A 57,671-nucleotide genomic window follows, 5' to 3' on the forward strand; every position below is an offset into this window, starting at 1 on the left:
GGGCCAAAGGCGATAAATTTCCAACCATGGTGTGATTTATTCGGCAGTTTATCAAACACTAATTCTGCTTTAGGGATGGTGGGTAATGACTTTTCAATATCAGGGTACCGCCAGATTTTATCTACTTCTGCGACATATAAACTGCCTTGATGAAACGCTATCCCTGAGGGCATAAATAAATCGGTCGCAACCATGATTTTTTTGTCCGCTTTAAAATCATGATTAGTGTCAATAAGTGCGTAGACATTACCCGCTTTACGGCTGCCAACAAATACAGTGCCGTTATCGCCTAGTGCCATTTGACGAGCATTTTCAATATTTTCAGCGTAGATATCGATGCTAAAGCCTTGGGGTAATTGAATTCTATCTAAAGGTAATGCTTGTGATGGGCAAGAGAGACTCATCCCCAAAGTGAAAGCAGTTAATAAGGTAATTGGCTTAATCATATTGAGGGTCCCTTTATGCAATAGTATTGTTAATCAACAAGGTAATCTTAGTACTTTTATCAATGTTTTTACGACAATCACCATGAAGTTCATTCACAAGATTATCGACATCGATTCTTATCAAGAATTTTATCGATAATCGACTATTATCAATATCTTAAAATTATCAATAGACTAATATTATCAATAGCCTACGCTTACCAATCTTTAATAATATTTTTGATCATAGCAGCAGTATTTTCTGGCTGCTCTAGCGGGAACATGTGGCCGCCGTTAGGTAGCGTCATTAATTCAATGTCGTTAAGTTTGGCAAATCGAACAAAATGTTTAATCGGGAAGATGGTAGTCTTTTCACCATAAATCAGTTTTGCGGGCACCTTGAGTTTGTTTTTATATGTCACTAAGTTAGTCGGTAAGTGCCTAAAGATATCCGCTTCGACAGCCGGTGAGAAGGTTAATTCTAAACGCTTGTTACGTGAAACTGCGCCAGAATGCACATAGTCTTGCAAGCAACGAGAGTCGAAGTTTTTGAATAATGACTTATGTGAAAAATAATCAACCAAGTTTGTTTTTTCTGGCCAGTGATTTTGGCGAGTTTTGGCTTTACCAGCAGGAGATAGCCTATCAATATACGGTGTACGTTTGATAAAACTCAGTAAATGTGACAATGCGCCAGTCACCACCGGTGGATCTAACATCACTAAACCGCGAAACAATTCCGGATGCTGGCAAGCTGCGATAAAAGAAATGACTCCGCCAAAAGAATGGCCGACACAAATGACTTTTTCATCCTGCTTTCTAATAAATTCAACGAGTTCTGTAACTAGGTGTTGCCAGTTGCTGTGTATCGGATAGAGGATGTTATGCCCAAACTGATCATGGGCTACGGTGCGATAATCGCGAGTAAATTCTGCTAATAATGTTTTATAGCTTCCCGCTGGAAAGCCATTAGCATGAACTAGGTTTATCAGTGGTTTTGTCATAATGTCTCTGATGGATGTTTGGGCTATTTGCGGTGTAATTTGATTCAAATAAATTCACTCTACATTTTATTTAAACGCAAATAGCACAGTATTCCCCAATATTTAGAATATTTTTATCGGATCAATGGGCGTTAACTCGGCAAACTCGGGCGCACGATTTTGCGCTTTAGCTGTGAATATTTCCATCATATCGTTTTGTGGTTGGAACATGCCGCTTTGCCAGACCGACATATATTGTAAGCTGTCTTGAACACTATGATCGCGGGCATAATTAATCATCTCTTTACAGCCTGTTACCGCTAAAGGCGAGCGGGCGGCGATCTCGGCTGCGATGTCTAATACTGCGGTGATCATCGTTTGTTGGTCGTCATACACTTGATTGACCAAACCGGCTTGTTTAGCTTCTTCTGCTGGCATTCTGCGACCCGTATAAGCAAGCTCTTTCACTAGACCGATTGAAATCAACTTAGGCAAACGCTGTAACGTACCAACATCAGCAGTCATGCCGAGTTTGGTTTCTTCAATACTGAAAAACGCATCTTGTGTGCAGTAGCGGCAATCGGCGGCGGTAACCATATCAACCGCGCCGCCAATACAGCCGCCTTGAATCGCCACTAATACTGGCATCCGAGCTGTTTCTAACACACTAAAACAGTCTTGTAGCTTCAGCACTAATCGACGTAGTTGGTCGTGTTTTCGGCCTAACTCGATATTGTCGTTTGGGCCATTGGCACTGAATACGGCCAAATCCATACCAGCACTAAAGTGTTTACCTGTTGATGAAATAACAATCGCCCGAGCTGCTGATTTATTATTAATATCATCAATAACCCTTGGGAACTCATGCCAAAAATCGACGTTCATTGAATTCAACGAGTCAGGTCTGTTTAGGACGATATGGGCCACTTTATGGCTAATATTGACGGTTAGCGTGTTGTACTCTTGCTCAGAATTCATGACTATTTCCTTATATATTCAATGTGATTTGCTTATCCAGCTCGATTGCATCACTGAGTGACGCGAGTATTGTTTGGCGCTCTTTTAGTTTAGTACCATGATGAGCTTTCATATTGAGCGTCTGCATGTGTTTAGCAACGCTCATTGCTGTGCTCATGAGAACGTCTGCTTGCACCACTTGGTCAAGAAATCCTGCAAGCACAGCAGATTCAGGAGCAAACAGCTCAGCATTGATCACTGCACGGCTGAGGTAGTTTTGTGGAATGCGATTTCGGGCAATTTCAATTCCAGCTTGGTGCATTGTCATGCCAATAGCGACTTCGTTTAAGCCAATTTTAAAGTCACCGGTACAACCAATACGATAATCACAACTGAGTAATAAAAATGCCCCTTTGGCGATTGCATGACCAGTACACACGCCGATGATCGGAGTAGGGAACGCCAACATTCTGTATGCCAAGCCGGAGCCCGCAGTCACAAGGGCAATGGCAGAATCTGAACTTTGCTTCATTGTTTTTAAGTCATAGCCGCCTGAGAATATTCCTGCTTGGCCAGTTATCACCACCACAGCAGCTTGCTGTTCAGCATCGTCTAGGGCGGCATGAATCTGTGCTATCACCTCTGGTGAGATTGCATTTACCTTGCCATTGTTCAAACTGATGATATGGACATTGTCTTCAATTGTGACGTTAATTAATTGCATTTTTCACCTGGAATATGGTTGCTAATTGTTTATTAAACAATAATTTAGTTTAATGGGCTAGGCAAGGGGTAATCGGTATATTTGCCCCTAAGGCCTTTAATTGTTGTTTGTTTATACCTAGCCTTGCTATCAATATGTTATGCCCAACATAGCAACTAAAAACCTGCCAGTAAATAACATGGTTATTACCTAAAGCGTTGGCATAAATGATATTTTCTATTTTGCCCGCAGCATTAGTGTCTAGATTACGGCATGTGACTCATTCGTTATCCATATTGAATAATAACGATGCCTTAATACTCGCTATTTTGAGTCTTTAGTCATGTAAGTGACTCATGCAAGTGACTCATAGTTAAACTTGGTTGATTGACGAATGCATGAATGGCGCGATTCACTTCAGCGGGTCTTTCATGTTGCAGCCAGTGACTGGTATTTGCAAAACGTTTAATTGTGCAATCTGAAACATAGCGCTCAATGTCATTGAGGGTTTCGTTAACGAACGCTAAATCTTGTTCACCCCAAAGCACTAACGTTGGCTGATTAATTTGAATATTGGGGATCCTTATGTCAGTCGTCTTTTTGATTGCCCTGTGTTGATTGACGTCTCATCGGCTAATGCTTTTTCAATGCCATCATCTGTGTCGCTGGGTGCTACGTTGGGAGCTAATTGCGGCATAGCCCGATAGTATTGCAGCATGCCATTAATGGCTCCGTATTGGCCCCACACTTTTTTGTAACGTGCAAGTACCTGTTCAGTAAAAATTGCCTCTTGTGAGCTAACCATTATTTTTTCAGTTAAATAGCGATAATCATCCTCGATTAATAGTGTTTCAGCTGATGGACTAATCAACTGATGAATATAAGCACTCTTTTGTCGTTGAATAGGGTTATTGATCATCTCTCGGGTAAAGGTACTCGGATGAGCGGCATTAAGAATAATCAGTTTGCTTATTAAGTGAGGATAAAAAGCGGCTAATGGCCAGGCTATAGCGCCGCCCCAATCATGAGCAACCAAAATGACAGGCTCTGTAGGGCTTATGGCTGCAATAAACTGAGCGATAAACGCGATTAAATTGGGGACAGTATAAAAGTCTAGCTCACTGGGTTTATCACTTAGGTTATATCCGGGTAAGTCAGGCGCAATAACATGATAGTGAGTTGAAAAATAGTCTAACTGTTTTTGCCATGAGCCCCAATATTCAGGAAAACCATGTAAAAATACCATGGTCGATAAGGGTTTTGTTTCTGACATATGGCCAGTTTCAACATAATGTATATTGACCTTATCCACTGCAATATAATGATGCATTAGCTTCATATTCAATCTCAGCACAAATTAAGGCCTATTGAGGCCTAGTTAAACGGTACAGATGATGCTTTATTGGAAGAATGTAACTGAATTCTCAAGCAACTCACGGTCTGTTCTGGTGTTATTTACCGCAGCGCTATCATCGGCATAACCAAAAGACATGCCAAACAAAATTCCGCGTTCATCTGGCAGGTTAAGTATTTCTCTAACAGGATCAGGAAATTGTCCTAGGGCGCCTTGCATGCAATTTGATACGCCATGTTCTGCCATGACAAGCGATAACGTTTGTGCATAAATACCTAAGTCGACAGCACCCATAATGTCTAAGTATTTATCCATGGTAAAAAACACCGCATGTGGCGCATCAAAAAATTGCCAATTACGTAACATGGCCATTTGACGGGCTTTTTTGTCTTCGCGTGCGACCCCAATGGCGCTGTATAACGCATTAGCTGAACCAAATTGACGCTCACGATGAATGCCTTGATATTGCGGTAACCAATTGAAATCAGGGTTTGGTGATGCGCCGCTCATCAAAGTTTCTATCAATCGTTGTTTCAGTTTATCTTTAGTTGCCCCAGATACCACACAAGCTTGCCATGGTTGTACATTACAATTGGACGGGGAGAGTTGCGCACTGGCGAAAATTCTCTGTAATGTGTCATCTGCCACTGGTTGGTCAACAAAGGCCCTTACTGAAGTTCGTTGTTGTAATATCGATTCTATAGACATGTTTGATACTCTTATTAGTTGGATTTTGAATTGTTTTAAAATGTATATTTTAATCCAGGCACAAGCTTGTTGATTCATTGAAGGAAAATGGTATTGCACCACGATTAATCATAGTTACTGATTATCTTAACGATCATTTGCATAGAACAGTATGAGTCAATAACCACAGGGAAGAACATTAAGATTGCTCCCAGTCTTGCCCTCTTTGCTCAAATAAAACCCTACGACTATGCTAATTTAGCTCCAAACGATGCTAGATGCTGTATTAAAATTATACCAATCGATTATTTTAATGATGAACTATTCGCATAATGAATAGTGCACTGTTATAGGCTAATAAAGCTGCTACATATCCGCAAGTCGCGCCACAAAGGGCACAGAAGACAAGTAAACTATCGGGCAAGTGATCAAGATTAATGCGCAATATTGTGCCATTGGCTTGTTAAGCTAGAGGTACTATTAGCAAGGTAAATGTGTAGCTATAATTAATATGCATTTGGATAATACATCTTGTTACTTTAGCATCAGTAATATGACGGGTTATTTATATGGAAAATCATTTAAATAATCACTTAATCGCAGAGGTTGTTGTTTTTTGAGATAAATTTTGCAGACGTTACCGGCAATGATAGTTAAGGCGGAGCTTGTGAGATGTCTTCATCTATCTACATAAGCGACTCTTCACACCGGTATCTGGGAGTGGCTAATCGATAGGGTTTATTTTTATATAAATCAGGTTTTCATAAGGTATTACTTATTTAGAGACTTTCTGTCTAACATTTGTTCTACATGCTGAAATAAACCATTAGCCGTCTGTGTTAAATAAAATTTAGCCGCAAAAGATCAACAGCCCCTGACACTTATAGATAATAGTTGGAGAGCAACAATGCCTGAATACAAAGCCCCCATTCGTGATGTTAAGTTTGTGATGCAAGAGTTGCTCGGCTGTGAAGGCCACTATGAGCATTTAGGCTATCAAGATGCGACTATTGATATGGTTGATGCCATTATCAATGAAGCTGCAAAACTAACAGAAGAGGTTGTTGCGCCATTAAATCAAATTGGCGATCAACAGGGTTGTACATGGAAAGATGGCGCGGTAACCACACCTGATGGCTTTAAAGAGGCGTATGCCCAGTATGTAGAAGGCGGTTGGCCAACATTATCTCAGTCTGAAGAATTTGGTGGTCAAGGTTTACCACATTCGCTAAATATTAGTATCGCTGAGCTATTTTCCAGTGCGAATCATAGTTTTGCCATGTACCCAGGACTCAGTCATGGTGCATTAGCCACCATTGAAGCCCACGGCACAGAATCACAAAAGCAACAGTTTATGCCCAAACTTGTTGAAGGTAAGTGGACTGGAACCATGTGCTTAACTGAGCCGCACTGTGGCACAGATTTAGGTATGTTGCGCACCAAGGCTGAACGTCAAGATGACGGCAGCTATTCGTTAACGGGCACTAAAATCTTTATTTCGGCGGGTGAACACGATCTGTCAGACAACATAGTGCATATTGTTATTGCTCGTATTCCTGGCGCGCCAGAAGGCAATAAAGGCATATCTTTATTCATTGTGCCTAAATTTAATGTCAATATTGACGGCACCATTTCAGATAGAAATGGCGTGAATTGTGGCTCAATAGAGCACAAAATGGGTATCAATGGTAACGCGACTTGTGTGATTAACTTTGATGGCGCTACAGGCCATTTAATTGGCGAACCTAATCGCGGCCTTAAATGCATGTTTACCTTCATGAATGCAGCCCGTATCGGTGTGGCGAGTGAAGGTGTTGCCGCAGCAGAGGCTTCTTTCCAAGGTGCGCTAGCTTACGCCAAAGATCGATTACAGATGCGTTCTATTAGCGGGGTTAAAAACCCTAATGGCCCTGCGGATCCGATTATTGTTCATCCAGATGTACGTAGAATGTTGTTAACTCAAAAGTCTATTGCTGAAGGTGGCCGTGCATTAATTTCATATTTGGCTCAGTTAGTGGATATCGGCCATGCTGAAAAAGATGAGGCAATTAAAGCGGATGCTGAGACAAAATTGGCATTATTAACCCCAATTGCAAAAGCCTTTCTCACTGAACTTGGTTTTGAATGTACCAGCCTTGGCGTTCAGGTGTTCGGTGGCCATGGCTTTATCAAAGAGTGGGGCATGGAACAGTTAATGCGTGATACCAAAATCAGTTGTATATATGAAGGCACAACCGGTATTCAAGCCTTAGATTTACTGGCACGTAAAATTATTGGCAGCCAAGGCGAAGTGTTAAAACCTTTTTCTCAAGATGTGACCGCATTCTGTCAACAGAACATGGACAACCCTGCGATGGCAGAGTTTATTAAACCCATTATGATTTATGCAAAAGAGTGGCATGAACTTACTGTATTGATCGGTGCTAAAGCGATGAAAAATCCTGATGAAATTGGTGGTGCTTCAGTTGATTACCTCATGTATGCCGGCTATGTAACCTTAGCGTTTTTCTGGGCAAAAATGGCAAAAGTCGCTCAAGATAAACTGGCTACAGATACAAGTGAAACAGCATTCTATGAAGCTAAAATAAAAACCGCTCAGTTTTATATGCAACGTATGTTACCAAGAGCAAAAGGCCATGCAGCATGTATTCAAAATGGCGTTGACTCAATGATGGCACTCAGCAGCGATGATTTTGCTTTTTAAGTAAACTGTATACGCTGATAACGTTCTGCTTAAACACCGCAACCTTATAGGTTGCGGTGTTTTTATTTGTAACCAGACAATAATACCGAAGATATTGATACCATAAATACAAAGTAATATATTGATAATTAACGCTTATGATCTAATACTGCTTAAGGTGATAACTTAACTGATGGCATGTCGCGTCGTGGTTTAATTCGGCTATAATGGTTAACTTCAGAATAAAAATAACAAGGGATTAAACAGATGTCAGGTAAAATATTTACTTCAGTGATTCCACTGCTCGCTTTATTTCCATTGACGTCATCAGCCAACTCTTGGGTTGATGTCAGTAATCAATACACAAACAAACAAATACAGATAACCAGTCAATTTCAGCCAGAAATGGCCAGTTCAATAGGGATTACTGAAGCTGATAGTCTGTGTAGTAATATCACTAAGGCACAGCAAGATAAATATATAGAGACGCTTGAAACCAGTAAGAAAACCTTGCTACAAGCGGTGAAAACTGAAAAATCATTGCCAGTTCGTCAAGACCTTAACATTATTATCGACAATATTGATCAGACCATTGCCGCGGGTAATTTAGACGATAAATACATGCTGCCTTGGGTTGATGTCCCCCTGATTATATTCAGAGGTGTGTCGGCATTATTAGATGATCAAATGTCAGATACACGCAAACAAGCGGCTAATACCCGTCTTGCGTGTTATGTCGGCAAAACAGGGCAAGCAGCTTTAACGGAGCAAGCCAAAACCTTATTTGAAGCGGCGTTAGCCAACAAAAAGTTAATTGGGCCGACAAAAGAAGAAGTTAACCAAGCCCTAGCGAGAACTGACACTTTATTACAAGGTTTACAGCAGTTATTTGAACAAAATGAATTCATAAAAGCCGATGAGAATATGTTGCTATTAAAGCAGCAAATTGAAGACTATCGTCAATGGGCTGAAAAAATGGTTATTCCGAACACACGTGATGACTTTAGATTACCCGAAGAAATTTATGCCTTAAAACTCAAAACCGTTGGCATCGATATCGACCCTGAGTTGTTAATTGAACGCGCTAAAGCAAGTTACATGATAACCAAAGCGAATATGCAGGCGTTAGCGCCCTTGGTTGCACAAAAATTTAATATGCCATCAAGTGATTATCGTGACGTGATTAAAGCTCTTAAAAAAGAATCATTAACCAAGGATAAAATTGAAAATTATTATCGTGAAACCAATAAAAAACTTGAGGCCTTGATCAGTAAACATCATGTGGTTGATTTACCTAAACGCGATATGATCATGCGACTTGCAAGTGATGCCGAAGCGGCAGGTAGTCCTGCGCCTCATATGTTGCCGCCACCATTTATTGGCAATACTGGTGAGCAAGGCCAATTTGTTCTGACAACCGGTAACCCTGCATTAACGGGTGATGCTGCCTACGATGACTTTAATTTTAATGCGGTTGCTTATACATTAAGTGCCCATGAAGGCAGACCTGGGCATGAATTACAATTTGCGGTCATGTTGGAGCAGGGCGTTTCACTGGCACGAGTATATTATGCTTTTAACAGCGTTAACGTAGAAGGTTGGGCATTGTATGCCGAAGCGGAAATGTTGCCGTACCTGCCTATTGAAGCACAGCTTATTGCGCTGCAACATAGGTTATTGCGTAATGCTCGCGCGATGTTAGACCCGATGTTGAACTTAGGTCTCACAACAAAAGAAAACGCATATTCATTGTTACGCAACGATGTGGTGTTTTCAGAAGCGGCTGTAAAACAAGAAGTTGATCGATACACTATGAGAATGCCTGGCCAGGCTGGCAGTTATTTTTATGGTTTATCACGATTATTGGAGATCCGCGCCGGAGTTGAAATAGCCCTAGGCGACAAGTTCGATCGTTTAGCGTTTAATAATTTTGTGTTGAGCCAAGGCTTGATCCCACCAAAATTAATGGCGGAAGCGGTTAACCAACAATTTTTAGCTCAGTAAAAATGTACCGGTTTATTTAATGGATCCCATTTAAATCGTTACCGATTTGAATGGGATTTTTTATGTCATGCAATGATTGAATAATGTAAGCAGCATGTTAGCCAATATGCTGCTTACATTGCTTTTAATCTATGATTTACGGTTTGATTAGCATATTGTTTATTGCTGACTAAAGGCTATTTTACTTTGGCGGAATACATAGCTGAATCACTTTTTAGCATAGGGTAAACGCATAAGTTTATTGCTAGTGTGGTAACTATCTAATCCTGTAATCGCCACTGTGTCTATTGCTTGCAAGTCTAAAAAGCCATCACTTTGAAGTGCAGCTTCATCAACATACACATCGATAATTTCACCAATCACCAGCTCAGTACCATTAACGGCTAAATGTTGATGCTCAATAAATTTTACCGAATATTTTAAACGACTTTCTTTTACAAATGGCGCGGTAAAATTATTTAAGTATTCAGGTGTTAGTCCCGTTACCGCAAACTCCGACTCGTCTTTATCATAACGGGCTGATGTTTGATGAGCCTGCTTATAAATTGATTGATTAACTTGGTTAATTGTATAGCAACCCGTTTGTAAAATATTTTCAAAAGTATGACGAGGTACAGTATGTGGGCGCACTATCATCCCCACCAGCGGCGGATTTGCGCCTAGGTGTATCACCGAGCTGACAATAGATAAGTTAGTCAAGCCTTGTGAGTCTTGAGTGCCAATTAAATTAGCGCTTTTAAAACCAGAGAGTGAATTAATTAAATGGGTACGGGTGTGTTTATCAAGCGCGTCTATGCGCTCTTGGGTAAAATGCATTTGAAGTCCTTAACAGTAAAATAGTGTGACCCTATCAATCTTAATGGGCTGATTAACTTTTTAGATATCAATTTTTCTGAGTGTGCGCTGTTGGCTACATGCAACACGTTTGTGTTTATCGTTTGTCAGATTTTAGTTTCCTATGACACTGGCCGTTAGAACAGCTTGAATTGGGCATTAAAAATTTACTAATAGAATGCCTATACTTTGCAAAAAAGCGATATCCAAGGTCGGCAAATAAGCGAATGATGGGTAAGCGGATAAGTTTTAACCAGCGATGTTTTCCAACAATCTCCCACGCCTGACAAGTCACATCAAGGCCGTAAATCATCTCACCCGATAGTGTTTGTGCTTGTAAATACGTCATTGCCTGATTGACATCAATACTTGGGTATCGAAGACTAAAATCAAGCGCATTAAGATCTTCAAGGATGATTTTTTGATGAATATCAGCGTGTTTTAGTTGCTGCATTTCGATGCTGCATAGTGGGCAATTGCCATCGTAGAAAATGATCATATTACTGCTTTGAGATAATTCGAAAGAGATTAGTTTTTACGCTCAAGGATGACAAATAGATCCATTAAATAATGTTTGGTCGCCCTGTGGCATCATACAAGGGCAAATGAGGCATAAATGAGCATTATGTTGCCATGCATGTTAACGTATATTTTCAGGATAAAAATCCAATATTCTGAAGCCAAGTATTTAAATTAAGCAAAAACTTCAGTCGTTAAAGCTGTTTTAATCACGTCATTAAAAGGACAATCATTATGAGTAAGAAACAAGCATACGAAAAAAAATTGCAGGCGCAACTCGATGAGTGGAGTGCGCAAATTGATAGACTGAAAGCAAAAGCCGATGGTAAAGCTGCTGATGAGCAGTTGGAATACTATCAAAGAATAGAGGAACTTGAGTCGATGAAACAATCTGCCAATAAAAAACTTAATGAGCTTAAACAAGCCAGTGATGATGCTTGGGAAGACGTAAAAATCGGCATTGATAGCGCCTGGGATTCGCTCAGTGCAGCATTTAAGTCAGCGAGTTCAAGGTTTAAGTAATCATGTTGCACTAAAGATATTTATATCATATCTATCCTCTATTAAGGTGACCAATGATTAATACGTTACAGATTGTGAAATGGGCTATTAATCTTGGTCGCCATAACAGCTATAAATCACGCCTGTCATTAATGGCAGCTTCTCCATTGGACGACCTAAATAGCTTAGTTACAATTAACAATTAGCAGTGGAAGCTTACTATTACCAGCCAATAAAATAGTGCAAGTGCTTTCCTTGGTAAGGTCGAATTAGGCTAAACAACAATTGCCCTTACGACCATTTTTATTGGTGGAAAATAGAGTCTTAAACAACATAATGCAGATCCTAATCCTTGATAAGTGACTGCATTTTATTACTGTAACCCCTTCATAAACTCGAGTGTGTTACCCTTGAACGATTAACAGGGTAGACAAGCAATTCTAAGTTACCTCTCAAGCTCCATTGGGTCTATCCATGTTTTCTGGTTATTTACAGTCAACTTAGTGTTCACTTGAGTTCATATGATGTTTTGCCATCTATTCTCAATCTATAGTGACCTTATCTAGATCAAGCTTGTGCCGATAAGTGAGTGCTATTCCATCATTGGTAAATGTCATCAGTATGGTATTGGATGAAGAACGTAACCTCATTTATGCGTGCACATTAATAGCGCAATGAGCCACCTTGGTCGATAAATTATTACAGGTCAAAAATATGAAAAAACTGTTCAATAAGATTTTTGCTGGAGTCCATCTGTTCGCAGCTGTCACTCTTATCATCTTATCTTTGATAATTATGCTGTGGTCTATTTACGAGGTCATTTCTGGCATAGAGTATGACTCTGGATTTATTCCATTAATGCTTCAATCTGTCGCCGCTATTATCATAGCTGCAGCGATTATCGATGTTGCACAGTACATGATGGAAGAAGAAGTGTTTAAGGATAAAGAGCTGCGAGATCCCAAAGAGGCAAGAAGAACAATTACAAAAATTATTGTCATTATTACCATCGCCGTCAGTATTGAAGGACTGGTGTTTATATTCAAAGCAGGAACGAAAGACCTTAGCCTTTTACTCTATCCGGCTTTACTTATCATGGTATCAGCGATTTTGATTGTTTCGCTTGGCGTGTACCAAAAATTAAGCGCGACTATCGAAAAAAGAGAAGAGGAAAGTGAATTGTAAGCCTGTGAAAAATGATATTTAGCTATGGCTTAGATAAGTGTTGCGCCGCCATATGCGGCGATTCTCTTTAGTGAAAATAGTTATCTAAATAGAGCGAGTACTAACAGGCTATATTTCACCTTGTAGCTATATTTCAGGAATATCTTTCAGTAATGTTAAGATAGTTTGATTATTGTTTATATTTGCTAAATCAATTAGATAGCTTTTCTCAAGCTCTTGCATCGGTTCATTTGCTAATAAATCTTTTACCAACTGCTCTTCATCATTTGCGATAGCTGTTTTTAAGGCTGCAAAAGTAGCGATACTGTGCTTATGTTGATCAGTATTATGCGATCCCATTAGTTGCACTCCATTAAATGTTTGATATTGATGTCTAGCTGTTCACTCACACTAACAATATTAACGTGCATGTTGCAATCAAAGTGATGGTAAATATACCGAATCGTTGTCGAGGGTATCTAAGCTTGTTAAACAGGTTACGACTTGTCCTTAACTGTGGCTTGAGCGCTGATTTGCAAAGCATAGTGTTAATTCGGATCGAGTTTTAACGCTAATAGCGGCATACAAAGCCGTGTTGATAAAAAGATGGTATCGTATTATTACCAGTTTACTCTTTTGATTTTAAAGGGATCTGGCCACATTATGTGGTTGAAAAGCACACAGTAACGTTGCGGAGACAAGTTATGAGTTACGAAATAAAGGAAGAAAATCGTGATCATGCTCCATTAGAGCGTGGTTTTCTTAAGTTCTCATTGCCTGTTGAGTCATTTATCAATAGTCAGATCGTAGCTGGAATCGTATTACTTGTTTCAGCAATAGCAGCCATTCTTATGGTTAATTTAGGATGGCAACACAGTTATGAAGCCTTAAGTACACTTGAGCTAACTATTTCTCTTGGCGATTGGGCTATAAGTCATTCATTACATTACTGGATCAATGACGGTTTAATGGTGTTGTTCTTTTTCATTTTAGGGCTAGAAATTAAATATGAATGCTTGGTCGGAGCGCTAAGCGATTTAAAAGATGCTGGATTAGTTATTGTTATGGCACTGGGGGGCATGGTGCTTCCGGCACTGATATATTCTAGTATTATTTGGATTAGTGAGTCGTCCAACGCTTATCAAGGCTGGGGTGTGCCTATGGCCACAGACACGGCTTTTGCGATAGGTATTCTCACACTGTTAGGCGCTAAAGCCCCACGGGCGGCTTACATTATTCTTACTGGTTTAGCCATTGTAGATGACATGGGAGCAGTAGCTGTTATTGGTTTATTTTATACCGACCAAATTATTATTCAGTCACTTCTATGGGCGGGGCTCACGCTATTAGTTCTGTTTTTTATAAACCTTCTTGGTATCAGGAAACCTGTCTTTTATTTAGTGGGCGGTTTTTTTCTTTGGTGGTTTATTCTTCAATCAGGCGTACATGCAACCACCGCAGGTCTGTTAGCCGCAATGATGGTGCCGACACGTCCTTATACCAACAAAATCTGGTTTCGCCGTAAAATGCAAAATGTCATCCATGATTTTAAGGACGTAGACAGTGAAGATACTCCTATCCTTGAAAATGAACAACAACACGCACTGGCTGTAAAGGCCGAAGATATTGCCAAGCAAACGACAGCGCCAATATTACGCTGGGGATATACATTAGATAAACCTGTCAGTTTGATTATTCTACCTTTGTTCGCGTTTTTAAATGCAGGCGTAATGTTACCTACGGTCATTCCTGAATTTAAAGATACTGTGGTCACACTGGCGATAATACTCGCATTGGTTTTAGGAAAGGGGATTGGTATTAGCTTTTTTGCCTGGTTGGGATTAAAAGTAGGTGCGGTAAGATTGCCTGATGGTGTGACATTTTCTCATATCATTGGTATCGGTTTTTTGGCGGGTGTAGGCTTCACAATGTCATTATTTATATCAGTATTAGCATTTGAGGGACAACCCGCTTTAATTGAACAAGCAAAACTGGGTATCCTTTTCGGTTCATTAATTGCCGGTATAATAGGAGCTGCTATATTGTTTTCGGTTTCTAAAGATGAGGTTAAATAGTTGGCCCAATTAGCGTATCGAGACGAATAGATAATAGTCAATTTCAATAATGTCAACGTATTGATAGGTACTGGAAATGGGCCGCAAAAGTGATGGCAAAGAACGCTTGCTACAAGCAATATTAGATTTAATGTGGCAGAGCAGCTATGGCACTCTCACTATTGATGCTATATGTGAGCGAGCCGGCGTGAAGAAGGGCTGTTGATACTATTTTTTCAAATCTAAATCACAATATGCTACTGAAGTAATCCGCGACGGAACGGAGGAAAAAAATCCGAAAATGAACACCTTTGTTCGGTAACTAGGCCACCTTTAGAACGACTTAAAGCCTACTTTTACGATATATAACAAACACTAGTTGAAGCTATCGAGAAACATGGCCGCGTGTTGGGCTGCCCACATTTCTGTATGGATGATGAAATAAGCAGTATTGAAACTGTTGATTTTTACGCGCGTTAGGATTTATTTAAAAACATAGATGCTTATTTATCTATTTATCTATTTAAGAGTTATTATTAAGTTAATCTTATGTGGCTAATAACATACGCGGATTATTGTTAGGCCCTATCATCATTTCCATACTTAAACAAAACTTAATCTCAATCGTTAGTATTGTTAACTGAATGTACTCAATTACATCCTTTTAGTCTGAACTGTTTACAATTATTAAGATTTATTGGCCTAATTGGAAAGGCTAACATTGGTATGTTAGTGTAACTAAACAGTAAAATATAATTTGGTTTATTTAAAGCACAGCACTAACAGTGATTTTGATCAGCTTGTTTTAATATGGTTAGCTTCATGCTGAAAATATATTTAAATATTATCTCTAAATATAAATGTCTTAAATCATAGGTAATGATAAGTTTTATATTTAAATATCGTATTGACATATCTAAGTGGTTGCTTTAGGTGATTTACTCATTCAATTATAGTTGACCATTTACTAAAGAATAACAATGTAGATATCAAGCAAGTGAATATGATCAACGCATTTTATTCCATTTAGGCTATTACCATTATTGGCAAAATAGCGCTATTTACGATGTTGTTGCTAAGTCTTTTTGTAATGGCTGGGAGCGCAAACCCTTCCAGTATATTTGTCATCAGGTTTACCGACATTCGAATACTAGACACAGAAAATCGACGTATGTCAGCATAAGCGTACGCCTTCACATTTAATCAGAAGGAGTCCTAATATGAAAAACTTTGACTTTCATAACCCCACAAAAATCCTCTTTGGCAAAGGCCGCATCACAGACCTGAACGATCATGTTCCAGCAGATGCAAAAGTATTGATTATCTATGGCGGCGGTAGCGCAGAACGGACCGGCGTGTTAACACAAGTTCGAACAGCACTAGCTGATCGCACATTAGTCGAGTTCGGCGGTATAGAGCCAAATCCTCGTTATTCAACGACCCTTAATGCCGTTAAAGCAATCGCTGATAACGACATCACCTTTTTGCTTGCCGTGGGTGGCGGATCTGTTATTGATGCGACTAAATTCATTGCCATGGCGGCGCTTTATGCGGGTGACCCTTGGGAAATCCTTACTGCTGGCAGTACAAAAGTGACCGAGGCTATGCCGTTCGGTACTGTGCTAACACTGCCTGCAACAGGATCAGAGATGAATAATGGTGGAGTGATCACTAACCCTGAGAAGGTAGCCAAGCTTCCTTTTAGAAGTCCACATTGCTACCCAATTTTTTCTGTTCTCGATCCTGAGCTTACCTATACGCTGCCTGCTCGTCAGATTACCAATGGTGCAGTAGATGCCTTTGTTCATATCGTCGAGCAGTATCTGACTTACCCCAGCGGTGCACACGTACAGGATGGTTTTGCCGAGTCTCTACTGCGCACCATTATTGAGCTTGGTCCTAAAGCGCTAGAGACACCAGAAGATTATGACATCCGCGCAAGTTTGATGTTGACGGCCACGCTGGCCTTGAATGGATTAATCGGTGCCGGAGTGCCACAAGATTGGGCTTCTCACATGATCGGACATGAGATTACCGCGCTCAATGATACCGACCACGCCCGTACACTTGCAGTTATATTGCCGTCATTATTAAATGATCAGCGCGGCCACAAGCACGAAAAACTACTGCAATATGCTCGTAATGTTTGGGGGATCAACGAAGGTTCTGATGCCGTACGAATTGACGCTGCGATAGATGCTACGCGTGCATTCTTTGAGCAACTAGGCATTAAGACTCACTTGAGCGACTACGATATTGCCACCCCTGAAATTGAACTTATCGTTAGTGCCTTGCAGGAACATGGCATGACGGCCCTTGGCGAACATAAAGACATCACCCCAACTGATGTGCGCCGAATTCTCGAAGCGTCACTTTAAAGGAGATAGAACATGACACAGACAAATACAACGAATCGACAATGGATTCTTAGCCAACGTCCCTCAGGCGAGCCTACGGAAGACACGTTAACTTTGATTGAGACTGCCATCCCTGTTGCTGGCGACCAACAAATGCTACTGCGGACTGAGTTCCTTTCGCTTGATCCCTATATGCGGGGGCGGATGAGCGATGCACCATCTTATGCCGACCCAGTCGAGTTAGGCGAGGTGATGATAGGCGGCACAGTGTCTCAAGTTGTTGATTCCAATATCGATGGCTTTGCTCCAGGCGACTTTGTACTTAGTTACAATGGTTGGCAGGACTATGCTGTGTCTGATGGCGTTGGGCTTACTAACCTCGGTAAGTCTTCGTCGCATCTTTCATGGGCGCTCGGTATTTTAGGCATGCCTGGGTTTACTGCTTGGGCTGGCCTGAAGCAGATTGGTGCACCAAAAGCAGGCGAAACCATTGTTGTGGCAGCTGCGACCGGTCCTGTCGGCGCCACTGTTGGTCAAATTGGCAAGCTACTTGGCTGCCATGTGGTTGGAATTGCGGGCGGTGCGGAAAAATGTGCCTATGCAGTAGACAAGTTGGGCTTTGACGCCTGCATCGACCATAAGGCTGCTGACTTTGCTGTCCAACTTGCTAAGGTGAGCTCAAACGGCATAGATGTCTATTTTGAAAGTGTCGGTGGTAAGGTCCTTGATGCTGTTATTCCGCTATTGAATCCGAACGCCCGAATCCCACTTTGCGGGCTGGTATCGCAATACAATGCTACCAATTTGCCAGAGGGGCCAGACAGGATGAACTGGCTGATGGGGCAGATCCTGCGCAAGAAAATAAAACTGCAGGGTTTCATTATTTTTGATGATTTTGGCCATCTGTATCCTGATTTCGCGACAGAGATGACTGCTTGGGTTAAAAGCGGCAAGATTAAATATCGAGAAGAGATTATCACAGGGTTAGAAAATGCCCCAAATGCATTCATAGGTCTACTTAATGGTGAAAGCTTTGGTAAGCGTACGATCCACGTTGGTCAAAAGTAAATGGTCAGTACATTACCATCTTAATCATACTGACTTTGCTCTAGAGGGATTGCTTTTCACAATAGCAGCTACTCATAAAGTAAAGAACATACTCATCTCTAGTTAAGTGGCACATAATTAGTGTGCCACTGCATATAGGGCCTAACTTATATCATTATTGGTAAAGTGTGCACTGCCATAAAATGAGCCTATGACAGTTGATATTATTTATTCCGTGTATCCGAAGGGTACTCGCCAAAATACATAAAATAGTCATTGGAAAATCGTCCTGCATTAACTACCCCAAAATCGATAGCGATTCTACTAATACTTTTTTCTGGACTGCATTTTATTTCATGCTTAATAAGGTTTAGTCTTCTTTTTATAAGATAAGCCTTGGGTGAACATCCAAGGATAGACTTAAAGGAATATTCTAAAGTTCTTATACTACAAAAGCAGATATTAGATAATTCTACGATAGTTAAATTGGATTTAGGCTCTTTATGGATAGCAGCTAACGCCCGTTTAACAACAACGACTCTATGTTTTGAACTACAGATTATCTTTTTGCCACCAGATTCACCCAAAATTTCTAATATGTTTACTAAAATCGTATCCTGAGCGTCTACTGCGGCCAGATAATTCCATTGGCTTACTTGGTCAATAACACTTAACGTATAATTAATAAGCTGTTTTATTTTTAAATTCTCAATATTTGAAAATGTAGTTTTATTTCTCAGGTTTTTTAATGATGGTAAAGTATCAGTAAGGTTTTGGTATTTATAGTAATCTTGCAATACTGCCAAAGGGATTAAAAAATCCATTGTTTCAACAAGTTTAGGATGAAGAACCAATAGATCTTCGTCGGGTAAAACGGCTAAAATAGAGTCGCTACCGAAAACCTTGCCATCTATTATTTGTGATTCCCTTTCTATGGGGAAAGAGAGATAAATTTTATCCTGTGCTAAAGCTCCATGATATAAGATGCTGGTATTAATACGCCAATGGTTGATTTCAATCAGCGGGAGCTTAACATTTCTATTTGTGCTAAAAAAACGTCCACTACCAACCTGCGTTGCTTCTACGTCCAGTCCATTTAAATTATCAATATAGACATCAATACTATTACACTCAACGTACTTCATTTTGGATACAACGCACTAGAAACTAATATTTTCTAATTGAATGAATATAATATGCCAATAATCTACAGCAAATAAAGTTACTGGGGCATACAAATTACGCAATTATAACAGTTTGAGCTACACAAACCCTACAAACCATAATGTTAGTAATCATACAAAAATCGCAATATGAATTTTATCCCTTAAAAATAATAGTTTGGATGTTTTTTTGAGTGTATTGTTATAGCTAAGTTACTAACATAACTACTCTAAAAAAATGCAATGCCAATGATAAGGGGTTGTGTGTTTTCTTTATAAATTTAGTCACTAAATTAGTTCATCAAGCCATTGAAAATTGGGTCTTTCCGCGTTTTCAAAAAGGAGCAGAATGGATATGAATTAGTTGTTACAACGTTATGGTGATCTACGGTATGAACCGGCAGGCAATGATGAGATGATCAGCTATATGGTTGTTTACATATGCAAATATCATGTGCGAAGTGACGACGCATCTTTAAGTTAAGAGTAAGACTTTTCGCCAGGCCTAGCCGCTTAAAATAAGTTCTACAGCAATAATGGCAGCTAGTAATAAAGAATATTATCTGATAACTAAATAATTGCGCGGCAAAGTTACACTGGTGAATGAATATTTTTTAACAGTTATAGGTGCCTGTAAATAATATAAAACAGCAGCAAAGATTGAGCTTATTTTTAAAGTCTTCGATCAGTTTTTCAATGTACTGATTGTAAACATTAAATTTAATGAGGTTATTTCAATGGCTTATAAAATTAAAAGTGAAAAAAGCTCTGAATGTGTCTTAGCAAAAAAAAGAAATATGAAATATATAGTCGTTTTTTTGATCTTAGCACTTGCTTGTACGTTTTCTATATTTTTATTGTACACAAAGAGTGTAATCACCTTAAATAAGTCATTCAATAATTATAGTCGCGTCGCACAAGCAGTTAGTGACATAAGGAAACATACGCTTTTAAGTCAACTGTCACTAGTTGATTTAATATACATTCCTAACAAGCACGGACTGGAAAATATAGCTAGTCACAATGACCATTATGATAATCAAGTTAATCGAGCATTTGATCTACTGGGTAAAGAATTTGTTGGAGATAAAAGTAGGGTCGATACGGTTAAACGGGTTTACTTAGATTGGCTCTCTGTCAGAGAACAAATTATTGCTAGAATTAGACTTAATGAAGAAAAGAGTTTATTACTTAACCAGCTACAACAAAATACGCAAAACATAAAAAAAATTAATAAGCAGTTAGAGTTTCTGACAAATACGGCTGAAAGTAAAGCTAACAATATTACACAAACGTCTTATAACGGTTCATTAGAATATTTACGTATTGAATTACTCATTTTAGTCTTACTGGCATCATGTTTGTTAATAGTTTTTTATACATTTCAGAGGTATATAACAAATGAAAAACAAGCAGTATCGAGCCAACTTGCATGGTCAAACAAGCTTTTAGAATCATCTCCTGATGCAATGATAATTTCCGATAGAGACGGAGTTATCTCTCAAGTGAATAAGAGTGCAGAAGACCTTTTTGGTTACTCAAAAAGTGAATTTGTAAAATTAAACATTGCGACACTCATGCCGAAAAGGTTTGTTAATCATCACGAGAAAATAGCACTTTTTTTCAACCATTCGAGCGCGAGAATGATGGGGCTCGGAAAGACATTATATGCACTAAATAAGCAGGAAAAAGAATTTCCAGTTGAGATAAGTTTGAATCTAGCAGAGCTGAATAATCGCAAAGTGGCTATTACCGTTATTCGGGATATATCAGAGAAGAAACAAAATGAAGCGAAGTTAATACATCAAGCTAATTATGATTTACTGACCAACTTACCAAATAGGAAACTAATAAACGATAGACTTGACCAAGCTATTAGTCGGGCAAATCTAAGTAATAATAAATTTGGTGTGTTGTTTATCGACTTAGATCATTTCAAAAAGGCCAATGACCTCCACGGTCATGAATTCGGCGATAAGTTACTTATTTGTATTGCAAATGTACTTAGAGACTTATTACGAGTCGAAGATACAATTGGTCGACTTGGTGGCGATGAGTACCTGGTTATCATACCTGACATTATTCATAGTGAGTCACTGACCAATATAGTTGAAAAAATATTACTCGCAATTGAATGCATTGAGCCTATCGACGGAAAGAGTGTCCAAATTGGCGCGAGTATTGGCATAAGCATTTATCCAGACTGTGGGCGTAATTGTGATCAATTAATTCGCAATGCTGATCTTGCTATGTATGATGCGAAAAAAAGTTTGGGTAAAAGCTCTTATTCGTATTTTGAGGATGCGATGTTTATTCAGACAGCTGAATACTACGCATTAGAAATAGCTTTGCAGCAAGCTTATGAAAATAATGAATTTTATCTTGTTTATCAACCAAAATTCGAAATCAAATCTCAAAATATAATTGGTTTTGAAGCATTGCTGCGATGGAACAATTTTCGCTTCAGTCATTTAGTTCCAGAAGATTACATTCCTATTCTCGAGAAAAAAAACCTTATAAATAAGGTCGGCGATTTTGTGTTAAAAACATCCCTTGAAGCAATCAAGCACTGGCAGGATTTAACAGGAAAAGAGCTTCATGTTGCGGTAAACATATCTCCTTACCAGATGAAAGATCCGACATTCTCACGTTCCATTGAAAAACTTTTAGAAACGTATCAATTAGATGGACGTTGTTTAGAGATAGAGCTTACTGAGCAAACACTGATTGAGCCCTCACTAATGTTAGATCAAGCATTAGCGAATTTAAGGAAAATAGGCGTTGGTATAGCGTTAGATGACTTTGGCACGTGTTATTCATCACTACAGTATTTAGCTAATTATCCTATTACATCCATAAAAGTCGACAAGTCTTTCGTTAGCGGGATCAATAATAATAACTTCAATGAAATCAAAGTGGTTTTGGTTAATACCATTGTATCGCTGGGGAGTTCTTTAAATCTAATGGTAACGGCTGAAGGAATTGAACTCGAGGAACAAATCAAACATCTCCTCAATATTAACTGTGATTATGGTCAAGGCTACTACTTTAGTAAGCCACTCACATCTGAAAATATTATTTCACTGCTTGTAAAAGACGCCTGAAAGTGTTGCCACAGTAAACATTTCACACAAACTAACTAATGAGTAACTTACATGAGTAAAGAACAAACTTTTTCGCCTAGCGAAATTCTCCTTTCTACAACAGATTTGCACAGTTACATAAAGTACGCCAACAAAAGTTTTTGTGATATCTCTGGGTTTTCTTTAGATGAAATGATGGGTAAGCCACATAACATGGTCAGGCACCCCGATATGCCTAAGGCGGCATTCAAAGACATGTGGAGTTATATTCAAGCTGGAAATTCCTGGATGGGACCCGTTAAAAATAAATGTGAAAATGGTGATTACTACTGGGTAAATGCTTTTGTAACACCAATAAAGGACAAAACGGGTAAAACGTTTGAATATCAATCTGTGCGTACTTATTTAGACAGTGATGTAAAACGTAGAGCGGATTCTGTATACGGAAAAATTGCAGCGGGTAAACCCTTTAAGCAAATTAGCTTCAGTAAAGACTCAACATTATGGGTGCAAATTATATTCATCATTCTTATGGCGCTATCCTTAAGTTCCTTATTTTTTGCAAACAGTTCATTGTGGTTTACTTTACCAAATTTAGCTGTATCACTCTGTGGAATAATTATTTTTTCCTCATGGAGGACTAAATATTCTCGCGTGGTTAAAACGGCAAAAGCTGTGTTTGATAATCCTCTAATGAGCTTCATATATTCAGGTAATAACGATGCAACCGGCATCATAGAATTAGCTTTAAAAATGCGTAAAGCAGAATTGAGTGCGGTAGTTGGTCGAGTATCTGACGATTCAGAAAAAGTGACAGCCTTGGCGCAGGACTCCTCTTATTGCGGCGAAGACGTTAAAAACATCTTAAATAGACAAACGAGTGAAACCAATCAAGTTGCGACAGCGGTTAATCAAATGTCTTCAACAATACAAGAAGTCGCTCGTATTGTAAGTAGAGCTGCGCAATCTTCCCAGCAAGGTTTAAATAGCAGTAATAAAGGGCAAGAAATTGTTACTCAAACGGTTGCCGCTATTGAGGAGTTATCAAAGCAACTTAGTAATGTAGACCATTCAATAGATCGTTTAGTTAAAGGTACTAAATCAATTGAAGCTGTTCTTAGTGAAATTAGCAGTATTGCAGATCAGACTAATTTACTAGCACTAAATGCGGCTATTGAAGCGGCAAGAGCCGGAGAACAAGGAAGAGGATTTGCGGTTGTAGCCGATGAAGTTAGGGCGCTAGCAATGCGTTCTCAACAATCAACCAATGAGATTGGTCAACTTTTAGGTGAGTTAAGGGGGGAGTCCATTCTAGCCATTAAAGCAATGAATTCAAGTAATGAACAATCGGAAAAATGTGTTGCTTTAGCTAATGCAACTGGTGATTCCTTCGAAAATATTACCAATGTAGTTTCGGCAATAGCTGGTTTAAATGCACAAATTTCAACAGCAATAGAAGAGCAATCGGTCGTTTCTGAACAAATAAGTCGAAGCGTTGTCGCCATTAGTGATATGGCAAAGCATAGTGAGCAACAAAGCATTAAATCTGTATCCATGAGTAAAGAGCTGCTTATCAGGTTAAGCGACCAATATAATCTTATTATCCAGTTTAAAGATTGAACGCTGGAGAATTTAATAGATGAGTTTACTTGTAGTCGCTCATGCTTGCTTAGACAGATTTTTGACTGTAGATAAATCATCTTAGTCAACAATCGGGGTTCTAAGTGTATAGACTCATGAGTATCAACGTTATTGAATGTCCATTAGCATACAAGACAAATAATTTGACTGTTTTTTGGCTGAACAGGATTAACTAACGGCCTAAGAATCAAAGCTGGGGGAGATGAGGGTAGTATTAAAGGTTGTTTTCAAAACACCTTGTACAAACATATTTAGCTCGTTAGTGATTTGTGCCTTTTTTATATCTACATACTGCTAATTACCAATTTATAATGCAAGGAAACCCTATAAATTTGCATATAAAAAATATAAATTGTCACAAGGTTAATCAGATTTGGTAAAGGCTAGGTTAATTCTAGTAATATGACTGACTTGAAAAAAGGCTTTTAAAACGAGGAGATAAAGCAAGAAATGGTACACCCGAGTGGACTCGAACCACCGACCCCTACCATGTCAAGGTAGTGCTCTAACCAGCTGAGCTACGGGTGTATTGTATTATTTCTATATTTAGACTCTTAGAGAAGAGTGGTACACCCGAGTGGACTCGAACCACCGACCCCTACCATGTCAAGGTAGTGCTCTAACCAACTGAGCTACGGGTGTATTGTTTACTACAGTATCACTTCAAAAACATTTCGCTTCAAAGCGGCCGCTATAGTAAGTTGGATAGCCTACTGCTTGCAAGCAAAAAAAACATATTTATGCCTAAATGGTGATTTGCTGTGCAACTTGCTTCAACGTTAAGCAAAATTACATGCTTAACGTTGATAATTTACAGTTATTACCCTATTTGGCTAAATACCAAGCCTTTCTTTTGAATGTACTTTAACCTAATTGCAAACAGAATCGCTGCTGATGTTAATCCTGCAATTAATCCAATCCAAAATCCATGAGCCCCCATTGATGGTCGAATCATATCGGTATAGCCCAATACATATCCGGTAGTCATACCAACACACCAATAGGAAAACAAGGTAATGTAAAATGCACTTCGAGTATCTTTATAACCTCTGAGTGCACCAGCTGCGACAACTTGGATTGAGTCTGAGATTTGATAAAATGCAGCTAACATCATTAGGCTACCCGCTAAAGCAACCACTTCAGGATTGTCATTGTATAACAAGGCTATTTCATGCCTAAACATCACTGTCAGTAGGGCGGTTAATACCGCTAATGACAAAGACAAACCTAATCCTACTTTGGCCACAAGAGCCGATATTTCAGGTTGTCCACGGCCAAGGTAGTAACCAATACGAATGGAGACCGCAATACCAATAGATAGTGGCAGCATAAATATGATTGAAGAGAAATTAAGCGCGATTTGGTGACTTGCAACAACATTAGCGCCTAATGGAGCAAGAAATAACGCGATCACGGCAAATAGACTCACTTCAAAAAATAATGCCAAGGCAATTGGCATTCCCAGTTTAATCATCGACCACATGCTCGCCAAGTGCGGACTATAAAACTGTTGAAACGGTTTAAGTTCTTTAAAGGTTTTATCAACCAACATATAAATAATCATCGCCGCTAGCATTGCCCAAAATACCAGTGCGGTAGCGACGCCACAACCGGCACCACCCATTGCAGGAATACCAAAACCGCCATAGATAAACACATAATTGGCCGGTATATTGACGGCTAATCCAATAAACCCGATAACCATGGTTGGCATTGTATAAGAGATCCCCTCACTGCAACCACGAAGCACTTGATACAAGACAAACGGCATAGCTCCCCATAAAATAGCATCTATATATCCAACCGTTAATTCATGCAGTTTAGGTTCTAAATGCATTAAATCGAGTAAATAAGTAGAAGATGCAAGAAAGAACATCACACCAATACCGCCAATTATGGCAATATATCCTGCCTGAAACAGTATTTTGGGAATGGCTTGCTGATTATTCGCCCCATGATGTTGAGAAAAGACAGGCGTAAAAGACATTAATAAACCTTGAACGAATAAGATTGCCGGTAACCAAAGACTGGTTCCTACCGCAACAGCAGCCATATCAACTGCACTGACGCGACCAGCCATGACAGTATCAATAAAGCCCATCATGGTTTGTGTAACTTGTGCTATCAGCACTGGCAGCGCCAATTTGATTAAGCGTGATATTTGAAACCCTGTATTATTCATTAAAAAACCTATAACGGAACGAGAGAATTATGTTTACTGGTATAGTTCAAGCCACTTGTGAAGTGGTATCAATTAACAATGCGACCGGCCTTAAAACCTTTGAAGTCGCTATGACACCAGCGTTAACACAAGGATTAGTGACAGGTGCTAGCGTAGCCAATAATGGTGTTTGCCTTACGGTAACCAAGATACTAAATGATAAGGTTTTTTTTGATGTAATGGAAGAAACATTAGCCGTGACTAACTTAGGCAATACCCAGGTTGGCGACTCAGTGAATATAGAACGTTCGTTGACGTTTGGCACCGAAATAGGTGGACATATACTATCTGGTCATGTGCATACGTTGGCGACAGTTAAAGCGGTTAGCAATACCGCTGAACATTATAATATAGAGCTCCAAGTTGATCCGCAGTGGATGAACTACATTTTCTATAAAGGTTTTGTGGGAATTAATGGTTGTAGTTTAACCGTAGGAAAGGTCAATGACAGTGGGTTTGTTTTGCACTTAATTCCTGAAACGTTAAAACTAACCAATCTAAATCAATACGGTGTTGGTGACACAATCAATATCGAAATTGACAGTCAAACTCAAGTGATCGTTGATACGGTCGAAAGAGTGCTCGCAAAAAAGCAACTTGCATAAGCTGTTAAAACGATATGGCTTGCTTCATTTTATGCAAGCCATCATCGATCAGTAAATTTGTTCATCGTCAGCGTCGATATGAAGTTCTATCATTTTACGATTATCATCAAGATGCATCCGAATATATATCGGATTGCAGCACATACGGCAATTATCGTAATATTCTTGATCACCAGAACTGGTATCTAAAGCAACATGTTGATGATGCCCGCAGTGGGGGCAACTGATGACACGCGAAAGTAATCTCATAGCGAGTACTCCTCACTGACTAACTCGTTTTAATAAGTATAGTGAGCATTTCAACATTTGGATCATCCATAAGAATGATTCTCATGGTTAAAAATTAATTCATTTAAAATAAAGTTAAGCTTACAATTTTATGTATAAAGTATTTTATTTCAACTAGTTGTGTGGTGAATTTATATCATTCATTATAGCGGCTGTAGACTATTATTTTTCTTATGCTTAGCGATATCCGTCAATAATCTTAAAAATGGTTTTTTTGATTAACCCTGCAATTGCTTGTATTAACCTTATTTTCCTGCATAAAACCTGAATTTTATCACTAAATCACTATTGTGTGGTTGCGTGCTAAAGCGCTTATCGCATAAAATAAACGATTACGTTTTTGGGTAACTAAGACTCCTGTACTGTCTTGATTTCATTAACGTGTTTCTCGTTCAAATAGAACATACTTAATTACCATGTGGCCCTACGTGTGGGTCACCACTGGAAAAGGAAATTTAATGCCTATTATTACACTGCCTGATGGTAGCCAACGTGAGTTTGCTACGCCTGTCTCGACTCTTGATGTTGCATTAGACATCGGCCCTGGTTTAGCAAAAGCGTGTATTGCTGGCCGCGTTAACGGTGAACTGAAAGATGCAACTGACTTAATTACTGCAGATTCTGAATTAGCTATTATTACGGCTAAAGACGAAGAAGGTGTTGAAATCCTTCGCCATTCTTGTGCGCATTTACTTGGTCACGCGATCAAACAAATGTGGCCTGAAACTAAAATGGCGATTGGTCCCACAATCGATAACGGGTTTTATTACGATATCGATTTAGACCATAAACTGACCCATGAAGACATTGAAGCCTTAGAAAAACGCATGCTTAGTCTTGCAAAAACTAACTACGATGTGGTCAAAAACGTTGTCTCTTGGCAAGAAGCTCGTGATGCATTTACCGCTCGAGGTGAAGAGTATAAAATTGCGATTCTTGATGACAACATCAGTAAAGATGCAACACCAGCGCTTTATCACCATGAAGAATACATCGACATGTGTCGTGGCCCTCATGTACCAAACATGCGTTTTTGCCAAAACTTTAAGTTAATGAGCGTGGCAGGTGCATATTGGCGTGGTAATTCTGACAATAAAATGTTGCAACGTATATACGGTACAGCATGGGCAGACAAAAAAGCGCTCAAAACACATTTAGTCCGTCTAGAAGAAGCGGCTAAGCGCGATCACCGTAAAATTGGTAAACAATTAGATTTGTACCATATGCAAGAAGAAGCGCCAGGAATGGTGTTTTGGCATAACGATGGTTGGAGCATATTTTTAGAACTCGAGAAGTTCATTCGTCAAAAGTTAGGCCAATACACTTATCAAGAAGTGAAAGGTCCACTTATGATGGATCGAGTGTTATGGGAACGTTCTGGCCACTGGGATAAATACGCCGAAGCCATGTTCACCACTAACAGTGAAAACCGTGAATACGCAATCAAGCCAATGAACTGTCCTGGTCATGTGCAGATTTTTAACCAAGGGTTAAAATCTTATCGTGACTTACCGTTACGTATGGCTGAGTTTGGTTGTTGTCATCGTAATGAGCCATCGGGTTCTCTTCATGGTTTAATGCGCGTACGCGGCTTTACACAAGATGATGCACATGTTTTCTGTACTGACGACCAAGTTCAAGCAGAAGTTAGTGCATGTATTCAAATGGTATATGACACATACGCGACATTTGGTTTTGAAAATATCGTGGTTAAATTGTCTACGCGTCCTGAAAAACGGATTGGCGATGACGATATGTGGGACCGAGCAGAAGATGCTTTAAAGCAAGCGCTTGCCAATAATAATATTAAATATGAAATATTACCGGGCGAAGGTGCATTTTATGGCCCGAAAATCGAATTTACTTTGCATGACTGTTTAGATCGTGCATGGCAATGTGGTACAGTACAACTCGATTATGCATTACCGACTCGTTTAGGTGCTACTTATGTCGCAGAAGACAACAGTCGCCAAACGCCAGTAATGATCCATCGTGCTATTTTAGGCTCTTTAGAACGTTTCATAGGTATATTGATAGAAGAATACGCCGGCAAATTCCCAACATGGCTTGCTCCAATGCAAGTTGTTGTAATGAATATTACCGACAAACAAGCTGATTATGTTGAAGAAATCGTTAAATTCTTTAAAGAACAGGGTATTCGAGCATCTTTTGACTTGAGGAATGAGAAAATAGGCTTTAAAATACGCGAACACACACTTAGACGTGTGCCTTATTTATTGGTCGTTGGTGATCAAGAAATGGAAAATAAGGAAGTAGCGGTGCGTACACGTGACGGTATCGATATAGGCAAGTTAAAACTAGAAGATTTCGCCGCGATGATACGTCAACAGATTTCGCTCCGTAGTCTCAAATTGTTGGAGGAATAGGTCATAAAGATCAAAAGAACAGCAGGGCGACAGCCAGCCCCTAATAGAATCAATGATGAAATCACTGGTGTACCTGAAGTCCGTTTATCAGGTTTAGATGGTGAGCCAATTGGTATATTAACTATAAAAGAAGCTCAGATCGTTGCAGATGAAGCCGGAGTTGATCTAGTAGAGATCAGTCCCAATGCTGAGCCTCCTGTCTGTCGTATAATGGACTACGGTAAGTTCCTTTTTGATAAAGCGAAAGCTCAAAAGGAACAAAAAAAGAAGCAAAAACAGGTCCAGGTTAAGGAAATTAAATTCCGTCCTGGCACTGATGAAAACGACTATCAGGTAAAACTACGCAACCTGATTCGTTTTCTGGAAGATGGTGACAAAGCGAAAATTACGCTGCGTTTCCGTGGTCGCGAAATGGCACACCAAAACCTAGGTATGGATCTTTTGAACCGTATCAAGGCTGATTTGGAAATATATGCGGTTGTCGAATCTTTCCCGAAAATGGAAGGCCGTCAAGCAATTATGGTGCTAGCACCTAAAAAGAAATAGTAGGGCAACCTAAAGTAGCAAAAGTCTCTTGAGGCTTTTGCTCGCCTTACGTTTATTAACGTCCCAATGCGGAGTTTTAGAAATGCCTAAAATGAAAACAGACAAGGGTGTAGCGAAGCGTTTTAAGAAAACCGCTAATGGTTTCAAGCGCAAGCAAGCACACTTACGTCACATTTTGACCAAGAAAAGCACTAAGCGTAAGCGTCACTTACGTGCTAAATGTTTAGTTGCTAAATCTGACGTTCCAGCAATCGCGCGTCAACTACCATACGCTTAATTTAGGAGATAGAAAATGCCAAGAGTTAAGCGTGGTGTAACCGCACGTGCTCGTCACAAGAAAGTACTTAAACTAGCTAAAGGTTATTATGGCGCTCGTAGCCGTACTTACCGTGTTGCTGTTCAAGCAGTTACTAAAGCTGGTCAATATGCTTACCGTGACCGTCGTCAGAAAAAACGTCAATTCCGTCAGTTATGGATTGCACGTATTAATGCAGCGTCTCGTCAAAATGGTCTGTCTTACAGCCGTTTCATTAACGGCTTGAAAAAGGCGTCTATTGAAATCGATCGTAAGATTTTGGCTGACATCGCTGTTTTCGACAAAGTTGTTTTTGCAACTTTAGTTGAAAAAGCAAAAGAAGCGTTAAACTAAGTAATTAGTTTGTCGCTTAAAAAGAGGAACCTTCGGGTTCCTTTTTTTATGCCTGTAACAATTTTAATATCTGCAATAATCACTCACCCAAATAACATTTATGTGTATTTTACCTTGGTATCTCACGCTTATATAAATGTAGCCATTGATATTAATTAATCGCAATACTGGGCTTTTTATTAATCAGTTAAGTGAGGCATTAAATACTGGCCTGTGAGTGATTTTTAAAGACGTACCTATAACAAGTGTCTAGTTAGGCTGATTATATTCGGTTTTACTAAACCTTAATGTTGATAATAATGATAATAAATGGGCTTAAATTTGATGAATATGTAATTTATTATCAAATTTGTCGCAACTATTAAAAGTCTCACTACTCAGCGCTTGCATACAGTGGTATAACTAAATAAATTTTGTCCATCCACTTCACTTAGGATAGTAGTAATGATCTTTTCTAAAGTCACGCTTGCTCCAGCAGACCCAATTTTAGGCTTAACAGATGCTTTCAAAGCTGATACTCGGCCTCACAAAGTTAATTTAGGGGTAGGTATTTATAAAGACGAAGCAGGGCAAACGCCGATTCTATCTTCTGTAAAAAAAGCTGAAGCCATTTTACTTGAAACCGAAAAGACAAAAAACTACCTGGGTATTGAAGGTGTCCAAGCCTATAATCAGGTCGTTCAAGAATTATTGTTTGGACCTCAGAGCACTATTATTACTGATAAACGTGCGGTTACAGCTCAAGCCCCAGGTGGAACAGGTTCGTTACGAGTAGCATCAGAATTTTTAGTTCGAAATACTGGGTCAACCACCATTTGGGTCAGTAATCCTACTTGGGCCAATCATCAAAATATTTTCGAAACAGCTGGATTAACGGTTAAAGAATATCGTTACTATAAAGCTGAAAGTCACGATATGGATTTCGATGCGATGTTAGCCGATTTATCCACTGCAAATGTTGGTGACGTGGTATTACTCCATGGTTGCTGTCATAACCCAACCGGTATCGATTTATCGTTGGAGCAGTGGCAACAAGTCGCTAATATTTGTTTAGAAAAATCATTATTGCCGTTATTTGATTTTGCTTACCAAGGTTTTGGCGCTGGTATTGAAGAAGATGCTCAAGGTTTGCGTGCCGTTGCCGCTGTGGTACCAGAGTTATTAATTGCTAATTCGTTTTCTAAAAACTTTGGTTTATACAATGAGCGTGTAGGCGCGGTAACTATAGTTGCAGAAACTCAACAAGATGCAGTGACAAGTTTTAGCCAAATTAAAAAAACCATTCGCGCAAATTATTCTAATCCTCCGGCACACGGTGGCTTAATCGTTAGCACCATTTTATCTGATGCTGCACTGCGTCAAGAATGGCAAGCCGAATTAACTCTGATGCGTGAACGTATTGCCGAAATGCGCACTTTGTTTGTTGAGAGTTTAAAATCTGAAGGCGTACAACAAGATTTCAGTTTTATCTCGCGCCAAAATGGTATGTTTAGTTTTTCTGGTTTAAACAAAAGCCAAGTGGCTCGTTTAAAAGATGAGTTTGCTATCTATATTGTCGGTTCTGGTCGTATTAGCGTCGCAGGCTTAACAAAAAATAATATGGCTGCAGTATGTAAGGCGATTGCACAAGTTATCTAGCATTGAATGCATGAGACACAAAAAGGGCTACTTTAAGTAGCCCTTTTTTATGCCTTTTTATAGTGACATGACAAGGTCACTCAAACTCAGCAACAAAGGCCACTTGAACTTAGGCTATGCAGTCAACCGGTTTATGGTGTAAGTCACAAACTTGGCCAATCGCTGCCGCTAATGCCAATTTATCATGAAGCCCAGGATGATGTTGACTGACTAATGGGAAACAATTAAAACGAACACCGTCGATATTTGAGTGATAAAGATCAATTTCTTTACCATGCTGAATAACATCAGCAATGACTTTTTTACCTATTACCTGATTAAACCAAGCAATTTTATCTTCAATACTAAAAGTACTTGCAGGTGAGTACTCCGCGGTTAAGTTATCAATTAACATCACATGTGCGTTCGAGTCACGAATGCTCTTGGCAATTTGTGGCAGTAATAAAGGTGGAAGTATACTGGTTAAAAAACTGCCTGGACCAATAATAATTAAATCCGCTTTTGCTAGAGCGCTACATGCTTCAAAAGTGGCTTCTACTTCGGGCTCTAATGATAAAGCAATCGGTGCCTCACTCATGCCATCAACGTTGAGTTCTCCAAACACTTTGTTACCACAATGGGAAAGCGCAACAAGGTGAGTCGAGGCTTCAGACATAGGGATAATTTGGGTTTCAATTTTAAGTAAACCTCGAATTAAATTAACCGCTTCAAGAGGTCTTACGCAAAGCTGATCGAGTGCATGTAACACCAGGTTACCTAAGTTATGCCCAGAAAGTTCATTGTCGCCGGTGAAGCGATGATCAAACAACATCGAACCTAACGAAGGCCGTGATGCAAGGTGTGAAAGACAATTACGTAAATCGCCCCACGCGATAGTTTGCTGATCCTGTCTAAGTCGTCCGGTAGAACCGCCATTATCAGTGGTGGCAACAATGCCGGTTAATCTTGGGCCTAAAAAAGATAATGCAGCTAGAATACGGCCTAATCCATGTCCGCCACCAATGGCGACAACATGATGATAATTATTGAGTTGTTGATTCAACATAATTTTAGCTCAAGTCCTTGAGTTGTTGAATAAAACGATACGCAGTTAATGAAACACTGCCCCGTTGTCACTGTCGATTAATTTTAACTGTATATGGTCATTAAAGTGTAATTATTTTTAGGTTTTGCTATCTGAGACAATCACAAATGTCATTCTCAGATTTGGATCACGCTAATCACAAAAGTGCTTTACTGTATCCTATCGACCTTTAAGGTTATAATTAATCATATTTATAAATTGAAAATGTATTTTGATAAGGCAGGTACTGTTGAAAATAGGCACTATAGGTCAAGTGACATTTGCGTTAGGCTTAGCCGTTTTAGCACTGTTAGCAATTAGGCTATGGATTATCCCTAGTCAGACACAGATCTCGGTAGACTCAGCAGCACAGCAGCTAAGTAACATTGACCTTGGTAAAGTACCTAAGTTTGCTGAAATAAATGATATTCCTACTAAAAAACAAACTTTCTTTAATTATTTTCGTCCTGCTATAGAAGCTCAAAATCAAATTATTATTCACGAACGTCAATTTTTATTGGCTGTTATTGAGCAAATTGATAATGGTTTAGGATTAAGTGAAGCGGATAATAATAGGCTTACATCACTTTTAAACAAATACCAATATGACGTTAAATCATTTACTCGTAATACCTTGACGCCATTGTTAAAGCGCATCGATATTATTCCTATTGATATGGTGCTAATACAAGCAGCTAATGAGAGCGGGTGGGGCAGTTCCCGTTTTGCTATCGAAGGGTTTAACTTTTTTGGTCAATGGTGTTTCACTGAAGGTTGTGGTTTAGTTCCATTAGCAAGAACCGATGGCAAAACTCATGAAGTTGCAGTTTTTGATTCACCCAAAGATTCTATTATTGCCTACATGATTAATTTAAATACCCATCCAGCATATCGTGTATTCCGGTCTATTCGTGCTGATTTACGTGCGCAGAAAGTTAAGCCTACGGCTGAAAAGTTAGTCTATGGCTTAATTAATTATTCAGAACGAAAAGATGAGTACATTGATGAATTACTCGAAATGCTAAAACACAATAAACAATATCTACAAGGGAATAACGCGAATGCGTAATCGTACGTTAATTAACGGATTTATTTTTATATCGTCTATTTTTTTAATCAACAGCAGTAGCGCTGAAACCGTTTCTTTAGAATACAAAGGTTTTTATGACCGATTAAAGCAAGTCAATAAGCAAAACTATCCATTAGTTGAGTTAGCATTTAGCGTTCCAATCACCCCAGATTGCACCATAGTGTCAGGCAGTATTACTACCGAGAATGACCAATATCCATTAACGTATAGTAAACAACAGCGATTATTTATTCCTTATGATCCACAGTTAAAGTCTGATAGAGGGTTAGTCAATATTAAGGTGGCTGGAGAGGCTAAACAGTGTGCGATTGCCATGCAAGTTAGAGCGAAAGAAACCAAGCAAGGTTTCACTCAAACTGAACTGTTAGCCTTAACAGAGGATATGAATAAGCTGCTTGATGGTTTACAAGGTTTCCCGATGAAGTATTTCCGTAAACCGATTAATGGATTATCGTTTGAGTTTACAGATATGCAAAACCAGACAGTGAAAGTCGTTATCGATGATGTGGAAACGATTGCTAAGGAAAAATATACCTTAACAGTTGAACAAATAAATCAGCTAAAACAGATTTCATTTACTCAAAAGCCTAGCATTATCAGCCCTCTGGTGACCCAGTAATAATAAAGGCGTTGATGTTCATCAACGCCTTTCATTTAAATCGCGAGCGTTAACATGTTTACTAGGGTTTAAATGTTGCCACTACATCGATTCGATTGCTGATGTCTAAATTAATATGACCATTATTACTGATATCGACAAAATCAAACGCTGGTAAGTCTGCATCCGCTACATCGCCAGTGTTAACTACATCTGGATTACGTTTTAGTGATACAAAATCAAACTGTTCACGATCTACACCTTGCGATGGCGAGGTGTTTTGCATTGCAGTAAAGATAGTTTCAAGACGACCCGGATGTTGTTTGTCCCACATTTGTAGCATGTCTTTAACGGCACCACGCTTTAAATTCTCTTGCGAACCACACAAGTTACAAGGAATGATAGGAAACGATTTCAGTGTCGAATACTCTTGAATATCTTTTTCACGACAATAAGCCAAAGGACGGATGACGATATTGGCACCGTCATCAGACAAGAGCTTAGGTGGCATGGCTTTTTGTTTGCCAGCAAAAAACATATTTAAAAATAATGTTTCGATAATATCGTCACGATGATGACCTAATGCAATTTTTGTTGCACCAATATGTTGAGCAAAGCCATAAAGAGTACCACGACGCAAACGAGAGCAAAGAGAACACGTGGTTTTGCCTTCAGGGATTTTTTCTTTAACGATAGAGTAAGTATCTTTTTCGAGAATGTGATAAGCAACGCCTATCTCATCTAAGTAAGCTGGTAAAACGTGTTCCGGAAAGCCAGGTTGTTTTTGGTCTAGATTAACCACCACAATTTCAAATTTAATTGGGGCACGTTGTTGAAGATTTAATAAAATATCTAACATGGTGTAACTGTCTTTGCCGCCAGAAAGACAACACATGACCCGATCACCATCTTCGATCATATTATAATCTGCAATGGCAGAGCCAACGTTATGTCGCAGACGCTTTTGCAGTTTATTCATACGAGTAATATTTTTTTTAACGATTGTATCTACTTCAACTTCAGACATAAAAATGCGCCCAGTAACCAAGTGTTTCAGGGCGCGTATTATTCCAGTATTCTAGGTCAGGGTAAAGTAGTTAACCCATTCTAATGAACACTAATCTTGTAAAGGTGATTTATAACCATCGGGTTTGATCGCTAACAAGTCGCAATTTATGCTGTCGATAACATGCTCTGCAGTGTTACCAATTAATGCCGCTGAAAAACCAGTGCGACCAACAGTACCTAATACCACTAATTCTGCATCTAACTTTGCTGCCATTTCAGGAATAACATCTTCTGGTAAACCTTCTTCTACATGGCAATTTTCAATAGGAATATTATAAGCTTGAGCTAAATATTGTACTCTTTGTTCATGCTGCATACGCACAGTGTTGTTATACACATTGGCATCAAAATCGGGCAACTCAATGGCTAAGTTAACTGGCGTACCAGGATAACCATTAACCAGATGCACACTGGCAGAGAACTTTTTAGCTAAATCAAGCGCATGGTTAATAATTTTACCGTTTAGGCTTTGATGATCTTCATCTTCACTCACCACATTAACAGCACAGACAATTTTGCCTTCAATTGGCCAGTCGTGTTCTTTAACCAGCAGCACAGGCACTGGAGATTTACGCATTAAATGCCAATCTGTCGGAGTAAAAATGACAGCTTTTAATTTATCGTGTTCATGGGTGCTTTTAACAATCAAATCATACTGACCTTTCATTGCATGATTAATCACGCTCTCAAAGGGACGATTATGCCAAACAACTTCAGTATTAATCTTGATATTAGACTGACTAAAACCACTAATCGCATTTTCTAACCAAGCAACACGTTGATCAATCACACCTTGACGCATCGCTTCACGTTCTTGGCTAGATAAGATTGAGGTCATCTCGTAAGAGAAGTCAAAAATAGATAAAAATGCAGTAATATCTGCCTGACTTCTTGTCGCTAATTCAACAGCACGTGCCAATGCGGGTTGATGATCCGTTGTAGGATTAATCACCACTAATATCTTCTTATAATCCTTCATATAACCTCCAAAGCTGTTGAGTTTTTTACTTGTTTATTTGTTGATAGTATTACCGTTTCCTAATGAATAAACTATGAGATAGATCATACAAATTTAATTTAAGTGGCAATACGCGCATTTCCGGCAAGAGTACTTAATGCTGCATGATCCACAATCGAAATGTATTTACCTTTAACTTCAATTAGTCCTGATTTCTGGAATCGGCCTAATAAACGGCTAATCGTTTCAACCGTTAATCCCAAATAGTTGCCAATATCACCTCGAGTCATAGTGAGACGAAATTCATGGGGAGAGAAACCACGATTACCAAAACGATTCGCAAGATTATTAATAAATGCGGCTAAACGTTCTTCGGCATTTTTCTTAGAAAGTAGGAGGATCATTTCTTGATCACTCATAATTTCATTACTCATTAATCGCATGATTTGCTGACGTAGTTTAGGCATAGTGCCTGATAACTGATCTAGGGTATCGTAAGGAATTTCGCAAACCATTGACGTTTCTAATGCTTGCGCAAAGCTTTGATGTCGTAGGGCATGAATACCATCAAAACCAATCACATCACCGGCAAGATGGAATCCGGTAATTTGTTCATCGCCTTGTTCTGTAATGGTATAGCTTTTAATCGTACCAGAACGAATAGCATACAGTGACTTAAGTGTGTCACCAGACTTGAAGATAAGGTCACCTTTTTGAATGGGTTTTTTACGTTCAATAATGTTATCAAGTTTATCAAGCTCATCATTGCTTAACGTAAAAGGAATACACAAGGCTTCCATGCTGCAGTCATGGCAATGAATGGCGCAACCTGTTGTGGATGGACGAGCTTTTATCAAATCTGAAGACATACCCATTCTCAATTTATGAAGACAATTATATGTTATACCATTCTGAACTAATAAGGTACTCCGACGATATAGAGTAATATTAGTAAACAGAAGTCTATTTATCACACCATGTTAGCTCTCAATACGTCATGAAAATGTGTATTAATTGCGAGTTCACTGACAACAATCTACGCATTAATGCTTGTTATATTATCTTATTTTCACAGTAACTAAATGTACAAGTTACACATCAAGCCATTGATTTAAATAGTAATTAAATTCAGCCTTTGCTAATGCATATCAGCTAAAATGGTTTTGTTATTGGCTGTTACAATATCATAAAATAACAGTGACCGAACTATATGAGTTGTTGAAAAGCGATGTAAAGTGTTTGCAAACCAAATACCACTAATAAGCCACCACTGAATAATCTCACTGCACGCTTTTGTACCCATTGCGCCAAGGTTTTTGCCGCTAATCCCGCAGCAAATAAAGCAGGTAAAGTGCCTAAACCGAACGCCAACATGATCAAGGCGCCTTGTAATGCGCTACCTGATGCAACTGACCAAGTGAGTGTGCTGTACACCAGACCACAGGGTAACCAGCCCCAAACCATACCCGCCATAACAGCTTGTAGCGGGTGAGTTATCGGTATAAATTTACGGGTTAGCGGTTGTATATATTGCCACAACAATTTACCCACTTTCTCAATATGCACAATGCCGAACCATATCTGAGCAATATAAAGCCCAGTCAATATCATCATGACTCCAGCAAAAATTCTCAGGAATATTAAATAGCTATCGGCATCAAATAAATGACCTAAGGCTGACACACTGCCACCGACAATGGCCCCCGCGATGGTATAACTAAAAATACGCCCAAGATTATAGCTAAAAAGAAACGTCAGTTGATTGCCTAGGCGACTTTGGCCATTAGTGGGAATGTTGGCTGAAAAAGCACCAATTAATCCGCCACACATGCCAAAACAATGTGCAGCCCCCATTAAGCCAACAATAAATGCACCACCAAGATTATATTCAATCACAAGCTTTACTCTGGTTTATGTGCAGTGTCTGAGGCCATGGGTTCTGGCTTATTTTTTACAGCAGCGATATGAGTATCACTGTTTGATGGTTGCTTATCGATATCACTGGTTACACTGACGTTACCTTTATTGTTGGTACTGTCTTCATCAAATAAAATCGACACGCTTTGTCTATCAAGATCATCAAATTGTTCAGACTTTACCGCCCAAAAGAAAATTGAAACTGCAATTAATACAAACAACATCGCAATAGGTATTAATACGTAAATGATACTCATAATTTGATCCTAAGAAGGCGTAAACTGTTACTCACCACTATCAATGAGCTAACAGACATACCAATAGCGGCAATATACGGAGCAACATGTCCGGTAACCGCTAATGGCAAAATAATAATGTTATAAGCGAAAGCCCATAAAAGATTTTGATGAATGATGCGCTGGGTTTGCTTAGCGACATAAATAGCATCATTAAAACGTGATAGGTGATCGCCGAGTAAAATTAAGTCCGCACTATTTTTGGCAATTGCACTTCCGCTTCCCATCGCTACTGACAAATTTGCTCCGGCAAGTACTGGCGCATCATTAATACCGTCGCCAAACATGGCTACATTAGCATCTTGCTGTAAGTGATTCACTAAGGCTAACTTATCTTGAGGCGATAAACCTGAATGCACATCTGAAATACCGATTTTATGTGCTAAAAACTCAACATGTCCGGAATTATCACCACTGGCAATACTCAATTTTATATTGGCAGCCTTTAGTGCATTAACTGTCGCAAGGCTATCAACACGTAACTTATCAAGCATTTCGATTTTGGCAATTAGCTCGTTATTAATAGAAAGGTAAATCCACTGACTTTGAGTGGCTTTTACTGATATCGGTAACATATCTGGGCTAACAAATTGTGCTGTTCCAATAGACACTTGCTGTTGGTTCATACTGGCTTGAATGCCTAAACCAATATGATGTTCAACTGTGTCTACTTGATGTTGATTATCATAGAAAGGGCTAAACGCTAATGCAATCGGGTGGAGGGATCCTTGTTCAATGGCCGCTGCAATAGACAGTACTTGCGCTGATGAATATCCACCAAAGGTTTGTACATCACCAATTGATAATTGGCCACAGGTAAGTGTGCCAGTTTTATCAAACACCACATGATTAATTTTGGTCAGTTTTTCAAAAATACCTGGTTTTCGAGGGATCACACCTAACTTAGTAAAAATAGCGGTTGCGCAAGTAACGGCAGTTGGCGTGGCAAGGGCGAGGGCGCATGGGCAGGTTGCGACCAACACCGATAATGTAATCCAAAAAGCATCTTCTGGTGATACGAACGACCAGACGACATATGTTATTGCCGCTATGGATAAAACCGTACCGGAAAAGTATCGCGCTAAACGGTCGGCAATTAAAGCAATGGTAGGTTTATTATTTGATGCAAGCTCTTGTAAACGAATGATCTCTGCAACCAGTTGATCTTGCCCAAGGGCTGTCACTCGCACTTCAATAGGTTGTTCTATATTGATGGTGCCGGCATAGACTTTATCTGACACGCGTTTACTGATCGGCATTTGTTCACCGGTAAGCATAGCCTCATTGACGCTTGATTGTCCGGTTACCACTTCGGCATCAGCGGCAATCACTTCGCCTGGTTTGACTAAAATAATATCGCCAATGGTCAATTGTTTAGCGGCAATCTCAGTGATCTCACCTTCATGACATAAATGCGCTGTCAGCGGCACCAGCTTGTGCAAATTACTCGAACTAACAGAAGCTTTTTGCCTTGCAGCTTGTTCAAAGTAACGACCTAATAATAAAAAGAAGGTAAACATGGATACGGATTCAAAATACACTTCGCCATTGCCTTGCATAGTCGCAATACAACTGGCGATATAAGCACCTAAAATTGCAATTGAAACAGACACATCCATATTAAGTTTGCCACTTAATACACTACGAAGAGCACTAAAATAAAAGGGTTGAGCTGAGTAAAGCACTACAGGCGCTGCAAAAATTAAACTTACCCAGCGAAAGTAATCACGAAATTGAACATCCAGATCAGTAAAGTATCCGGTGTATAAAGCGAGGGCAAACATCATCACTTGCATGGTCGCAAAACCTGCAAGCCCTAAGCGAAGTAAGAATTTACGACTGTCTGCTTTAGATTGTTTTTCTTGTTCATCAACTTGGTAAGGCGCAGCTTGATAGCCAATTTTACTGATTATTTGTAAAATTTCACTGAGTTGAATACGTTCACTGTCCCAGCTGACTAACGCTCGTTGTGTGGTGGAATTAACCAGCACATTAGTGACACCCGCAACCGGTTTGAGTTTATGTTCAATTAACCAGGCACAAGCAGCACAGGTAATACCGTCGATAGACAAAGAGGTTGAATCAATAGCACCTTGTTTATGGACAAAATCTTGCTGCACTTCCGGTAAATCGTAGGCACTGTATTGCGACAACTGTTCTGGCACCAGTGCCGTCTGACGATTTCCAGGTTCACTGCGAAATTGATAATAACTGCTCAGGCCTGCATCCATAATGGCCTGCGATACGGCTTGGCAACCAGGGCAGCACATAGGCTGTGCTTGCCCATTTATTATCGTAGTAAACTGATCTCCCGTAAGAACTGGCTCATTGCAATGAAAGCAAGATGTCATGTGGCTATACCAACTTCATTTAATAATTTTTAATCAGATACGCAGTCAATGTGTTATTAATTGAGCCAATATTCAACATCATCTTTAATATCAATTCGTTGCTGGATACGCCATTTGGCATCAAATCCTTCAATGCGTACTTCCCAAGGCCCTGTTATCGCAGAATCTAATGGGATGTGATACACGTAATTTGCGTCAGCAGTAGCATTTAAACTGAAGTCTTTGGCTTCTATTGTCGGATGGTAAAACTGCACATTCAGCGCTGCACGATATTCCGGACCACCTTGTTGGGTAATTTTTAATTCTTGATCTGCAACCGTGACTAAAAATTTCATGCCAATTTGTTGAGCATATTTTATTTTGCGCAAATCCATGTTTATCGCTTTACCTTGCTTATAGTAATCTTCTGCTACCAATGAGTCAGAATTATCTAAAGCAATCTTTAAGGTCGTTAAACTGGCAATAACGGCACACAAAGGCAAGATGATTAAAAACCAAGGCCAAAATTGCTTATACCAAGGGAGTTGATCCGACATAATACATCCTAAAATAGTGGTAATAATTCGGGGGATATTTTACCCCGTAATGGCTTAATAATCACTTAAAAAAAAGGCCTCGATAATCTCGAGGCCTTAATATTACTCATAACTAACTATTTGTTTGATAAGCTATAAACGTAAGCTGTAATGACGTGAACTTTCTCTTCACCAAGAATGTCTTTCCATGCTGGCATCACACCGGCACGACCATTAATGATAGATTCAGCAATCACACCACGGCTTCCGCCATATAACCAAATGTTATCAGTTAGGTTAGGTGCGCCCATGAACTTGTTACCTTTTGCATCCATACCATGGCATGCAAAACAACCTTTCATGAATGAACCTTGACCTTGGGCTGCTAACGCTTCGTCATGTTCACCACCAGATAGTTTTATGACGTATTCAGCTAGACCTTTAATCTCGCTGTCTTCGATAGGTAAACCACCTTTAGGCGGCATCATACCGTTACGACCATTCATTAACGTGGTTTTAATAGTGGCTAAATCGCCACCATATAACCAATCGTCATCTGTTAGATTCGGGAAGCCTTTAGAGCCGCGAGCATCAGAACCATGACACTGTGAACAGTTTTGTAAAAACAAACGTCCGCCCACTTTTAATGCTTCAGGATCTTTTACCAACTCTTCTAACGGAGTTGCTAAGTAAGCCGCAAAAATAGGACCGTATTTTTCATCAGCGTGAGCCACTTCGCGGTCATACTGTGATAAACGGTTATCATTTTTTGCTGCTTCAATCGCTGCCGCTGAGTCAGCTTTAATGCCTTTGTCAGTGCCAATACTTTGGTTAGAACTTGTCCAACCAAACAGACCTTTATAGTTTCCTAGGCCTGGATATAGAGCTAAATAGATCACACCGAAAACGATGGTTAAGTAGAACATGTACGCCCACCACTTTGGTAGTGGGTTGTTCAGTTCTTCAATACCATCAAAACTGTGGCCCATCGATTTACCTTCTTCTACACCAGTGTAGTTATTATTAACTACCTTAAGAAGGATAAAACAACCAGCAATGACCACAATCGTCAGTACAGAAATCCAAATGCTCCAGAAGTTACTCATAATCATTACTTCTGATCTCCCGAGTCTTTCGACATTTTTGCAAGTTCTTCTTCTGTAAACACTAAGTTCGCCGCTTCATCAAATTTTGACTTGCTGTGCTTACTGTATGCCCAGAAAAATATCCCCACAAAAGTCACCATAACAATTATGGTCAAAATACCTTGAAAAGTACCGTAATCCATTATTGCCTCCTATTTGAGTGCGTGACCCAAAGATTGCAAATAAGCGATCAGAGCCTGCATTTCTGTCTTGCCTTCAACCGCTTTTTTAGCGCCAGCAACTTCTTCATCAGTGTAAAGATCATTACCTTTGTAGCCGCCTTTATGCAGGTTACGCAGGATAGTCATCTTGTCACCGGTCAGTTCACCGTCTAGCACATTTTCAGCTAACCAAGGGAAACCAGGCATGTTTGATTGCGGTACAACGTCACGAGGATTGTTTAAATGAACTTCATGCCATCTGTCGCTATAACGCCCACCAACACGTGCTAAGTCAGGACCTGTACGCTTAGAGCCCCACTGGAATGGATGATCCCAAACAGACTCACCAGCAACAGAGTAGTGACCATAGCGCTCAGTTTCAGCTCGTAAAGGACGGATCATTTGGCTGTGACAGTTGTAACAACCTTCACGAACATAAATATCACGACCTTCAATTTGTAAAGCTGTATACGGAATCAGACCTTCAACTGGTTCAGTTGTGTCTTTTTGAAATATCAGCGGAGTAATCTGCACTAAACCACCAAAACTAATGGCGATAACAGTGAAGATAGCAAGCAGACCGACATTCTTTTCAATTAATTCATGATTAAATTTCATCGAATCGGCTCCTTAAGCTTCTGCAATAGCAGGTAATGAATCTTTAGACGCTTTAACGGTACGAATAACGTTATAGGCCATAAGCAACATACCGGATAAGAAGAAACAACCACCAATAAAGCGTACAAAGTAGAATGGGTAAGAGGCTTCTAAACTCTCGACGAAACTGTAAGTTAGAGTTCCATCTGCGTTAACCGCACGCCACATAAGACCTTGCATAACACCTGAAATCCACATACTGACGATATACAATACAGTACCGATAGTCGCTAACCAGAAATGAACGTTAACCAGCTTCATGCTGTACATACGACCATGACCGAAAAGAATTGGGATTAAGTGATATAACGAACCAATAGACACCATTGCAACCCAGCCTAGCGCGCCAGAGTGAACGTGACCAATAGTCCAGTCAGTATAATGAGATAAAGCATTAACTGTTTTGATTGCCATCATTGGGCCTTCGAAGGTAGACATACCATAGAAAGACAATGAAACAACTAAGAAACGTAATACAGGGTCTGTACGAAGCTTATGCCAAGCACCAGACAGGGTCATAATACCGTTAATCATACCGCCCCAAGAAGGTGCGAATAGGATTAATGACATTACCATGCCTAATGACTGAGTCCAGTCAGGTAGGGCGGTGTAATGTAAGTGGTGAGGACCGGCCCAGATGTATAACGCAATCAATGCCCAAAAGTGAACAATTGATAAACGATATGAATAAACTGGGCGACCAGCTTGCTTAGGCACGAAGTAATACATCATCCCCAAGAAACCAGCAGTAAGTAAGAAGCCTACCGCATTATGACCATACCACCACTGAACCATCGCATCGACTGCACCAGAGTACAGAGAGTAAGACTTAAATAAGCTTACTGGTACTGCCATTGAGTTAACAATGTGAAGTACTGCAACAGTAATGATAAAGGCACCAAAGAACCAGTTAGCCACATAAATATGGGACGTAGTTCGTTTAGCGATTGTGCCAAAGAAAACAATTGCATAGCTAACCCAAATAATCGTAATTGCGATATCGATAGGCCATTCTAATTCTGCATATTCTTTACCTTGAGTAAACCCCATTGGTAAAGTGATAGCAGCTGCAATAATAACGGCTTGCCAACCCCAAAACGTAAATGCGGCCAATTTAGGCGCAAATAGACGGACTTGGCAAGTGCGTTGCACAACATAGTAAGATGTAGCGAAAAGAGCTGATGTTCCGAACGCGAATATCACAGCATTGGTATGTAAAGGTCGTAAACGACTAAACGTTAACCAAGGTGTGTCGAAGTTCAGTTGCGGCCAGATTAACTGAGCAGCAATAAATACACCTACTGCCATACCAAAGATTCCCCACAAAACTGTGGTTAATGCGAATTGGCGAACAATAGTGTAATTGTAATCAGCGCCTGTAGACTGGGAATGGTTCATCATAATGCTTCCACGGCTTATTACTTATACTTTTAATATTTAGTAAAGCGAGCTTTACCAGTTAGATTGACAGAAGGTTATAAATTGAGCTTTTAAAAGCTATTTTTAAAGCCATTTGTCAAGGTGTTACCTCATGTTAATTCTCTCTAGCATGAGGCGGTGTTATGATACTTGAGCTAAGTCAAAAAAGATACTTCACAAAATATACCAAAGTTGATCTAGATCAAGCTCTGGAAGATAATGTTACTAACTCAGCCTAAAAGGTTAAAAATTGTGCACAAAATTATCCAGATTTTCATTTTGACCATTTTCTTAATGTTTTTAGTAGCCTGTGACAAACCAAAAACACAAGAAAAGGATGATTTAGCAATTGATACCAGTTTATGTCAATTTTCTGCTGGAGAATGTTACAAAAAAGTAGCCGACTTACGAGTTGGTTTACTGATTGATCCCGTTAATACTCCTAGCGAGAAACCATTAATAGTTACGCTAAATAGCAATCAAGCGATCACTAATATTTCAATGAGAATAGAAGGCCGCGATATGTTTATGGGGATTATCCCCGTTTCATTGTCCGAAATTAAAGACAATACTTATCAAGGCTCTTTAATCTTTGGCTCATGCAGCAGTAATTATATGGTGTGGCGGGTATTTATCTCATTTGATTACCAAAAACAAACACGTACCTTGATATACGACTTTTTAGCGGATAACGATAATTAGTAGGTCAATGGTTTAATCATCCTGCATATCAATACCTTTGCAGGTTAGGGCAGAGGTAACTTAAACCTCGATACGAAAACGACGTTTTCTTGTTCTGAGATTGAACCTCTGTTCCTATATTTATTAATAGTGTGATATTTCACCGCCAAACGCTGCTGTAAAATGTGATTATTAACCTTTTTGACCCCATTCTTATGCAAGCCAATCATTTCTACTCACCATCCATTGTTGAAACATAACTATTTATTTTAACTAAATTGTGACAAATCGCGCAGAAGTGACGTTAACACTAATAACGTAATTGATAATCATTCTCATTAATGTATGATAAATCTAACTCGCTCAATCTTCAAACTGAGAAGGGAAGAGGGTAAACGTGACAGAGCCCAGAATCAACGTGGCTAGTTACAATAAGCGCTTAATAGATATAGCTAAAAAGAAGGGGGTAGACATGAACAGATTAAATGTCTCTATTGATGCAGACAAAGTGGCCCAACTAATCAAAGCAGGCCATTTATGTGCTGCCGACCTGCAATGTTTAGATAAGGCAAGTAAACAAACCGTTTGGCAGCTATGTCTATGGAGTTGTCAAAAACGAACATCTTGCCACAATAAGCAATGCCATCAGGCGTGTACTAGATTAAACCCCATAGATCATTGTGTGTCGCAACTGATATCAGACCAGCATATTGCCGTAAACACATATTAAAATGACCCACATTAAAACCTACAATTGAAATCTGTTTCGTTAAAGAATCATCATCATTGATGCCGATAAATAACATTATCGGCATCAGGCAAAAAATAGTATAATAAACTAATGTAATCAATAACCTATATTTAAGAATATGCCAAAGAACATAAGTGATGAGTTACCGCCAGTATTGCCACTATTTGATGCGGCAGAGTATGTACTTCACGGTAATGCTTACATAAATCAATATATTACCAAAATATCAATCGAAAAAGTTGCTGATGCAGGACTCATAATAGAGCATTGTGCTGATTGGTTATTTGAGCAAAAGCAGTCTGAAAATAACTATAAAGCCTATCGTAGCGAATTAACTACGTTTCTACATTGGTGTTTCGATGTTGTGGCATTATCGCCTATATCAGTCACACGAAAAGACATTGCCAAATACATCGATTACTGCCAATCACCACCAAAAGCATTAATCGGGTATTTTAATGTTGCGCAATTTAAACTCAATAAAGCCTCTGGAGAGCGATCACCAAACCCACAATGGCGACCATTTATAGGCAAAAAACAACTTGGAAAATGTTTACCATATCAACTAAGTGATAATGCACTAAAGACTAAAGTTGCCATATTATCGTCATTTTATGGCTATCTCATTAGCGAGGAATATACCGAGCGAAACCCAGCTCAGTTATGGCTTAAACACAGTCGGTTTGCCATAAAACGTAAATTCACTATCGATGAAGACAATAATCATCACGCATTTACCGAGTTACAATGGTCTTATGTTATTAGCACCGTTAGCCAATTGGCCAGCACTCAGCCGGAACAACATCAACGCAGTTTATTTCTCATTACACTATTATATAGCTGCTATTTACGCATATCTGAAATCAGTGCCCGTGCAGGTTATGCGCCCATCATGAGCCAGTTCAGACAAGATCCACATTCTGGCATTTGGTATTTCCATGTACCATTTTCCAAAAGCGGCAAAGCCCGTAATATTGCCATATCAAAAGCCTTGCTGGCTGGATTAGTGGATTATCGACGTTATCTAAAGCTCAGCGATTTACCCAATATCAACGATCAACATCCTATATTTGTCAGGCACAAAGCCGCAGCCCACGGACGAGAATCTGGTGTCATCAATGCCAATCTTGGTATTCGGCATATACGTGACGAAATAGACAAGCTCATTAACTTAGCTGCAGACAATGCTGCTAAAGATGGTTTTGAACATGACAGTCAACTTATGCGAAAACTCAGTGCTCATAATATTCGTCATACTGGGATCACCCATGATATCAATATCAACCGGCGGCCATTATCACATGTCCAGGCCGACGCTGGTCATGAGAGCATCGACACAACATCACAGTATTTGCACACCACACAAACTGAACGACATCAAAGTGCATTCAATAAACCATTAAATCATCTCGCTGAGATTAAATAATTGCTAGGAACAGACCGTAAAAAATTAAAGTATGCAATCTCAGCACGATGTTAAACACAGTATTGATGTCTGTATGCTAGGTTTTGATTAGAATGCCCATGTAAATGAAACATACTGTTGATTCATATCGTTATTGAACATAACTGCAAATATGCACATATATATTACCTCACACAAGTGTGCGCACAATGTATATTATGTTAAATAGAGTAATTGTGTAATCTTATCCAATTGCCTTTTTGTGGTTTCTCATACCAAATGAGTTTTGTCTCACTTCGTGGATCTGGCCTTTTAGTATTTAGAGTCAGATAGTTAAATTGAAAAGAACGATTTCAGCGCACAATTTCGGTGCAATAACCTATTCAGAGCGCTTTTTGTTGTCAGTTTATACCACCTGACTTTTTCAAATCCTGTGGTATGTTTTTTTGTCGTTAGACCTACTTTATAAAGCCTTGTGTCTAGTAACTCCAATCTTCATATGCCAATGGTAAACTGTTCAGTAAGCTGCGTCTTTCTCTCCAATTAGGAAGATGCTTATCCATAGTCCCTTTGAAGCGTTCATTGTGATGACGCTCAATTAAATGCACCAATTCATGGCCAGAATAAACTCGATGCATTCCACTAGTTTTTTAGCTAACTCCAAATTAATCCATATTCAAATACTTTTTGCAGCAATAGCAAAGGCTTCTAATTCATTAAGATTTCTTACCTTCCAAGATAAATCCTTACTTTCTTTTTTTAAACTGATGATGCGCCAACCTTTATTTTCATCACCCTCAACCTTACAACCTATAGATACAATTGCTTGTATTGCAGTAATAATTCGTTGCTCATGGGCAGCAACAGAATTCATAAAAGTCTCATCATTGAGTGATTGAACTCTATATTGAATGTAAAGGGCTTTTGTTTTCATCTCATTTCCAGCAGCCTTATCCATTGCTTTGGCCCATAAACCATCGCTGCGCATTCCATTGGCAATCTCATTTACAACCTTTTGATAAGTAGCCTCTTCCACAAGACGTTTTTTTGCAGATTTTAATTTAAATAAACTAAATATGTTCACAAAGTATCCTCGTATAGCCATAGAAGTCCTATGTTATGTACAAAAATTATTTTCCTTGGTTTAAGGTACATGAACCTAAAAATGTCATCAGATAAGACAATTTACATTAACTTCCTTTTAGACTTCTGCTTTTAACTTCTAACTCACATGCAGTCTTTATCGTAGCGATTTGATTTTCTATATCCAGTATTTTCGACTCAACATCTATTCGTGCTTTATTATTTTTAGATATACTATCAATGTCTTGGCTGTTTTCGTATTTAGGGCTTATCTCAATTAATTTTAACCTTAATTGTTGACGATGCTTTCTTAGGTGTTCGGTTCGCTTCTGGCTTAAATCCGTGATTTCATTAAAATCACTCATAGAATTATTCATTTCGGTTAAAAAAGAATTTAAACCACCAAGTGCTGTTGTAGTTGTCTCACTAGTTCCTATTATTAAAGCTCTAGCAGAACCTATCACTTCGTTATATTCAGGTTTAGGTTTGGTGAATTTCATTATCAAACCTGAAAGTATTATTACTGGTAATGCAACATAAGTGAGATACACCCCCACATAACTAACTGTAAAAAGTGTTATTATGTAGAGAGTTAAGGTTATCCAAAAAACAAATGCTGCTTTGGTATGCATTATAATCTTACCTGTACATTGGGTTAGGCCCCCATAGGGGGATTTGACTAAAACAAACTAAACTTACTTTATTGTGGCTTATCTAACTTGTGCCTGAAATACTTCAAAATTGTTTAATGCTTCAAATGCAGTAAACACATTCCAACCATGTGATCTCAAAGCTTTAGCATTAGACATGTTGATTAACACCGCCACTTTACGTCTAGGCCAGCATAAATCGATAGCAATCATATTACTTTTATCATTGATAACGACGCCTAACTCTGCCCCAGGTAATCTCATTGACTGACACTTTTGCAATAGACCATCTAATGCAGTGTCAGCACATTCTCGGATATTGTTATAATCAAACACATCAAACTTATGCTGTTCTCGGCGAAGTTGGTTTATTTTTAACACATCCTCATTACTCACATAAATATGACCATGATGAGGTTGTTTTTTATGACAATCAGCACAAAGGACTCTTAAATTATCAGCGCCATTATCAGCTTTATTGCCATTAATATGATGTGTATGCAATAACTTAGAGTCATTAGCTAAATGAACACCACATTGTTCGCAAGTGTAATTTAAGTCACTTCTTAACTTTGATGAGATAGCAGGCCAATCTGCAGTGTAATTACTTGATGCTTTGGTACTATTAATAGGCAAACTTTTAAAATAGGAACTGTACACTTCAAAAAACTGTTCAAATGAAAAATGATTAAATACTTTCTCTTTTGCTGCATAGCTCTGAGTTGCATATCCCTTATAATTAAGGATTTTTAAACAGTTTTTGCATACACCTAAAGCGGCCTCTCCCCTTATATCTTCTTGATAGCTGTGTACAGAGCCAAATACTGGAAATAAACCATCTACTCGACTAATGACGTCATACCGTTTGAATCGTCCAGTATTTCGCATTAAATCTAATGTAGAACATTCAGCGACATGGATACGACGGCCTTGTTTTCCATCTACCATTACAACTTCAATATCTTCGCCCTGATCAGGAATATAAAGCATGACCTGATGACCATCATAATTCAAAATCCCATCGGAGCCATCAATTTGGTCTAACTGGATATCTTTACCGAGAATTAATCCTTTCGTTAAATGGCTTCCAATACTCTCAAGTTCTGTTGAACGACTACTAATATTAAAATGAGTGACGACATTTCCTAGTGGCGCAACCGCTCGATGCAATGCACTTAAATCAACGGTTAGTTTCATTATTGAGCCTCTAATATCCGTTTAATTTGAATATCAGCGTTCGTTATTGCTCTAAACGAAACACGACGAGACATTGCCTCATCTTCTACACCATCGTTCAAAATTAAACGTGAGGATGAAAAACCCACTGCTGCAATGTTTGCTTTTATCCACTCAGCATCAGCTGGCATCAGTGCATATCCATATTCTAAGACGGACCGGGTACGACCTTGCGATAGTTGCATATTATAGAAATAGGCTTCTGCATCTGATGAACCACGAATCCCTAAACTTGACGTATGCCCTTCTATTCTTATTTCATCTAACGATTCTCTATACGGTGCTAGAACATTGATATATCTTGGGAAAAAATCGTTAAGAATCTCTTTATATGCATCACTTAAACGCGTTTCATTATTAGCAAACAATACATCTGGTGATTGAAAATTGAAGGCTAACGTTTCCTTGTCTATAGTCGCGCCCCATTTATCGAGATCTTTTTTAAACTCTTCCTCTAAGGCTTGATAAATTGCCACTTGGTTTTCTTGGTAAGCAACAGCCACATCTTTAATTTTGTCGTTTTCTTTTTGCGTTATCATCATAAAAACGATAGCAATGAACAAGAAAACCATCATTAAACCAGCCATCAAATCAGACACTGTCAACCAATGTTCGCCACTGTCCTGTGCACTGTGGCTCGTGCCAAATATTTTATCCATTAGGCTACTCGCTGATTAACAACTTCATTCATTGCTTGAGTCAATTTAATGTAGTCTTCAACAAACTTACCGCTGACTTGAGCTAATGCTTGACCCATCTCATTCATCACACGATTGATTTCTTGCTGCATGGCAGTGTCAATCAGTTTGAGTTGTGAATCGACGGCTTCACCTGTTAAGCCAACTTGTTGTTTAATTTGCTCTTCCATTGCATCAAATGTACGTTTAGCTTGGTTAATCTGTTGCGTCGCAGCATCATCAATCACTTCATTAAGTCTTTGCTGTAATTTTTCTGCTGATTTAACTACTGTGTCACGGACATTCTCAGTGTCAGTAACCAAGTTTTTATTGGCTTCTTTCATTGTCGAGTTTATGTCTTTAGCATCAGCAACTAACTTTTCAATCATGTCTCGCATGGTGCTATTTAAGTCAGTAACAGTATCTTGTAAGTGCTGTTTAATGATTTCTGTTTGAGATTGCAGGTGATCTGACGTGGTTTTTAAGCTTTCATTTGTTCGAGCAGTGTTGTCTGTAAATTCATTACCCGCGATTTCAATTCCTTTGCCTATTTTATCTGAGCTTTCAATTAAACGTTCACCAACGCTGTTAATGCCTTTTTCAGTTTCGCTAGCAAACTTCTCTAGTAGATCATTTGATGTTTTAACATGCGCTTTAATATAATCATCTGACTCAGATAGAAGTGTTTTGTAATGGTCACTCGCTGTAGTCACTGCTGCAGATATATCTTCTACGGTGCTTTGTACTTGGGCTCTAATCTCAGGTACTGCTTTAACCGCTTCATCACGCATTAATTTAAAGGCTTCTAAATGACGTTCAAGCTCAGCCAGTTGATGTTGATTTACTTCCATTACGCCTTTTAGTTCATGCATAGATTGCGGAATGATTTTGCTTTGCTCACTAATGTGCGCAACAGAAGACTCTGTCGCTGAAATGGACTCAACACCCTGGGCATATTGCTGCTGCATTTGCTCAAGTTGTAATTTGTAGTTTTCTTGCCATTCAACAAGCTTAATCACTGCCTCATTAAGCTGCTTAAAGTTATCGCCAAACTGCTCAGTTAAATTATTATTAAAATCTGTAATCACTTGCTTTAGGGCTTCTATCACTTGCTCAGTAGCAGATTTAGATAACGTATCGGCAAAGTCTTGCAATTTTAGCCACAGCTTTTCAGAAAATGCGTCAAACTTTTCTTGTTGCTTAATGGATTGTTCTTGCAGATTTTTTACCGACAACTTGGCATTGTCGTTTATGTCACCACGCAAAATTTTAAGTTGCCCAAATAAAGTGGATTCTTCATTACCCACAAGCGCATCTTTTAAAGCGCGTGTTTCAGTCACTTGCGCCTGCATTGCACCCAATATTGCCTCAGGTGTTGCATGAGACATACTTTCTTCAACCTGTTTGGGTTTTAAAAAAGAAAATGTCGATGCTGTTTTGAAAAGCAGCGAGAATAAAATACCCGCCAAACTGGTAATGAATGCGGTTTTTAATCCTTCAAGTAGAGGCGGAATACTGGCTTCAATATCAAGCTGATTAAAATCTAACAAGCCCAATACAATGCCTAAAAACGTACCAAAAATCCCCATAGTCGTTAATAACGTCGGCACATAATTGACGAACTCAACTTGCTTGGCTTGTTTGGTAAAAAATAACCCTAATGCAAAAACTATAACCATCAATACTAAAATGGCACTACTTACTGATTGTGTATCTAAACTGCGCAATAAACTTTCTAATATGTCCATATACTTCTTTCTTTATAGGTTGAGGTTTGATGTTAAATAGCCTGTTCGACGATGGCGTCGGTGAGGTGGAGTTGAGTTGTTTGGGCGTCACTTAAACGGGCTTTAAGTTGGTCGCACAGGGTCATTAGCTCATCGACTTTGGCGACGATGCGATGTTGTTCTTCTAGTGGAGGAATAGGAATAATGAATTTAGCAATGTTACTCATACTGAGATTAGGCCTGGCATTTTCAACTTGTTTGTCATACATATATGCAATACATGTGTGACTATTAAAAAAGTGAAGAAAAAACTTTGAAGCAATTGAGTTTGGGAATGATCTAATTAAACAGACTGCTTGATTTATATTAGCGACTTCATTTAAATCAAAAATTGCACACCGACCTATTGAGGCGCCAACAATATTCATTAAAAAATCATTTTTTTTCAGAATTGAACGAGGTTCAATTTCATTAAACTTTCTTTCAACATATTTTTTTTTATCAAGTAACATCTTAAAAGCGCCAACATTTTCACTTGTAACAAAAAGAACATCTTCAGGATTTTCAGTATATGAAACACCCTGCCATTTGGGAGATGATCCTTTTGTTATTAACTCACACATATTTTCTAATCGTAAAAATGACCAACCAACAGGCAATTCAAACGGTTTTTCTTCGTCGGTGATGGCTGGCAGTGGTTTCTGTTTTTTGATGTTACCGTCTTTAATCAATTGAGCTTTTTCGGCGGCGATTCGCTCTAGTAGCTTGGCGGCGGGTTCGTCATTTGGATCTTGTTCTACCAACTTACCCATGACGGCGAGTTGGAGGATGGTTTGTTTTAGGGTGTCGATGCTGGCTTCTGTGGTGAATAGGGTGTCGAAGTGTTCGGCAATACGTTGCCAGCTGTCTACAAAACTATCATTAAGTGCAGGCTCAAGGCTGTCAGCAAAAGATGTCTCTGGGCTGGCTGATTGGCTATCTTTTTGCTGAGTGATGTTAGGCAGTAACAGTGCATTCAGCAGGGTTTCGACTAAGGTTTGGTGTGCCCCAATACTCGCTTCAGTTTGCGCTTCAAGGGCATCACACAAGCTCATCAACTCATCGACTTTAGCGACGATACGGTGTTGTTCTTCGAGTGGAGGGATTGGGGTCAATGAAGTCCTAATTAATCCTATGTTTAATGTTGGTTGAGCCAATGTTCGGGTATCACCCAGAAAACTTCCTTGCATATATCTACTTTGCAATAAAACAAGAATATATTGCTTAGATATCGATTCACAAGGTTTAATTCTACACAAAGCTCTAGCTATATTAGCACCTTTCCAGCTAGCAGGAACGACCCCTAGCTTTCCAATACTGCCAACAATCGCCATAAGGATTTCTCCGCCCCACAACCTTGTTCTTTCGTATTTCGAATCAATCTCACACGATATTGATTTTTCTGGTAAGGAGGAAGGGACTTTAATATCGAGATCCCCGATCCTTACAAATGGAACACCATTTTCTACATCATCCCCAGGCACTAAAACACCATATGAAATAGGGAACTGCTGATCAATTACATTATCAAATCGGCACAAAGCCCAACCTTGCGGCAATTCAAAAGGATTTTCATCGTCACTAATCTCAGGCAACGGCTTCGGTTTTTTAATCTTACCTTCTTTCACCAATTGGGCTTTTTCAGCAGCAATACGTTCAAGCAATATTGAAGCTGGTTCATCATTAACATCTTGAGGCACTAACTTGCCGCGCACGGCCAATTCTAAAATCAGCTCACGCAGCTTTTTGATGCCATATAAGGTAAATTTATTTGAAGTGCCACGTCCTACAGAGGATTTTCGCTCAATGGCGGTCGTCCAAATATCAATATGGTCAGTGATTAAACTATCTGGTGATGTATTACTTGGCTTCTGATCTTCACGGGAATGACGGTTTAATATTGGATCAGCCATTACTTGCCCTCACCGTCTGATGCTGCCGAAGGAGACGATAATGCGGCTGACAAGATGCCTTTTAGTTGATCACGTAGTGCTTGAATATCGGCTTGTTGTTTGGCGTAATCGCTTAGTAACGTTTGTGGGTCATGGTTAATGACCTCGCCCACATGGGGGTTTTTAATATCCAGGTTATAATTGCGGGCAATAATATCTTCAATCGACACTTTCCAGGCTTGCTCGTTTTCAACACGCGATGCAAAGCCGTCAGCCTCATTACCCCACCATTCAAGTTCTGTCTCGAACTCCTCAAACTTCATCGGTTTGGTTTTGTTGTAGTTTTTTACCCCTGCTGGGTATGGATGTTCGTAAAACCACACGTCTTTAGTTGGCGTGCCTTTGGTGAAGAACAAAATGTTGGTTTTAATGCCGGTGTAGGGATTAAACACGCCATTAGGTAAACGCACTATGGTGTGCAGATTACATTCGTCCATTAACATTTTTTTGATTTTGGTTTTAACGCCTTCACCAAACAAGGTGCCATCTGGCAATACCACGGCGGCACGCCCCTTCGTTGCAAGCACTTCAATAATAAGTTGCAGGAACAAGTCAGCAGTTTCGCGGGTTTGAAACTCGCTAGGGAAGTTTTTTTCAATGCCGTCTTCTTCGGTGCCACCAAATGGTGGGTTGGTGATGATAACGTCTACTTGCTCGTCCCAACTTGAAAGCGGTTTTTTTAAGGTGTTGCCGTGTCTAATTTGCACTGGTACTTCAATGCCGTGCAACATCATGTTGGTGGTACACAATAAATGCGGTAACTGCTTTTTTTCCACACCAAAGATTTGCTGTTGCAGGGTTTGATGGTCGTCTGCTGTTTTAACGAAGTTGGCTTTAACGTGATCAAAGGCGCAAGCTAAAAATCCGCCAGTACCACACGCAGGGTCCATAATCGACTCACCCAATTTGGGATCGGTTACCGCCACAATAAACTTAGTAATGGCGCGCGGGGTATAAAACTCACCCGCGTTACCGGCACTTTGTAAGTCTTTTAATATTTGTTCGTATAAATCACCAAACAAGTGGCGCTCGTTTGAGTCGGTAAAGTCAATCTCGTTAAGCTTGTTAATCACCTGGCGCAGTAACGTGCCGTTTTTCATGTAGTTAAACGCATCAGAAAATGCCGCTTTTACCACAAAACCCCGTGGGTTTTTATCTATTGGTGCAGTGAGATTTTTAAGCTGTGGGAATAGCTCATCATTTACAAAATCAAGTAACTCATCACCGGTAATGCCTTCATTATCTGCCGCCCAGTTGCGCCATAAAAACGCTTCAGGGATTGGCTCACGATAATCGTCTAGTTCAAGCTCTAACTCCTGTTCTTGGGCATCAAATACTTTTAAGAACAGTAACCAAGACATTTGCCCTAATCGCTGGGCGTCACCATCGACACCGGCATCTTTACGCATAATATCTTGGATGGATTTAATTGCTGAACTGATAGACATGAATGTGCTCACAAAACAAAAATATTGCAATGATAATAACAAAATCATTATGTCAATACACTGATATAATTCTTAATTATCTAAAATGCCAAACAAAATACTATTTGCTGAACCTGTTAAGTTTAATATTAGAATTTAAATGGTAATCATTTATATGATTCTGATGAAATTGGTTATGCAAAATGTAATTTTTTATGGTTAAATATTTTTTATTACAACTAATTAACAAGGAAGAGTATTAGTGGTGTCCCATGATTATTGAATGCCCTCATTGTAAGCACGATAACGAAA

At 39.2% G+C, this 57,671-nt stretch carries 52 protein-coding genes, 2 tRNA genes and 1 pseudogene (2 of these 55 running past the window's edge); 21 read left to right on the forward strand and 34 right to left on the reverse strand.

Translation table 11 applies throughout. The features are described from left to right. The 6 genes from H5123_RS05970 to H5123_RS05995 form a co-directional block, all read right to left on the reverse strand. Positions 1 to 446, reverse strand: the start of a protein-coding gene (locus H5123_RS05970) for a sorbosone dehydrogenase family protein (protein WP_182697336.1). Its footprint begins 730 nt before the window's first position; 446 of the gene's 1,176 nt are visible here — the first part of the coding sequence; the start codon lies at positions 444 to 446; its stop codon lies off the left edge, out of view. 197 nt (positions 447 to 643) lie between these two features. Further along, a complete protein-coding gene (locus H5123_RS05975; protein ID WP_124014840.1) occupies positions 644 to 1,429 on the reverse strand; it encodes an alpha/beta fold hydrolase in 786 nt (261 codons plus the stop codon). Between the two features lie 102 nt (positions 1,430 to 1,531). Next, a complete protein-coding gene (locus H5123_RS05980; RefSeq protein WP_182697337.1) occupies positions 1,532 to 2,386 on the reverse strand; it encodes a crotonase/enoyl-CoA hydratase family protein in 855 nt (284 codons plus the stop codon). 10 nt (positions 2,387 to 2,396) lie between these two features. Beyond that, positions 2,397 to 3,089: a crotonase/enoyl-CoA hydratase family protein gene (locus tag H5123_RS05985; protein ID WP_182697338.1), complete on the reverse strand. Its 693-nt coding sequence runs from the start codon at positions 3,087 to 3,089 to the stop codon at positions 2,397 to 2,399. A 562-nt stretch (positions 3,090 to 3,651) separates the two neighbouring features. Continuing rightward, on the reverse strand, positions 3,652 to 4,407 hold the full coding sequence (locus H5123_RS05990) for an alpha/beta fold hydrolase (RefSeq protein WP_259395595.1): 756 nt from the start codon (positions 4,405 to 4,407) through the stop codon (positions 3,652 to 3,654). A 60-nt stretch (positions 4,408 to 4,467) separates the two neighbouring features. Continuing rightward, positions 4,468 to 5,130 (reverse strand): nitroreductase, encoded by a 663-nt coding sequence (locus tag H5123_RS05995; RefSeq protein WP_182697339.1) that lies wholly within the window; start codon positions 5,128 to 5,130, stop codon positions 4,468 to 4,470. A gap of 886 nt (positions 5,131 to 6,016) precedes the next feature. Between H5123_RS05995 and H5123_RS06000 the strand changes: the two genes are divergently transcribed. Together H5123_RS06000 and H5123_RS06005 are read left to right on the forward strand one after the other, a co-directional pair. Then, the gene (locus H5123_RS06000; protein ID WP_124014845.1) at positions 6,017 to 7,813 is read left to right on the forward strand and encodes an acyl-CoA dehydrogenase C-terminal domain-containing protein; all 1,797 of its coding nucleotides are present in this window, start codon (positions 6,017 to 6,019) and stop codon (positions 7,811 to 7,813) included. A gap of 246 nt (positions 7,814 to 8,059) precedes the next feature. Next, positions 8,060 to 9,796, forward strand: a complete 1,737-nt coding sequence (locus H5123_RS06005) for a DUF885 domain-containing protein (protein ID WP_182697340.1) — start codon at positions 8,060 to 8,062, stop codon at positions 9,794 to 9,796. Positions 9,797 to 10,003: 207 nt separating this feature from the next. On the opposite strand, the gene H5123_RS06010 is transcribed toward H5123_RS06005, so the two are convergent. Both H5123_RS06010 and H5123_RS06015 read right to left on the reverse strand, forming a co-directional pair. Continuing rightward, the gene (locus H5123_RS06010) at positions 10,004 to 10,612 is read right to left on the reverse strand and encodes a flavin reductase family protein (RefSeq protein WP_182697341.1); all 609 of its coding nucleotides are present in this window, start codon (positions 10,610 to 10,612) and stop codon (positions 10,004 to 10,006) included. Between the two features lie 115 nt (positions 10,613 to 10,727). Further along, the gene (locus H5123_RS06015) at positions 10,728 to 11,129 is read right to left on the reverse strand and encodes a thiol-disulfide oxidoreductase DCC family protein (protein WP_182697342.1); all 402 of its coding nucleotides are present in this window, start codon (positions 11,127 to 11,129) and stop codon (positions 10,728 to 10,730) included. A 254-nt stretch (positions 11,130 to 11,383) separates the two neighbouring features. Here H5123_RS06015 and H5123_RS06020 point away from each other — a divergent pair, with 254 nt between their 5' ends. Further along, on the forward strand, positions 11,384 to 11,671 hold the full coding sequence (locus H5123_RS06020) for a coiled coil domain-containing protein (protein WP_182697343.1): 288 nt from the start codon (positions 11,384 to 11,386) through the stop codon (positions 11,669 to 11,671). A 693-nt stretch (positions 11,672 to 12,364) separates the two neighbouring features. Further along, positions 12,365 to 12,835 (forward strand): hypothetical protein, encoded by a 471-nt coding sequence (locus H5123_RS06025; RefSeq protein ID WP_182697344.1) that lies wholly within the window; start codon positions 12,365 to 12,367, stop codon positions 12,833 to 12,835. A gap of 126 nt (positions 12,836 to 12,961) precedes the next feature. Here the strand turns inward: H5123_RS06025 and H5123_RS06030 are convergent, their stop codons facing one another. Beyond that, on the reverse strand, positions 12,962 to 13,174 hold the full coding sequence (locus tag H5123_RS06030; RefSeq protein WP_182697345.1) for a hypothetical protein: 213 nt from the start codon (positions 13,172 to 13,174) through the stop codon (positions 12,962 to 12,964). A 344-nt stretch (positions 13,175 to 13,518) separates the two neighbouring features. Between H5123_RS06030 and nhaA the strand changes: the two genes are divergently transcribed. From nhaA to H5123_RS06050, 3 genes are all read left to right on the forward strand, one after another. Beyond that, positions 13,519 to 14,889 carry a Na+/H+ antiporter NhaA gene (gene nhaA, locus H5123_RS06035; RefSeq protein WP_124014851.1) on the forward strand — a complete coding sequence of 457 codons (1,371 nt, stop codon included), beginning with the start codon at positions 13,519 to 13,521 and terminating at the stop codon, positions 14,887 to 14,889. Between the two features lie 1,199 nt (positions 14,890 to 16,088). After that, entirely contained in the window at positions 16,089 to 17,246 is a 1,158-nt protein-coding gene (locus H5123_RS06045; protein ID WP_182697347.1) for an iron-containing alcohol dehydrogenase, read from the forward strand. Between the two features lie 12 nt (positions 17,247 to 17,258). Beyond that, positions 17,259 to 18,293, forward strand: a complete 1,035-nt coding sequence (locus H5123_RS06050; protein WP_182697348.1) for an NADP-dependent oxidoreductase — start codon at positions 17,259 to 17,261, stop codon at positions 18,291 to 18,293. A 203-nt stretch (positions 18,294 to 18,496) separates the two neighbouring features. On the opposite strand, the gene H5123_RS06055 is transcribed toward H5123_RS06050, so the two are convergent. Beyond that, the gene (locus tag H5123_RS06055) at positions 18,497 to 19,417 is read right to left on the reverse strand and encodes a helix-turn-helix domain-containing protein (protein ID WP_182697349.1); all 921 of its coding nucleotides are present in this window, start codon (positions 19,415 to 19,417) and stop codon (positions 18,497 to 18,499) included. A gap of 755 nt (positions 19,418 to 20,172) precedes the next feature. Between H5123_RS06055 and H5123_RS06060 the strand changes: the two genes are divergently transcribed. Both H5123_RS06060 and H5123_RS06065 read left to right on the forward strand, forming a co-directional pair. Beyond that, positions 20,173 to 22,539, forward strand: coding sequence for an EAL domain-containing protein (locus tag H5123_RS06060; protein WP_182697350.1), 2,367 nt, complete (start codon positions 20,173 to 20,175; stop codon positions 22,537 to 22,539). 51 nt (positions 22,540 to 22,590) lie between these two features. After that, positions 22,591 to 24,138 (forward strand): PAS domain-containing methyl-accepting chemotaxis protein, encoded by a 1,548-nt coding sequence (locus tag H5123_RS06065; RefSeq protein WP_182697351.1) that lies wholly within the window; start codon positions 22,591 to 22,593, stop codon positions 24,136 to 24,138. A 472-nt stretch (positions 24,139 to 24,610) separates the two neighbouring features. Here the strand turns inward: H5123_RS06065 and H5123_RS06070 are convergent. The 3 genes from H5123_RS06070 to H5123_RS06080 all read right to left on the reverse strand — a co-directional run bounded on the left by H5123_RS06070 (position 24,611) and on the right by H5123_RS06080 (position 26,341). Continuing rightward, a tRNA-Val gene (locus H5123_RS06070) sits at positions 24,611 to 24,687 on the reverse strand. 37 nt (positions 24,688 to 24,724) lie between these two features. After that, positions 24,725 to 24,801, reverse strand: a tRNA-Val gene (locus H5123_RS06075). Between the two features lie 178 nt (positions 24,802 to 24,979). Beyond that, the gene (locus tag H5123_RS06080; RefSeq protein ID WP_182697352.1) at positions 24,980 to 26,341 is read right to left on the reverse strand and encodes an MATE family efflux transporter; all 1,362 of its coding nucleotides are present in this window, start codon (positions 26,339 to 26,341) and stop codon (positions 24,980 to 24,982) included. A 29-nt stretch (positions 26,342 to 26,370) separates the two neighbouring features. Here H5123_RS06080 and H5123_RS06085 point away from each other — a divergent pair, with 29 nt between their 5' ends. Next, positions 26,371 to 26,985, forward strand: coding sequence for a riboflavin synthase subunit alpha (locus tag H5123_RS06085; protein WP_124014858.1), 615 nt, complete (start codon positions 26,371 to 26,373; stop codon positions 26,983 to 26,985). A 48-nt stretch (positions 26,986 to 27,033) separates the two neighbouring features. On the opposite strand, the gene H5123_RS06090 is transcribed toward H5123_RS06085, so the two are convergent. Next, complete coding sequence (locus H5123_RS06090) at positions 27,034 to 27,234, reverse strand: CPXCG motif-containing cysteine-rich protein (RefSeq protein ID WP_124014859.1); 201 nt, start codon at positions 27,232 to 27,234, stop codon at positions 27,034 to 27,036. Positions 27,235 to 27,731: 497 nt separating this feature from the next. Here H5123_RS06090 and thrS point away from each other — a divergent pair, with 497 nt between their 5' ends. The 5 genes from thrS (at position 27,732) to H5123_RS06115 (ending at position 32,493) form a co-directional block, all read left to right on the forward strand. Further along, positions 27,732 to 29,660: a threonine--tRNA ligase gene (gene thrS / locus H5123_RS06095; protein WP_124014860.1), complete on the forward strand. Its 1,929-nt coding sequence runs from the start codon at positions 27,732 to 27,734 to the stop codon at positions 29,658 to 29,660. Positions 29,661 to 29,663: 3 nt separating this feature from the next. Next, positions 29,664 to 30,206, forward strand: a complete 543-nt coding sequence (infC, locus tag H5123_RS06100; protein WP_124014861.1) for a translation initiation factor IF-3 — start codon at positions 29,664 to 29,666, stop codon at positions 30,204 to 30,206. A gap of 82 nt (positions 30,207 to 30,288) precedes the next feature. Then, on the forward strand, positions 30,289 to 30,483 hold the full coding sequence (rpmI, locus tag H5123_RS06105) for a 50S ribosomal protein L35 (RefSeq protein ID WP_011496149.1): 195 nt from the start codon (positions 30,289 to 30,291) through the stop codon (positions 30,481 to 30,483). Positions 30,484 to 30,498: 15 nt separating this feature from the next. Next, the gene (gene rplT / locus H5123_RS06110) at positions 30,499 to 30,855 is read left to right on the forward strand and encodes a 50S ribosomal protein L20 (protein ID WP_025823422.1); all 357 of its coding nucleotides are present in this window, start codon (positions 30,499 to 30,501) and stop codon (positions 30,853 to 30,855) included. Between the two features lie 444 nt (positions 30,856 to 31,299). Continuing rightward, a complete protein-coding gene (locus tag H5123_RS06115) occupies positions 31,300 to 32,493 on the forward strand; it encodes an amino acid aminotransferase (RefSeq protein WP_182697353.1) in 1,194 nt (397 codons plus the stop codon). Between the two features lie 109 nt (positions 32,494 to 32,602). Here the strand turns inward: H5123_RS06115 and yvcK are convergent, their stop codons facing one another. After that, the gene (yvcK, locus tag H5123_RS06120; RefSeq protein ID WP_124014863.1) at positions 32,603 to 33,538 is read right to left on the reverse strand and encodes a uridine diphosphate-N-acetylglucosamine-binding protein YvcK; all 936 of its coding nucleotides are present in this window, start codon (positions 33,536 to 33,538) and stop codon (positions 32,603 to 32,605) included. A gap of 268 nt (positions 33,539 to 33,806) precedes the next feature. On the opposite strand from yvcK, the gene H5123_RS06125 reads away from it, so the two are divergent. Beyond that, positions 33,807 to 34,625, forward strand: a complete 819-nt coding sequence (locus H5123_RS06125) for a glucosaminidase domain-containing protein (RefSeq protein ID WP_182697354.1) — start codon at positions 33,807 to 33,809, stop codon at positions 34,623 to 34,625. After that, positions 34,618 to 35,265 (forward strand): DUF2987 domain-containing protein, encoded by a 648-nt coding sequence (locus tag H5123_RS06130; protein WP_124014865.1) that lies wholly within the window; start codon positions 34,618 to 34,620, stop codon positions 35,263 to 35,265. Before H5123_RS06125 ends, H5123_RS06130 begins: the two co-directional genes overlap by 8 nt. Positions 35,266 to 35,326: 61 nt before the next feature. Here the strand turns inward: H5123_RS06130 and ttcA are convergent, their stop codons facing one another. From ttcA to ccoN, 11 genes and pseudogenes are all read right to left on the reverse strand, one after another. Beyond that, positions 35,327 to 36,271, reverse strand: coding sequence for a tRNA 2-thiocytidine(32) synthetase TtcA (ttcA, locus tag H5123_RS06135; protein ID WP_124014866.1), 945 nt, complete (start codon positions 36,269 to 36,271; stop codon positions 35,327 to 35,329). Positions 36,272 to 36,361: 90 nt separating this feature from the next. Next, positions 36,362 to 37,291 carry a universal stress protein UspE gene (gene uspE / locus H5123_RS06140; RefSeq protein WP_182697355.1) on the reverse strand — a complete coding sequence of 310 codons (930 nt, stop codon included), beginning with the start codon at positions 37,289 to 37,291 and terminating at the stop codon, positions 36,362 to 36,364. A 98-nt stretch (positions 37,292 to 37,389) separates the two neighbouring features. Next, positions 37,390 to 38,139 carry an electron transport transcriptional regulator EtrA gene (etrA, locus tag H5123_RS06145; RefSeq protein ID WP_124014868.1) on the reverse strand — a complete coding sequence of 250 codons (750 nt, stop codon included), beginning with the start codon at positions 38,137 to 38,139 and terminating at the stop codon, positions 37,390 to 37,392. 337 nt (positions 38,140 to 38,476) lie between these two features. Next, positions 38,477 to 39,166, reverse strand: coding sequence for a sulfite exporter TauE/SafE family protein (locus H5123_RS06150; protein WP_182697356.1), 690 nt, complete (start codon positions 39,164 to 39,166; stop codon positions 38,477 to 38,479). Positions 39,167 to 39,294: 128 nt separating this feature from the next. Further along, positions 39,295 to 39,444: pseudogene (gene ccoS / locus H5123_RS20840) on the reverse strand (cbb3-type cytochrome oxidase assembly protein CcoS); the annotation flags it as partial. After that, positions 39,441 to 41,834 carry a heavy metal translocating P-type ATPase metal-binding domain-containing protein gene (locus tag H5123_RS06160; protein ID WP_182697357.1) on the reverse strand — a complete coding sequence of 798 codons (2,394 nt, stop codon included), beginning with the start codon at positions 41,832 to 41,834 and terminating at the stop codon, positions 39,441 to 39,443. The pseudogene ccoS and the gene H5123_RS06160, both read right to left, overlap by 4 nt. Positions 41,835 to 41,890: 56 nt before the next feature. Next, positions 41,891 to 42,370, reverse strand: coding sequence for a FixH family protein (locus tag H5123_RS06165; protein ID WP_124014871.1), 480 nt, complete (start codon positions 42,368 to 42,370; stop codon positions 41,891 to 41,893). 116 nt (positions 42,371 to 42,486) lie between these two features. Beyond that, positions 42,487 to 43,455 (reverse strand): cytochrome-c oxidase, cbb3-type subunit III, encoded by a 969-nt coding sequence (gene ccoP / locus H5123_RS06170; RefSeq protein WP_124014872.1) that lies wholly within the window; start codon positions 43,453 to 43,455, stop codon positions 42,487 to 42,489. Positions 43,456 to 43,460: 5 nt separating this feature from the next. Next, entirely contained in the window at positions 43,461 to 43,637 is a 177-nt protein-coding gene (locus H5123_RS06175; protein WP_124014873.1) for a cbb3-type cytochrome c oxidase subunit 3, read from the reverse strand. A gap of 9 nt (positions 43,638 to 43,646) precedes the next feature. Then, entirely contained in the window at positions 43,647 to 44,273 is a 627-nt protein-coding gene (gene ccoO, locus H5123_RS06180) for a cytochrome-c oxidase, cbb3-type subunit II (protein WP_124014874.1), read from the reverse strand. A gap of 12 nt (positions 44,274 to 44,285) precedes the next feature. Continuing rightward, positions 44,286 to 45,713: a cytochrome-c oxidase, cbb3-type subunit I gene (gene ccoN / locus H5123_RS06185; protein WP_124014875.1), complete on the reverse strand. Its 1,428-nt coding sequence runs from the start codon at positions 45,711 to 45,713 to the stop codon at positions 44,286 to 44,288. A 270-nt stretch (positions 45,714 to 45,983) separates the two neighbouring features. Here ccoN and H5123_RS06190 point away from each other — a divergent pair, with 270 nt between their 5' ends. The 3 genes from H5123_RS06190 (at position 45,984) to H5123_RS06200 (ending at position 48,589) form a co-directional block, all read left to right on the forward strand. Then, positions 45,984 to 46,433 carry a hypothetical protein gene (locus H5123_RS06190; protein WP_182697358.1) on the forward strand — a complete coding sequence of 150 codons (450 nt, stop codon included), beginning with the start codon at positions 45,984 to 45,986 and terminating at the stop codon, positions 46,431 to 46,433. Between the two features lie 451 nt (positions 46,434 to 46,884). Beyond that, a complete protein-coding gene (locus H5123_RS06195; RefSeq protein ID WP_165870017.1) occupies positions 46,885 to 47,142 on the forward strand; it encodes a hypothetical protein in 258 nt (85 codons plus the stop codon). 139 nt (positions 47,143 to 47,281) lie between these two features. Beyond that, positions 47,282 to 48,589, forward strand: a complete 1,308-nt coding sequence (locus tag H5123_RS06200) for a site-specific integrase (RefSeq protein WP_182697359.1) — start codon at positions 47,282 to 47,284, stop codon at positions 48,587 to 48,589. Positions 48,590 to 49,047: 458 nt separating this feature from the next. On the opposite strand, the gene H5123_RS20845 is transcribed toward H5123_RS06200, so the two are convergent. The 8 genes from H5123_RS20845 to H5123_RS06240 form a co-directional block, all read right to left on the reverse strand. Then, entirely contained in the window at positions 49,048 to 49,206 is a 159-nt protein-coding gene (locus H5123_RS20845; protein ID WP_404948299.1) for a YgjP-like metallopeptidase domain-containing protein, read from the reverse strand. 38 nt (positions 49,207 to 49,244) lie between these two features. After that, complete coding sequence (locus H5123_RS06210; protein WP_182697360.1) at positions 49,245 to 49,652, reverse strand: hypothetical protein; 408 nt, start codon at positions 49,650 to 49,652, stop codon at positions 49,245 to 49,247. A gap of 106 nt (positions 49,653 to 49,758) precedes the next feature. Further along, the gene (locus H5123_RS06215) at positions 49,759 to 50,283 is read right to left on the reverse strand and encodes a hypothetical protein (RefSeq protein WP_182697361.1); all 525 of its coding nucleotides are present in this window, start codon (positions 50,281 to 50,283) and stop codon (positions 49,759 to 49,761) included. Between the two features lie 78 nt (positions 50,284 to 50,361). Next, positions 50,362 to 51,498 carry an HNH endonuclease gene (locus H5123_RS06220; protein WP_182697362.1) on the reverse strand — a complete coding sequence of 379 codons (1,137 nt, stop codon included), beginning with the start codon at positions 51,496 to 51,498 and terminating at the stop codon, positions 50,362 to 50,364. Beyond that, positions 51,498 to 52,196: an OmpA family protein gene (locus tag H5123_RS06225; RefSeq protein ID WP_182697363.1), complete on the reverse strand. Its 699-nt coding sequence runs from the start codon at positions 52,194 to 52,196 to the stop codon at positions 51,498 to 51,500. Before H5123_RS06225 ends, H5123_RS06220 begins: the two co-directional genes overlap by 1 nt. Continuing rightward, positions 52,196 to 53,962, reverse strand: coding sequence for a hypothetical protein (locus tag H5123_RS06230; RefSeq protein WP_182697364.1), 1,767 nt, complete (start codon positions 53,960 to 53,962; stop codon positions 52,196 to 52,198). Before H5123_RS06230 ends, H5123_RS06225 begins: the two co-directional genes overlap by 1 nt. Positions 53,963 to 53,994: 32 nt before the next feature. After that, positions 53,995 to 55,893 (reverse strand): restriction endonuclease subunit S, encoded by a 1,899-nt coding sequence (locus H5123_RS06235; RefSeq protein WP_182697365.1) that lies wholly within the window; start codon positions 55,891 to 55,893, stop codon positions 53,995 to 53,997. Then, positions 55,893 to 57,380 carry a type I restriction-modification system subunit M gene (locus H5123_RS06240; RefSeq protein ID WP_182697366.1) on the reverse strand — a complete coding sequence of 496 codons (1,488 nt, stop codon included), beginning with the start codon at positions 57,378 to 57,380 and terminating at the stop codon, positions 55,893 to 55,895. Before H5123_RS06240 ends, H5123_RS06235 begins: the two co-directional genes overlap by 1 nt. Positions 57,381 to 57,631: 251 nt before the next feature. Here H5123_RS06240 and H5123_RS06245 point away from each other — a divergent pair, with 251 nt between their 5' ends. Then, positions 57,632 to 57,671, forward strand: the beginning of a protein-coding gene (locus H5123_RS06245; protein ID WP_182697367.1) for a hypothetical protein. The gene runs 365 nt beyond the window's last position; the window shows 40 of its 405 coding nt (coding positions 1–40); the start codon lies at positions 57,632 to 57,634; its stop codon lies off the right edge, out of view.

The organism is Shewanella sp. SR43-4, from assembly GCF_014163845.1.
Taxonomy (GTDB): Bacteria; Pseudomonadota; Gammaproteobacteria; order Enterobacterales; family Shewanellaceae; genus Shewanella; species Shewanella vesiculosa.

What these genes read in the sequence shown, in the direction of transcription:
- H5123_RS06045 (WP_182697347.1), top strand. Translation starts at nt 16,089, where the DNA reads ATGAAAAACTTTGACTTTCATAACCCCACAAAAATCCTCTTTGGCAAA.
- H5123_RS06000 (WP_124014845.1), top strand. Translation starts at nt 6,017, where the DNA reads ATGCCTGAATACAAAGCCCCCATTCGTGATGTTAAGTTTGTGATGCAA.
- H5123_RS06115 (WP_182697353.1), top strand. Translation starts at nt 31,300, where the DNA reads ATGATCTTTTCTAAAGTCACGCTTGCTCCAGCAGACCCAATTTTAGGC.
- H5123_RS06015 (WP_182697342.1), bottom strand. Translation starts at nt 11,129, where the DNA reads ATGATCATTTTCTACGATGGCAATTGCCCACTATGCAGCATCGAAATG.
- H5123_RS06020 (WP_182697343.1), top strand. Translation starts at nt 11,384, where the DNA reads ATGAGTAAGAAACAAGCATACGAAAAAAAATTGCAGGCGCAACTCGAT.
- H5123_RS06030 (WP_182697345.1), bottom strand. Translation starts at nt 13,174, where the DNA reads ATGGGATCGCATAATACTGATCAACATAAGCACAGTATCGCTACTTTT.
- H5123_RS06240 (WP_182697366.1), bottom strand. Translation starts at nt 57,380, where the DNA reads ATGTCTATCAGTTCAGCAATTAAATCCATCCAAGATATTATGCGTAAA.
- H5123_RS06215 (WP_182697361.1), bottom strand. Translation starts at nt 50,283, where the DNA reads ATGCATACCAAAGCAGCATTTGTTTTTTGGATAACCTTAACTCTCTAC.
- thrS (WP_124014860.1), top strand. Translation starts at nt 27,732, where the DNA reads ATGCCTATTATTACACTGCCTGATGGTAGCCAACGTGAGTTTGCTACG.
- H5123_RS05995 (WP_182697339.1), bottom strand. Translation starts at nt 5,130, where the DNA reads ATGTCTATAGAATCGATATTACAACAACGAACTTCAGTAAGGGCCTTT.
- etrA (WP_124014868.1), bottom strand. Translation starts at nt 38,139, where the DNA reads ATGTCTTCAGATTTGATAAAAGCTCGTCCATCCACAACAGGTTGCGCC.
- H5123_RS06055 (WP_182697349.1), bottom strand. Translation starts at nt 19,417, where the DNA reads ATGAAGTACGTTGAGTGTAATAGTATTGATGTCTATATTGATAATTTA.
- H5123_RS06080 (WP_182697352.1), bottom strand. Translation starts at nt 26,341, where the DNA reads ATGAATAATACAGGGTTTCAAATATCACGCTTAATCAAATTGGCGCTG.
- H5123_RS06235 (WP_182697365.1), bottom strand. Translation starts at nt 55,893, where the DNA reads ATGGCTGATCCAATATTAAACCGTCATTCCCGTGAAGATCAGAAGCCA.
- H5123_RS06085 (WP_124014858.1), top strand. Translation starts at nt 26,371, where the DNA reads ATGTTTACTGGTATAGTTCAAGCCACTTGTGAAGTGGTATCAATTAAC.
- nhaA (WP_124014851.1), top strand. Translation starts at nt 13,519, where the DNA reads ATGAGTTACGAAATAAAGGAAGAAAATCGTGATCATGCTCCATTAGAG.
- H5123_RS06195 (WP_165870017.1), top strand. Translation starts at nt 46,885, where the DNA reads ATGAACAGATTAAATGTCTCTATTGATGCAGACAAAGTGGCCCAACTA.
- ccoP (WP_124014872.1), bottom strand. Translation starts at nt 43,455, where the DNA reads ATGAGTAACTTCTGGAGCATTTGGATTTCTGTACTGACGATTGTGGTC.
- H5123_RS06065 (WP_182697351.1), top strand. Translation starts at nt 22,591, where the DNA reads ATGAGTAAAGAACAAACTTTTTCGCCTAGCGAAATTCTCCTTTCTACA.
- H5123_RS06005 (WP_182697340.1), top strand. Translation starts at nt 8,060, where the DNA reads ATGTCAGGTAAAATATTTACTTCAGTGATTCCACTGCTCGCTTTATTT.
- H5123_RS06160 (WP_182697357.1), bottom strand. Translation starts at nt 41,834, where the DNA reads ATGACATCTTGCTTTCATTGCAATGAGCCAGTTCTTACGGGAGATCAG.
- H5123_RS06200 (WP_182697359.1), top strand. Translation starts at nt 47,282, where the DNA reads ATGCCAAAGAACATAAGTGATGAGTTACCGCCAGTATTGCCACTATTT.
- H5123_RS06230 (WP_182697364.1), bottom strand. Translation starts at nt 53,962, where the DNA reads ATGGACATATTAGAAAGTTTATTGCGCAGTTTAGATACACAATCAGTA.
- H5123_RS05980 (WP_182697337.1), bottom strand. Translation starts at nt 2,386, where the DNA reads ATGAATTCTGAGCAAGAGTACAACACGCTAACCGTCAATATTAGCCAT.
- H5123_RS06175 (WP_124014873.1), bottom strand. Translation starts at nt 43,637, where the DNA reads ATGGATTACGGTACTTTTCAAGGTATTTTGACCATAATTGTTATGGTG.
- H5123_RS05975 (WP_124014840.1), bottom strand. Translation starts at nt 1,429, where the DNA reads ATGACAAAACCACTGATAAACCTAGTTCATGCTAATGGCTTTCCAGCG.
- H5123_RS06090 (WP_124014859.1), bottom strand. Translation starts at nt 27,234, where the DNA reads ATGAGATTACTTTCGCGTGTCATCAGTTGCCCCCACTGCGGGCATCAT.
- H5123_RS06010 (WP_182697341.1), bottom strand. Translation starts at nt 10,612, where the DNA reads ATGCATTTTACCCAAGAGCGCATAGACGCGCTTGATAAACACACCCGT.
- H5123_RS06225 (WP_182697363.1), bottom strand. Translation starts at nt 52,196, where the DNA reads ATGGATAAAATATTTGGCACGAGCCACAGTGCACAGGACAGTGGCGAA.
- ccoN (WP_124014875.1), bottom strand. Translation starts at nt 45,713, where the DNA reads ATGATGAACCATTCCCAGTCTACAGGCGCTGATTACAATTACACTATT.
- H5123_RS06220 (WP_182697362.1), bottom strand. Translation starts at nt 51,498, where the DNA reads ATGAAACTAACCGTTGATTTAAGTGCATTGCATCGAGCGGTTGCGCCA.
- rpmI (WP_011496149.1), top strand. Translation starts at nt 30,289, where the DNA reads ATGCCTAAAATGAAAACAGACAAGGGTGTAGCGAAGCGTTTTAAGAAA.
- H5123_RS20845 (WP_404948299.1), bottom strand. Translation starts at nt 49,206, where the DNA reads ATGCATCGAGTTTATTCTGGCCATGAATTGGTGCATTTAATTGAGCGT.
- rplT (WP_025823422.1), top strand. Translation starts at nt 30,499, where the DNA reads ATGCCAAGAGTTAAGCGTGGTGTAACCGCACGTGCTCGTCACAAGAAA.
- yvcK (WP_124014863.1), bottom strand. Translation starts at nt 33,538, where the DNA reads ATGTTGAATCAACAACTCAATAATTATCATCATGTTGTCGCCATTGGT.
- H5123_RS05990 (WP_259395595.1), bottom strand. Translation starts at nt 4,407, where the DNA reads ATGAAGCTAATGCATCATTATATTGCAGTGGATAAGGTCAATATACAT.
- H5123_RS06050 (WP_182697348.1), top strand. Translation starts at nt 17,259, where the DNA reads ATGACACAGACAAATACAACGAATCGACAATGGATTCTTAGCCAACGT.
- H5123_RS06060 (WP_182697350.1), top strand. Translation starts at nt 20,173, where the DNA reads ATGGCTTATAAAATTAAAAGTGAAAAAAGCTCTGAATGTGTCTTAGCA.
- H5123_RS06165 (WP_124014871.1), bottom strand. Translation starts at nt 42,370, where the DNA reads ATGTCGGATCAACTCCCTTGGTATAAGCAATTTTGGCCTTGGTTTTTA.
- H5123_RS06130 (WP_124014865.1), top strand. Translation starts at nt 34,618, where the DNA reads ATGCGTAATCGTACGTTAATTAACGGATTTATTTTTATATCGTCTATT.
- ttcA (WP_124014866.1), bottom strand. Translation starts at nt 36,271, where the DNA reads ATGTCTGAAGTTGAAGTAGATACAATCGTTAAAAAAAATATTACTCGT.
- ccoO (WP_124014874.1), bottom strand. Translation starts at nt 44,273, where the DNA reads ATGAAATTTAATCATGAATTAATTGAAAAGAATGTCGGTCTGCTTGCT.
- uspE (WP_182697355.1), bottom strand. Translation starts at nt 37,291, where the DNA reads ATGAAGGATTATAAGAAGATATTAGTGGTGATTAATCCTACAACGGAT.
- H5123_RS05985 (WP_182697338.1), bottom strand. Translation starts at nt 3,089, where the DNA reads ATGCAATTAATTAACGTCACAATTGAAGACAATGTCCATATCATCAGT.
- H5123_RS06025 (WP_182697344.1), top strand. Translation starts at nt 12,365, where the DNA reads ATGAAAAAACTGTTCAATAAGATTTTTGCTGGAGTCCATCTGTTCGCA.